45 protein-coding genes, 3 tRNA genes and 1 pseudogene (1 of these 49 running past the window's edge) are annotated in these 57,671 nt (G+C 58.1%); 15 read left to right on the plus strand and 34 right to left on the minus strand.

Annotation, left to right across the window (positions count from 1 at the left end):
- Positions 1–290: DUF6124 family protein (locus AC07UI_RS26765; RefSeq protein WP_494995320.1), on the minus strand; the 290-nt coding region annotated here is incomplete at its 3' end.
- A gap of 889 nt (positions 291–1,179) precedes the next feature.
- Between AC07UI_RS26765 and AC07UI_RS26770 the strand changes: the two genes are divergently transcribed.
- The 9 genes from AC07UI_RS26770 (at position 1,180) to AC07UI_RS26810 (ending at position 12,293) form a co-directional block, all read left to right on the plus strand.
- A complete protein-coding gene (locus AC07UI_RS26770; RefSeq protein ID WP_494995321.1) occupies positions 1,180–2,781 on the plus strand; it encodes an ABC transporter substrate-binding protein in 1,602 nt (533 codons plus the stop codon).
- Between the two features lie 260 nt (positions 2,782–3,041).
- Positions 3,042–4,667, plus strand: coding sequence for an ABC transporter substrate-binding protein (locus tag AC07UI_RS26775; protein ID WP_494995322.1), 1,626 nt, complete (start codon positions 3,042–3,044; stop codon positions 4,665–4,667).
- Between the two features lie 302 nt (positions 4,668–4,969).
- Complete coding sequence (locus AC07UI_RS26780; protein WP_494995391.1) at positions 4,970–5,101, plus strand: hypothetical protein; 132 nt, start codon at positions 4,970–4,972, stop codon at positions 5,099–5,101.
- Between the two features lie 167 nt (positions 5,102–5,268).
- Positions 5,269–6,663: an OprD family porin gene (locus AC07UI_RS26785; RefSeq protein WP_494995323.1), complete on the plus strand. Its 1,395-nt coding sequence runs from the start codon at positions 5,269–5,271 to the stop codon at positions 6,661–6,663.
- A 78-nt stretch (positions 6,664–6,741) separates the two neighbouring features.
- Positions 6,742–8,337, plus strand: a complete 1,596-nt coding sequence (locus AC07UI_RS26790) for an ABC transporter substrate-binding protein (protein WP_494995324.1) — start codon at positions 6,742–6,744, stop codon at positions 8,335–8,337.
- 73 nt (positions 8,338–8,410) lie between these two features.
- Positions 8,411–9,421 (plus strand): ABC transporter permease subunit, encoded by a 1,011-nt coding sequence (locus AC07UI_RS26795; RefSeq protein ID WP_494995325.1) that lies wholly within the window; start codon positions 8,411–8,413, stop codon positions 9,419–9,421.
- 10 nt (positions 9,422–9,431) lie between these two features.
- A complete protein-coding gene (locus AC07UI_RS26800) occupies positions 9,432–10,343 on the plus strand; it encodes an ABC transporter permease subunit (protein ID WP_494995326.1) in 912 nt (303 codons plus the stop codon).
- Positions 10,344–10,353: 10 nt separating this feature from the next.
- Positions 10,354–11,322, plus strand: a complete 969-nt coding sequence (locus AC07UI_RS26805) for an ABC transporter ATP-binding protein (protein WP_494995327.1) — start codon at positions 10,354–10,356, stop codon at positions 11,320–11,322.
- Positions 11,322–12,293 (plus strand): peptide ABC transporter ATP-binding protein, encoded by a 972-nt coding sequence (locus tag AC07UI_RS26810; protein WP_494995328.1) that lies wholly within the window; start codon positions 11,322–11,324, stop codon positions 12,291–12,293. Before AC07UI_RS26805 ends, AC07UI_RS26810 begins: the two co-directional genes overlap by 1 nt.
- A 110-nt stretch (positions 12,294–12,403) precedes the next feature.
- Here the strand turns inward: AC07UI_RS26810 and AC07UI_RS26815 are convergent, their stop codons facing one another.
- Together AC07UI_RS26815 and AC07UI_RS26820 are read right to left on the minus strand one after the other, a co-directional pair.
- Positions 12,404–12,652 carry a hypothetical protein gene (locus AC07UI_RS26815; protein ID WP_494995329.1) on the minus strand — a complete coding sequence of 83 codons (249 nt, stop codon included), beginning with the start codon at positions 12,650–12,652 and terminating at the stop codon, positions 12,404–12,406.
- 769 nt (positions 12,653–13,421) lie between these two features.
- A complete protein-coding gene (locus AC07UI_RS26820) occupies positions 13,422–15,005 on the minus strand; it encodes a peptide chain release factor 3 (protein WP_494995330.1) in 1,584 nt (527 codons plus the stop codon).
- A gap of 515 nt (positions 15,006–15,520) precedes the next feature.
- Here AC07UI_RS26820 and AC07UI_RS26825 point away from each other — a divergent pair.
- Both AC07UI_RS26825 and AC07UI_RS26830 read left to right on the plus strand, forming a co-directional pair.
- Positions 15,521–16,684: a type III PLP-dependent enzyme gene (locus AC07UI_RS26825; protein ID WP_494995331.1), complete on the plus strand. Its 1,164-nt coding sequence runs from the start codon at positions 15,521–15,523 to the stop codon at positions 16,682–16,684.
- A gap of 468 nt (positions 16,685–17,152) precedes the next feature.
- Positions 17,153–19,681 carry a PepSY domain-containing protein gene (locus AC07UI_RS26830; protein ID WP_494995387.1) on the plus strand — a complete coding sequence of 843 codons (2,529 nt, stop codon included), beginning with the start codon at positions 17,153–17,155 and terminating at the stop codon, positions 19,679–19,681.
- A 194-nt stretch (positions 19,682–19,875) separates the two neighbouring features.
- Here the strand turns inward: AC07UI_RS26830 and AC07UI_RS26835 are convergent, their stop codons facing one another.
- From AC07UI_RS26835 to ptsP, 3 genes are read right to left on the minus strand one after another with little or no spacing between them, the layout of a single operon-like run.
- A complete protein-coding gene (locus AC07UI_RS26835) occupies positions 19,876–21,615 on the minus strand; it encodes a PTS fructose-like transporter subunit IIB (RefSeq protein ID WP_494995332.1) in 1,740 nt (579 codons plus the stop codon).
- Positions 21,616–21,626: 11 nt separating this feature from the next.
- On the minus strand, positions 21,627–22,568 hold the full coding sequence (gene pfkB, locus AC07UI_RS26840; protein ID WP_494995333.1) for a 1-phosphofructokinase: 942 nt from the start codon (positions 22,566–22,568) through the stop codon (positions 21,627–21,629).
- Positions 22,568–25,429, minus strand: a complete 2,862-nt coding sequence (gene ptsP / locus AC07UI_RS26845; protein WP_494995334.1) for a phosphoenolpyruvate--protein phosphotransferase — start codon at positions 25,427–25,429, stop codon at positions 22,568–22,570. The genes pfkB and ptsP overlap by 1 nt, the downstream gene beginning before the upstream one ends.
- Before the next feature lie 295 nt (positions 25,430–25,724).
- On the opposite strand from ptsP, the gene cra reads away from it, so the two are divergent.
- Positions 25,725–26,720, plus strand: a complete 996-nt coding sequence (gene cra / locus AC07UI_RS26850; protein WP_494995335.1) for a catabolite repressor/activator — start codon at positions 25,725–25,727, stop codon at positions 26,718–26,720.
- 2 nt (positions 26,721–26,722) lie between these two features.
- Positions 26,723–27,511: a TatD family hydrolase gene (locus AC07UI_RS26855; protein ID WP_494995336.1), complete on the plus strand. Its 789-nt coding sequence runs from the start codon at positions 26,723–26,725 to the stop codon at positions 27,509–27,511.
- A 75-nt stretch (positions 27,512–27,586) separates the two neighbouring features.
- Here the strand turns inward: AC07UI_RS26855 and AC07UI_RS26860 are convergent, their stop codons facing one another.
- The 5 genes and pseudogenes from AC07UI_RS26860 to AC07UI_RS26880 form a co-directional block, all read right to left on the minus strand.
- Positions 27,587–28,516 carry a methyl-accepting chemotaxis protein gene (locus tag AC07UI_RS26860; protein ID WP_494995388.1) on the minus strand — a complete coding sequence of 310 codons (930 nt, stop codon included), beginning with the start codon at positions 28,514–28,516 and terminating at the stop codon, positions 27,587–27,589.
- Positions 28,493–29,584: pseudogene (locus AC07UI_RS26865) on the minus strand (methyl-accepting chemotaxis protein); the annotation flags it as partial. The gene AC07UI_RS26860 and the pseudogene AC07UI_RS26865, both read right to left, overlap by 24 nt.
- A gap of 253 nt (positions 29,585–29,837) precedes the next feature.
- Positions 29,838–30,674: a regulatory signaling modulator protein AmpE gene (gene ampE / locus AC07UI_RS26870; RefSeq protein WP_494995337.1), complete on the minus strand. Its 837-nt coding sequence runs from the start codon at positions 30,672–30,674 to the stop codon at positions 29,838–29,840.
- Positions 30,671–31,231, minus strand: a complete 561-nt coding sequence (gene ampD, locus AC07UI_RS26875; RefSeq protein ID WP_494995389.1) for a 1,6-anhydro-N-acetylmuramyl-L-alanine amidase AmpD — start codon at positions 31,229–31,231, stop codon at positions 30,671–30,673. The genes ampE and ampD overlap by 4 nt, the downstream gene beginning before the upstream one ends.
- Before the next feature lie 62 nt (positions 31,232–31,293).
- Positions 31,294–33,213 carry a DUF1631 domain-containing protein gene (locus AC07UI_RS26880; RefSeq protein WP_494995338.1) on the minus strand — a complete coding sequence of 640 codons (1,920 nt, stop codon included), beginning with the start codon at positions 33,211–33,213 and terminating at the stop codon, positions 31,294–31,296.
- A gap of 363 nt (positions 33,214–33,576) precedes the next feature.
- On the opposite strand from AC07UI_RS26880, the gene nadC reads away from it, so the two are divergent.
- Positions 33,577–34,425: a carboxylating nicotinate-nucleotide diphosphorylase gene (gene nadC / locus AC07UI_RS26885; RefSeq protein ID WP_494995339.1), complete on the plus strand. Its 849-nt coding sequence runs from the start codon at positions 33,577–33,579 to the stop codon at positions 34,423–34,425.
- 39 nt (positions 34,426–34,464) lie between these two features.
- On the opposite strand, the gene AC07UI_RS26890 is transcribed toward nadC, so the two are convergent.
- The 17 genes from AC07UI_RS26890 to rlmE all read right to left on the minus strand — a co-directional run bounded on the left by AC07UI_RS26890 (position 34,465) and on the right by rlmE (position 50,480).
- Positions 34,465–34,770: a DUF6388 family protein gene (locus tag AC07UI_RS26890; protein WP_494995340.1), complete on the minus strand. Its 306-nt coding sequence runs from the start codon at positions 34,768–34,770 to the stop codon at positions 34,465–34,467.
- 135 nt (positions 34,771–34,905) lie between these two features.
- Positions 34,906–34,981: transfer RNA gene (locus AC07UI_RS26895), tRNA-Thr, on the minus strand.
- Positions 34,982–35,173: 192 nt separating this feature from the next.
- A complete protein-coding gene (gene pnp / locus AC07UI_RS26900) occupies positions 35,174–37,279 on the minus strand; it encodes a polyribonucleotide nucleotidyltransferase (protein ID WP_494995341.1) in 2,106 nt (701 codons plus the stop codon).
- A gap of 196 nt (positions 37,280–37,475) precedes the next feature.
- Positions 37,476–37,745: a 30S ribosomal protein S15 gene (gene rpsO / locus AC07UI_RS26905; protein WP_009042128.1), complete on the minus strand. Its 270-nt coding sequence runs from the start codon at positions 37,743–37,745 to the stop codon at positions 37,476–37,478.
- A gap of 117 nt (positions 37,746–37,862) precedes the next feature.
- Complete coding sequence (truB, locus tag AC07UI_RS26910) at positions 37,863–38,780, minus strand: tRNA pseudouridine(55) synthase TruB (RefSeq protein WP_494995342.1); 918 nt, start codon at positions 38,778–38,780, stop codon at positions 37,863–37,865.
- Between the two features lie 3 nt (positions 38,781–38,783).
- Positions 38,784–39,185: a 30S ribosome-binding factor RbfA gene (gene rbfA / locus AC07UI_RS26915; protein WP_494995343.1), complete on the minus strand. Its 402-nt coding sequence runs from the start codon at positions 39,183–39,185 to the stop codon at positions 38,784–38,786.
- 159 nt (positions 39,186–39,344) lie between these two features.
- Entirely contained in the window at positions 39,345–41,861 is a 2,517-nt protein-coding gene (infB, locus tag AC07UI_RS26920) for a translation initiation factor IF-2 (RefSeq protein WP_494995344.1), read from the minus strand.
- 27 nt (positions 41,862–41,888) lie between these two features.
- On the minus strand, positions 41,889–43,370 hold the full coding sequence (gene nusA, locus AC07UI_RS26925; RefSeq protein ID WP_489068704.1) for a transcription termination factor NusA: 1,482 nt from the start codon (positions 43,368–43,370) through the stop codon (positions 41,889–41,891).
- A gap of 47 nt (positions 43,371–43,417) precedes the next feature.
- Positions 43,418–43,876, minus strand: a complete 459-nt coding sequence (gene rimP / locus AC07UI_RS26930; RefSeq protein ID WP_419118832.1) for a ribosome maturation factor RimP — start codon at positions 43,874–43,876, stop codon at positions 43,418–43,420.
- Positions 43,877–44,016: 140 nt separating this feature from the next.
- Positions 44,017–44,093, minus strand: a tRNA-Met gene (locus tag AC07UI_RS26935).
- Positions 44,094–44,188: 95 nt separating this feature from the next.
- Positions 44,189–44,274, minus strand: a tRNA-Leu gene (locus AC07UI_RS26940).
- 28 nt (positions 44,275–44,302) lie between these two features.
- Positions 44,303–44,686 carry a preprotein translocase subunit SecG gene (gene secG / locus AC07UI_RS26945; RefSeq protein WP_419118821.1) on the minus strand — a complete coding sequence of 128 codons (384 nt, stop codon included), beginning with the start codon at positions 44,684–44,686 and terminating at the stop codon, positions 44,303–44,305.
- 4 nt (positions 44,687–44,690) lie between these two features.
- On the minus strand, positions 44,691–45,446 hold the full coding sequence (gene tpiA / locus AC07UI_RS26950; protein ID WP_494995345.1) for a triose-phosphate isomerase: 756 nt from the start codon (positions 45,444–45,446) through the stop codon (positions 44,691–44,693).
- A gap of 66 nt (positions 45,447–45,512) precedes the next feature.
- Positions 45,513–46,850 (minus strand): phosphoglucosamine mutase, encoded by a 1,338-nt coding sequence (gene glmM, locus AC07UI_RS26955; protein ID WP_494995346.1) that lies wholly within the window; start codon positions 46,848–46,850, stop codon positions 45,513–45,515.
- Positions 46,851–46,866: 16 nt separating this feature from the next.
- Positions 46,867–47,718 (minus strand): dihydropteroate synthase, encoded by an 852-nt coding sequence (gene folP, locus AC07UI_RS26960; RefSeq protein WP_494995347.1) that lies wholly within the window; start codon positions 47,716–47,718, stop codon positions 46,867–46,869.
- 8 nt (positions 47,719–47,726) lie between these two features.
- Positions 47,727–49,637: an ATP-dependent zinc metalloprotease FtsH gene (ftsH, locus tag AC07UI_RS26965; protein WP_494995348.1), complete on the minus strand. Its 1,911-nt coding sequence runs from the start codon at positions 49,635–49,637 to the stop codon at positions 47,727–47,729.
- Between the two features lie 192 nt (positions 49,638–49,829).
- The gene (rlmE, locus tag AC07UI_RS26970; protein ID WP_419118816.1) at positions 49,830–50,480 is read right to left on the minus strand and encodes a 23S rRNA (uridine(2552)-2'-O)-methyltransferase RlmE; all 651 of its coding nucleotides are present in this window, start codon (positions 50,478–50,480) and stop codon (positions 49,830–49,832) included.
- A gap of 116 nt (positions 50,481–50,596) precedes the next feature.
- Here rlmE and AC07UI_RS26975 point away from each other — a divergent pair, with 116 nt between their 5' ends.
- The gene (locus AC07UI_RS26975; protein WP_494995349.1) at positions 50,597–50,905 is read left to right on the plus strand and encodes a YhbY family RNA-binding protein; all 309 of its coding nucleotides are present in this window, start codon (positions 50,597–50,599) and stop codon (positions 50,903–50,905) included.
- Positions 50,906–50,914: 9 nt separating this feature from the next.
- Here the strand turns inward: AC07UI_RS26975 and AC07UI_RS26980 are convergent, their stop codons facing one another.
- The 6 genes from AC07UI_RS26980 to dnaJ form a co-directional block, all read right to left on the minus strand.
- Positions 50,915–51,319 carry an MFS transporter gene (locus AC07UI_RS26980; RefSeq protein WP_494995350.1) on the minus strand — a complete coding sequence of 135 codons (405 nt, stop codon included), beginning with the start codon at positions 51,317–51,319 and terminating at the stop codon, positions 50,915–50,917.
- Between the two features lie 28 nt (positions 51,320–51,347).
- The gene (greA, locus tag AC07UI_RS26985) at positions 51,348–51,824 is read right to left on the minus strand and encodes a transcription elongation factor GreA (protein WP_494995351.1); all 477 of its coding nucleotides are present in this window, start codon (positions 51,822–51,824) and stop codon (positions 51,348–51,350) included.
- Entirely contained in the window at positions 51,821–55,042 is a 3,222-nt protein-coding gene (gene carB / locus AC07UI_RS26990) for a carbamoyl-phosphate synthase large subunit (RefSeq protein ID WP_494995352.1), read from the minus strand. The genes greA and carB overlap by 4 nt, the downstream gene beginning before the upstream one ends.
- 139 nt (positions 55,043–55,181) lie before the next feature.
- Positions 55,182–56,318, minus strand: coding sequence for a glutamine-hydrolyzing carbamoyl-phosphate synthase small subunit (carA, locus tag AC07UI_RS26995; RefSeq protein ID WP_494995353.1), 1,137 nt, complete (start codon positions 56,316–56,318; stop codon positions 55,182–55,184).
- A gap of 256 nt (positions 56,319–56,574) precedes the next feature.
- Complete coding sequence (gene dapB / locus AC07UI_RS27000) at positions 56,575–57,381, minus strand: 4-hydroxy-tetrahydrodipicolinate reductase (RefSeq protein ID WP_494995354.1); 807 nt, start codon at positions 57,379–57,381, stop codon at positions 56,575–56,577.
- A gap of 10 nt (positions 57,382–57,391) precedes the next feature.
- A protein-coding gene (gene dnaJ, locus AC07UI_RS27005; protein WP_494995355.1) for a molecular chaperone DnaJ crosses the window boundary here: on the minus strand, positions 57,392–57,671 show its 3' portion. The gene runs 845 nt beyond the window's last position; only the last 280 of its 1,125 coding nucleotides appear in the window; its start codon lies off the right edge, out of view; the stop codon is at positions 57,392–57,394.

The raw sequence follows: 57,671 nt of genomic DNA on the forward strand, positions 1-57,671 counted from the left end.
ACCACACTGCGTCGCGAGTCTTCGAGATCGAAGGCCAGGTCGCAGGCGATGGCATTGGCGCTTGCGAGAGTCTCGGAAGCACTGGCCAGCAGCAATTCGGTGTCGAGGTCGGGGGCTACGGTGAAGATATTGACCGGCCGCGCACCAGGGGACTTATCAAGCGATGGCGCCAGGTAATGATCAAGGGCCCGATCCGCAGCGGCACGGTCCTTGAGCAGGTCTTCGGCACTCAGAGCATCCGGGATTGGCGTGGTTATATTGAAGGGTGGGTCTGGGACGATCTTGTCCATGCATAAGCTCCTACTGAAATGGGAGCCATCACTTACCGGTCTCACTCGACAAAGAGGTGGCAGCTATGTACGGGGTGAGAATACCGGACAGTAGGACTCCGGCCAGACCGAAGTCTGCCCGCACACAGCCGCCATAACGCATTTTGCAGACGAAAAAAACGCCGACAACGATTATGGTGGTGCTGGCGCTTTGCGCCTACTGATTCCTGGGTTCTCACGCCCTATCGCTGATTCGCAGCAACGACCAAAGGTTAGGCAAGCTCCAACTCCCACGCAACCGCCAGAGTTCGTCGGAAAATTCTCCCCCGCAGACTCGGCCGACAGCGCTTTCTGTAGGAGAAACGCACCCCCCAAAAAAAACAGGCCGGCCGGTAGGCCGCCTCGCCTTGCTTTTGATCTGCCCGCCCCTTCGGAAGGCCGAGTGGAGGTGTTCATCAGGGGGGTGGCGCGAAGCGCCGTCAGCGAAGCTGATTCCGCCGCAATGCGGCGACCCCTGATGAGCGCCGGAGCGAGGGAACGCCGAGCCTTGGCGAGGTGCCGTACGCTCGGGGCAAGCGTTTTTGGTTCTTTTTTAGCTGGGCCGGCATTCCGGCGTCTGTAAAAAGGGACTCGCTGTAAGAGCGAAACCCTAAGTGGCCGTTACCGTAGGAACGGATATGTACACCGGCAAGAGATTGGTCGGCTGTCAGGCCGCCATCGCGAGCAATCGAGCGTCGACCGGCTGCTCCTACAAGGGATCTGTGTACACCAGCAAGAGACAGGCCGCCTTCGCAGACAAGCGATCGATTCACGCCTACCGACAATTTGACTCCACACACCCCAACAGCGCTACTCTCGACGACCACCGTACTCATCAAAACCGCTCTAAACGGCCATCCCAGGGGACTCCATGGAAAGAATCACCTTCAAACCGCTACTGCTCGCTGCCAGCCTCCTCGCCTGCGCGCCACTGGCTCAGGCCGCGACCACACTGGTGTACTGCTCCGAGGCCAGTCCCGCCGGCTTCGATCCCAGCCAGTACACCAGCGGCACCGATTTCGACGCCTCCGCCGAAACCGTCTTCAACCGCCTCACGCAGTTCAAACGCGGCGGCACCGAAGTTGAACCTGGACTGGCGACAAGTTGGGATGTATCCAGGGACGGTCTGACCTACACCTTTCATCTTCGTGAAGGGGTGAAATTTCACACCACCGACTACTTCAAGCCGACGCGCGATTTCAACGCCGACGATGTGCTGTTCACCTTCCAGCGCTTGCTCGACGCCGACAGCCCGTTTCGCAAGGCTTACCCGTCCGAGTCGCCCTACTTCACCGACATGGGCCTGAACACCACGATCAAGAGCATCAATAAAGTCGATGAACACACCGCCAGTTTCAGCCTGAACAACGTCGACGCAGCCTTCGTGCAGAACCTGGCGATGAGCTTCGCTTCGATCCAGTCCGCCGAATACGCCGCGCAGTTGCTTAAAGAAGGCAAAGCCGCAGACATCAATCAGAAACCGGTCGGCACCGGGCCGTTTGTGTTCAAGCGCTATCAGAAGGATTCGCAGATCCGCTACAGCGCAAACACCGCGTATTGGAAACCCGAGGATGTGAAGCTCGACAATCTGATTTTCTCGATCACCCCGGACGCCTCGGTGCGCCTGCAGAAACTCAAGGCTGGCGAATGCCAGGTCAGCGGCTATCCGCGTCCGGCCGACATCGAAATCATGGAGCAGGACCCAAACCTGCGAGTGCTCAAACAAGCCGGTTTCAACCTGGGCTTCCTGGCATACAACGTGACCCACAAGCCGCTGGACCAGCTCAAGGTTCGTCAGGCCCTGGACATGGCCATCGATAAGCCGGCGATCATCAAAGCCGTCTACCAAAGTGCCGGGCAGCTGGCGCAAAACGCTCTGCCGCCTGCGCAATGGTCTTATGACCCGAACATCAAGGACGCGCCCCACGACCCGGTCAAGGCCCGTGCGCTACTGAAAGAAGCAGGCATTGCCCCCGGCACCACCATCGATTTATGGGCGATGACGGTGCAGCGCGCCTCCAATCCCAACGCGCGGATGTCAGCACAGATGATCCAGCAGGACTGGGCCAAGGTCGGGATCAAGGCCAACATCGTCAGTTTTGAGTGGGGTGAGTACATCAAGCGCGCCAAGAGCGGCGAACACGACACCATGATTTATGGCTGGACGGGAGACAACGGCGACCCGGATAACTGGCTCGGTGTGCTCTACAGTTGCGCCGCGGTCAAAGGCAGCAACTACGCCAAATGGTGCGACCCGGCCTACGACCAGCTAGTACAAAAAGCCAAAGTCAGTACCGATCCTCAAGAACGTATAAAGCTCTATCAACAGGCCCAAAAAATTCTTAAGGAACAAGTACCTATCACACCGATTGCGAATTCGACGGTATTCCAGCCGCTGCGCAAGGAAGTGCAGGACTTCAAAATCAGCCCGTTTGGCCTGACTCCGTTCTACGGTGTGGGTATAAATAAGTAACACCATTGCCCCAACCGGGTGCGTCAGACGCCCCCGATTGACCTCATTCGGTGCGCCCAATGCACCGAGTAAACCGCTCGCAAACGGTAAAATGCGTCAGAACTTACAACAATGCGACATTCGTGTACGTTCGTACCACTGTTTCAGACTTGTGACCGCTCAGGATCTTGCATTGGGTATGGGGCCTGCATAAGTATCCGCAGGTCGACTCACGAGGTCGTCCTCTAACTCCAAAAATGACAACAAATCATGAGGCCACCATGCTTAAACACGCGGTCATTCCGTTTTTAGTCGGCGCAAGCTTGTTAGCTAGCGCACCTTTCGCCCAAGCTGCGACTAACCTGGTGTTCTGCTCCGAAGGGAGCCCGGCCGGTTTCGATCCTGGTCAGTACACCACCGGAACCGACTTCGACGCCTCAGCAGAAACCATGTTCAACCGTTTGAGCCAGTTCGAACGTGGCGGCACCGCCGTTGTTCCTGGCCTGGCCACCAGCTGGGACATTTCCCCGGATGGCCTGACCTACACCTTCCATCTGCGCGACGGGGTGAAGTTCCACACCACACCGTATTTCAAGCCGACGCGTAACTTCAACGCCGACGACGTGCTGTTCACCTTCAATCGCATGATTAACAAGGATGACCCGTTCCGTAAGGCGTACCCGACCGAATTCCCGTACTTCACCGACATGGGGATGGACACCAACATCACCAAGATCGATAAAGTCGACGATCACACCGTCAAGTTCACCCTCAAAGAAGTTGATGCCGCGTTCATCCAGAACATGGCCATGAGCTTCGCTTCGGTCCAGTCCGCCGAGTACGCTGCCCAGTTGCTCAAGGAAGGCAAAGCCGCCGATATCAACCAGAAGCCGGTCGGCACTGGTCCGTTCGTGTTCAAGAGCTACCAGAAAGACTCCAACATCCGTTACACCGGGAACAAGGACTACTGGAAGCCTGACGACGTCAAGATCGACAACCTGATCTTCGCCATCACCACCGACCCGTCGGTGCGTATTCAGAAGCTGAAAAAGAACGAGTGCCAGATCACTCTGTTCCCACGCCCGGCCGACCTGAAAGCGCTGAAAGAAGACAAGACTCTGAAGGTGCCTGACCAGGCTGGTTTCAACCTGGGTTACATCGCCTACAACGTGATGGACAAGATCAAGGGCAGCGATCAGCCGAACCCGATGGCTCAACTGAAAGTGCGTCAGGCACTGGACATGGCCGTCAACAAACAGCAAATCATCGACTCGGTTTACCAGGGTGCGGGTCAACTGGCGGTCAACGCCATGCCGCCAACCCAGTGGTCTTACGACACCACCATCAAGGATGTGCCGTACAACCCTGAGAAAGCCAAAGAGCTGCTCAAGGAAGCCGGCATCAAGGAAGGCACCGAGATCAACCTGTGGGCGATGCCGGTGCAGCGTCCTTACAACCCGAACGCCAAACTGATGGCTGAAATGCTGCAGTCCGACTGGGCCAAGATCGGTATCAAGGCCAAGATCGTGACCTATGAGTGGGGCGAGTACATCAAGCGCTCCAAAGGCGGCGAAAACGGCGCGATGCTGATTGGCTGGAGCGGCGACAACGGTGACCCGGACAACTGGCTGAATGTGCTGTTCGGCTGCGATTCGCTGCAGGGCAACAACTTCTCCAAGTGGTGTGACAAGAAGTTTGACGGCATCGTGAAAGAAGCCAAGCGCACCACCGATCAGGCCAAGCGCACCGAACTGTACAAACAGGCGCAACACGTCCTCAAAGACGCCGTTCCAATGACACCTATCGCTCACTCGACGGTGTTCCAACCCATGCGCAACAACGTGCAGGACTTCAAGATCAGCCCGTTTGGCTTGAACTCCTTCTACGGCGTCAGCGTCAGCAAATAAGGTCTGGCAACGGCGGCGTCCCTGACGTCGCCGTTGCTTTACCTGCCAGGACCGCAGAATCCGCTTACATCCGAAACCGCTGCGTACTACAGCAGCGGCTCTAGGGCGTATTGCCTTTTCCTACGCGTCTTTCAGGCCTTACGCATTTACCGCCTCGCCTGCGACTCATACCGTCGAGGCACGGCAGTTCTACGATTTTGGCCGGCACTGCTGTACGCGATGGTTTGGGATCAGTGATACCCGCACGTCCCGGGACGGGGCGATTACTCGCTGATCAAGACACTAACAAGAGAAGGAGCGTCATGCGCCACACCTTGGTTACATCCGCATTGCCGGGCACAGGCTTGCTGGCCGGCACATCGATCAGTCAGGCCTCCAGCAATAGCCTGGTGTTCTGCACGGAAGGTAGCCCGGCTGTCGGCATCACTTCGTAAATAACTGACCGAATCCCGGAGCGCGAATTTCGCTCTCCAGCAATCGTGTTGCCTGAAATCGGCCAACTGGCCTCTAGCAAACGTTTGCAATGCCTTGATTGAATTAAAAACCAATAGCCGGACGAGCAAAAACCGGCATCAAAAAAAGAAAGAACGGAGCTTCACCCATGAGATTGAGCAGCACCGCGTTATTAGCCTTGGCCATCAGCAGCATTACGGCCACCGCCTACGCAGAAAGCGTGAGCCAGGACTTCGTTCCAACCCAGCTCAACAGCACCAGCGCACAGGCCGATACCAAAGGTTTTATCGAAGGGCAAAGCCTGTCGGGGACTACCCGTAACTGGTATGCAAACGAGTTGAAGCGTCGTGATGACCGCTTCAAATATCAAAAAGACGGCGTGCTCACCACGACTCCACGTCGTATCAACTGGGTTCAAGGCACAATCCTCAATTACACCTCGGGCTTTACCCAAGGCACTGTAGGTTTCAGTACTGAAGTCGCGGCGTACAACGCGATTGCTCTGGATCGCAGCCGTCACGACGTCGCGGCTGGTAACGGTGGCGCCAGTGGGAGCAACCGGACCCTGACTGACAGCAGCGGTGATCCGCTAGATCAATGGAGCAAACTGGGTCTGGCCAACGTCAAGGCGCGTGTATCCAACACCACCCTGACAGCCGGTCGCCAGAACTTCAGCACACCGATTGTCGATGTCATCGGCAACCGCCCTCTGCCTTCAAGTTTCGAAGGTGTGAGCATCCACAGCGAAGAGTTCAATAACCTGTCGTTCGATGCCGGTACCTTCGATCGCGTGTCGCCACGGACCGAGCAAAGCCTGTCGAAATTCCGCTCGGAATACTCCAACAACGGCGCTGAAACCGACCACGTGAACATCGTCGGCCTCAACTACCAGCCGCTGAAAAGCCTGAAGACCAGCCTGTATGCCTCCAATGTCGAAGACTTCTGGAACCAGTACTACTTCGGCGCCACTCACGAACTGGGCGATAGCTCGGTTCTGAGCCTGACCACTGGCCTGAACTACTACAAAACCGTCGACACCGGCAAAAAAGAGATGGGTGAAATCGACAACGATGCCTACTCGCTGTCGTTCGGCCTGACTCACCAGGCCCATAGCCTGACGTTCTCTTACCAGGGAATTAACGGTGACGAGTACTTCGACTACCTGCACGAAACCAACGGTATCTACCTGGCCAACTCCCTGCTTTCGGACTTCAACGGCCCGAACGAAAAGTCCTTCCAGATCGCCTACGGCCTCAACATGGCTGAATACGGCGTTCCAGGCCTGAAGTTCAACATCTACCAGGCCCGCGGCTGGGGCATCGACGGTACGCATTACACCGGCACCGCCTATGACGTGAAAAACCTGGATGGCGAGCACCACTATGAATACGGCATCGGTGCGTCCTACGCCGTACAGAGCGGCCCGCTGAAAGCCACCGCCGTTCGCGCGACCTACACCACGCACCGCGCCAGTGAGAATCAGGGCGACGGCAACATCAACGAATTCCGTCTGGTCACCACCATTCCATTCAACATTCTCTAAAGCGCCAGTTGAACGGCGGATTCATGATGAATCCCCCGTTCAAGCCAGTCTGGTTCAATTGATTGCAGAGGGCTCCTAATGAAGATGCTCCCCTTACAAGCCGCTATTGCCGCCGCGCTGTTGAGTGTCGCTGTCGGTATTTCGGCCAAACCCTTGGTGGTCTGCACCGAAGCCAGCCCGGAAGGCTTCGATATGGTCCAGTACACGACTGCAGTCACAGCCGATGCGGTGGCCGAAACCATCTTCAATCGTCTGGTGGACTTCAAACCCGGCACGACCGAAATCGCCCCTGCGCTGGCCGAAAGCTGGGACATCAGCCCGGACGGCCTGAGCTACACCTTCCACCTGCGCAAAGGTGTGAAGTTCCACACCACTGACTACTTCAAGCCGACCCGCGACATGAATGCCGACGACGTGGTCTGGAGTTTCCAGCGTCAGCTGGACCCGAAACACCCATGGCATGACAAGTCCAGCGTGGGCTTTCCGTACTTCGAAAGCATGGGTTTCAAAGAGCTGCTCAAAAGCGTCGAAAAACTCGACGACTACACCGTCAGGTTCACCCTGACCCGTCCCGAGGCACCGTTCCTGCCTGACGTGGCCATGGCGTTCTCCTCGATCTTCCCGGCCGAGTACGCCGACCAGTTGCTCAAGGCTGGCAAGACCAACGACCTCAACAGCAAACCGATCGGCACCGGCCCGTTTGTCTTCCAGCGTTACGCCAAGGATGCCCAGGTTCGCTTCAAAGCCAACCCCGATTACTTCCGTGGCGCACCACCAAGTGAAGTGCTGATCCTGGCCATCGCCGTCGACAACAATGTGCGTCAGCAGAAGCTCAAGGCCAACGAGTGCCAGATCGCCCTCTATCCAAAACCCGATGACATTCCAAACCTCAAGGCTGATCCAAACCTGAAGGTCGATGAAATCGAAGCGATGACCACCTCGTATACCGCGCTCAATACCTCCCGCAAGTACATGAGCGACGTGCGAGTACGTCAGGCGGTCGAAATCGCCTTCGACAAGCAGGCCTATGTCAACGCGCTGTTCGGCAAGGGTAACGCCCTGACCGCCGTCAACCCGTATCCGCCGACCTTGTTGGGCTACAACAGTAAACTGCAGAACCCGCCCCACGACCTGGACAAGGCCCGCGCCCTGCTCAAGGAAGCCGGCGTGCCGGAAGGCACTGTATTCACCTTGTTCACCCGTAACGGCGGCGGCCCGACCAACCCCAACCCGATGCTCGGCGCACAGATGATGCAGGCCGATCTGGCCAAGGTCGGGATCAAACTCGACATCCGCGTCATGGAATGGGGGGAAATGCTCAAGCGCGCCAAAAACGGTGAACACGATATGGTGTCCGCCGGATGGGCGGGCGATAACGGCGACCCGGATAACTTCCTGACGCCTATGCTCAGTTGTGAGGCGGCGAAAAACGGCGAAAACTACGCCCGCTGGTGCAACGAGAAATTCCAGGCGCTGATCGACCAGGCCCGTGAGAAGACTGATCCGGCCGAACGTGCGGCGCTCTATGAGCAAGCCCAGGAGATTTTCCACCAGGACCAGCCCTGGATCAGCATGGCACACACAAGAATGTTTACTGCCATGCGCAAGAACGTCGAGGGCTATCACATTAGCCCTCTGACCACTAACAACTTCGCTACCACCCTGGTGAAGTAGATAAGAAACGTCCGTCACCGTTGATCCCAGCGGTGCCGGACACGCCTAACCGGCTGATGAGGTACACCAGAAGATGTTTAGTTTTATTGCCCGCCGCGTGGGGTTGTTGATCCCCACCTTCTTCGGCATCACCTTGCTGACTTTCGCTTTGATTCGCATGATCCCCGGCGACCCCGTGGAAGTGATGATGGGCGAACGTCGGGTCGACCCTGAGATGCATGCCCAGGCAATGGAACGCCTGGGTCTGAACAAACCGCTGTATGCCCAGTATCTGGACTACATCGGCAAACTCGCCCACGGCGACCTTGGCGAATCCCTGCGTACCCGTGAAAGCGTCTGGACCGAATTCACCTCGCTGTTCCCGGCGACCCTGGAGCTGTCCTCGGCCGCCCTGCTGTTCGCCGGTGTCCTCGGGCTGCTGGCCGGGGTGATCGCCGCCTTGAAGCGAGGATCGCTGTTCGACCATGGAGTGATGGGCATCTCCCTTGCGGGTTATTCGATGCCGATCTTCTGGTGGGGCCTGATCCTGATCATGTTCTTCTCGGTATCGCTGGGCTTGACGCCAGTCTCCGGGCGGATCGATCTGCTTTATGACATCGAGCCAAGAACCGGCTTCATGCTGATCGACACCCTGCTGGCCAATGACACCAGCGCCTTCTTCGATGCCCTGCATCACCTGATCCTTCCGGCCATCGTGCTCGGCACCATCCCGCTGGCGGTGATCGCCCGGATGACCCGCTCCTCGATGCTCGAAGTGCTGCGCGAAGACTACATCCGTACCGCCCGGGCCAAAGGCCTGTCGCCAGCGCGCGTGGTATTTGTGCACGGTCTGCGTAACGCCTTGATCCCGGTACTGACCGTTGTCGGTCTGCAAGTCGGCACCCTGTTGGCCGGCGCGGTTCTGACCGAAACCATTTTCTCCTGGCCCGGCATCGGCAAATGGCTGATTGAAGCCATTGGCGCCCGAGACTACCCGGTGGTGCAAAACGGCATCCTGTTAATCGCCTGCCTGGTGATTATGGTCAACTTCGTGGTGGACATCCTCTACGGCTTTGCCAACCCACGCATCCGTCACCAGCGCTGAGATCATACTAATGAGCACTCCAACATCCTCAATAGCAGTCGATCAAAGCCTGCTTTATCCATCACCGTACAAAGAGTTCTGGCAAGCCTTCTCGAAAAACAAAGGGGCGGTCGCCGGTCTGCTGTTCATGATCCTCGTGGTGTTTTGCGCACTGTTCGCGCCATGGGTTGCCCCACACAACCCCAGCGAACAATTCCGTGACTTCCTGCTGACCCCGCCAGCCTGGCTAGAAGGCGGCCAGCTGCAGTTCCTGCTCGGTACCGATGAGTTGGGGCGTGACCTGCTGTCACGGCTGATCACCGGCTCACGCCTGTCGCTGCTGATCGGTCTGTCATCGGTGGTCATGTCGCTGATTCCGGGCATTCTGCTGGGCCTGTTCGCCGGGTTCTTCCCGCGCGTGCTCGGCCCGACCATCATGCGCCTGATGGACATCATGCTGGCCCTGCCCTCCTTGCTGCTGGCTGTGGCGATTGTTGCCATCTTAGGCCCTGGCCTGATCAACACCGTCATCGCCATTGCCGTGGTTTCGTTGCCGTCCTATGTCCGTCTGACCCGCGCTGCGGTGATGGGCGAACTGAACCGCGACTACGTGACCGCCGCGCGCCTGGCCGGTGCCGGTCTGCCGCGCCTGATGTTCATCACCGTGCTGCCTAACTGCATGGCGCCGCTGATCGTTCAGGCGACCTTGAGCTTCTCCTCGGCGATTCTCGATGCCGCAGCCCTGGGCTTCCTCGGCCTTGGCGTACAACCGCCAACCCCTGAGTGGGGCACCATGCTGGCTTCGGCTCGCGACTACATCGAACGCGCCTGGTGGGTCGTCAGCCTGCCTGGTTTGACCATTTTGCTCAGCGTGCTGGCAATCAACTTGATGGGTGACGGCCTGCGCGATGCGCTGGACCCGAAACTCAAGAACGCCGCCTGAGGAGATTCAAATGTCACTGCTAGAAATCAAGAATCTCAACGTTCGCTTTGGCGACAAAAACGCCGTACCGGTGGTCGACGGTCTCGACCTTTCCGTGGACAAGGGCGAAGTACTGGCCATCGTTGGCGAATCGGGTTCCGGCAAGTCCGTGACCATGATGGCGCTGATGGGCCTGATCGAGCACCCGGGCATCGTCACCGCTGACGCCCTCAGCTTCGACGGCCAGGACATGCTCAAGCTCAGCGCCCGCCAACGTCGGCGCATTGTCGGCAAGGACCTGGCGATGGTTTTCCAGGATCCGATGACCGCACTGAACCCGAGCTACACCGTGGGTTTCCAGATCGAAGAAGTGCTGCGTCTGCACCTGAAAATGTCCAGCAAGGCCGCCCGCAAGCGCGCCATCGAGCTGCTGGAAAAAGTCGAAATCCCGGGCGCCGCGAGCCGTATGGACGCCTACCCGCATCAACTCTCCGGCGGTATGAGCCAACGCGTGGCGATTGCCATGGCGATTGCCGGCGAACCCAAACTGCTGATCGCTGACGAACCGACCACCGCGTTGGACGTGACGATTCAGGCGCAGATCATGGACCTGCTGCTCAACCTGCAACAAGAGCACAACATGGGCCTGGTGCTGATCACTCACGACCTGGCGGTGGTTGCCGAAACCGCTCAGCGCGTGTGCGTGATGTACGCCGGCCAAGCGGTAGAAGTCGGTCAGGTGCCGCAGTTGTTCGACATCCCGGCGCACCCGTACAGCGAAGCGCTGCTCAAGGCCATTCCCGAGCACAGCCTGGGTTCCTCGCGCCTGGCCACCCTGCCGGGCATCGTTCCCGGCCGTTATGACCGTCCGCAAGGCTGCCTGCTGTCGCCGCGCTGCCCCTACGTGCAGGACAGCTGTCGTCAACAACGTCCAGGTCTGGACCCGAAAACCAACAGCCTCGCCCGCTGCTTCTACCCCTTGAATCAGGAGGTGGCGTAATGAGCGTCGTTCTCACCGCCCGCGACCTTACCCGTCACTACGAAGTTTCCCGAGGCCTGTTCAAAGGCACCGCGCTGGTTCGCGCGCTCAATGGCGTGTCGTTCGAACTGGAAGCCGGCAAGACCCTCGCTGTTGTAGGCGAGTCGGGCTGCGGTAAATCGACCCTGGCCCGCGCCCTGACGCTGATCGAAGAACCCTCCTCCGGTTCGCTGAAAATCGCAGGGCAAGAAGTGGCCGGTGCCAACAAGGCCGAACGCAAGCAGCTGCGCAAAGATGTGCAGATGGTTTTCCAGAGCCCTTACGCCTCATTGAATCCACGGCAGAAAATCGGCGACCAGCTCGCTGAACCGCTGCTGATCAACACCAGTCTGTCCGCCGCCGAGCGTCGCGAGAAAGTCCAGGCGATGATGAAACAGGTTGGCTTGCGCCCTGAGCACTACCAGCGTTACCCACACATGTTCTCCGGTGGTCAGCGCCAGCGGATTGCCTTGGCTCGAGCGATGATGTTGCAACCCAAAGTGCTGGTGGCGGACGAACCGACTTCGGCCCTCGACGTGTCGATTCAGGCGCAGGTACTCAACCTGTTCATGGACCTTCAGCAAGAGTTCAACACTGCCTACGTGTTCATCTCTCACAACCTCGCGGTGGTGCGCCATGTCGCCGATCAGGTGCTGGTGATGTACCTCGGCCGTCCGGTGGAAATGGGTCCCAAAGAAGACATCTACACTCGTCCTCTGCACCCCTACACCCAGGCACTGCTATCGGCTACACCGACCATCCATCCGGACCCGAGCAAGCCGAAAATCAAGATCGTCGGCGAATTGCCTAACCCGCTCAATCCGCCGTCCGGCTGCGCCTTCCACAAGCGCTGCCCGTACGCCACCGAGCGCTGCAGCACCGAAGAGCCGGTCCTGCGCTCACTCGACAACCGCCAGGTGGCCTGCCATTACGCCGAGCAATTCGTCGTATAAGCCGGGCATGAAAAAGCGCCCTCTTGGGGGCGCTTTCAACGAGTTATCCAAACCCCTCCATCAGGATTGCGCATCAGTCCGGCAAGAGGGGTTTTCTTTTGTCTGGATCCTTAACCCTGGGTATCGTCTTCGGGATTATCGTCGGTGGTCGAGTCGTCATCGCCTTTACTGCCGCCCTGATCCTGCCCCCCAGATTCGGATTCGGACTTGGCGGCTATCAAACCACTGCCCTGAACACTTTTTGCCGCCCAGAAACCCTGGTCCTGTACCGCGCCGCTGCTCGCCCACGCTGCCGAAGTGCCCACCGACAGCAACACCAGCACTTTGATCAGTAAAACCATGCGTTGAAAAATGCTCATAGCTGATTCCATCCTTTCGTAGGTGAATCACCGAAGCCACAGACCTTGTGCGCAAGGACCGCAGCGCTGTCTGAAATCTAGTCCGGATATTCGGGATACACCAGATATGACACTAATGGAGGTCACCAAATGCCCTTCGTCAACAGACGGGTTTGGACTAATGTTTATTTCAAATCGCTATTTAATGAATGACCAATACTTGTGGCTAGAGAGCTGGCTCCCACTGGTCGGTCCGCGCTCGGGCGCAGCAGAAGTGAAACAGTTAGATGCGGTGTTCCTGAAACACCGTGCCGGATGAATTCAGGGCCGCAGCCCAACGGGAGCAAGCTCCCTCGCCACAATTGACCGCGCTCCACCGTAGGTCCTGCCGCAGGCTGCGATGTTTTTCGGGCCAGCACCGCACGTCCTACACCCGCCTCGGAAATCCCGCCACATCAAGAATGGGCGACCTCAGAGCCGCCCGTTTTTTGATTACTGGGTGTCAGATCTGCCAATGATCGTTCCCACGCTCTGCGTGGGAATGCAGCCCGTGACGCTCTGCGTCACTGCCGAAGCGGACGCGGAGCGTCCAGTGAGGCATTCCCACGCAGAGCGTGGGAACGATCTATCCCATTCTTCCAGACACACCGCATGCAACGACTTTACGACTGCTTCGCCCGAGCGCGGACTGGCCGGCAGAAGCAAGCTCTCTCGCCACAAAGATCGAAGTCGCCTGCAAAAAAAAGCCCACTGTTTTCACAGTGGGCTTTCGGGTGTCACCAGCCAGTGCTTAGTGATGCTCACGCGTCGCACGGAATTTCACGTCCGGCCAGCGCTCTTCCATCAGGGCCAGGTTGACCCGGGTCGGGGCCAGGTAAGTCAGGTGACCGCCGCCGTCGAGGGCGAGGTTTTCCACAGCCTTGACGCTGAACTCTTCCAGCTTCTTCTTATCGCTGCAATCAATCCAGCGGGCGGACCACACGGTGATCGGCTCATAAGCGCACTCGACCTTGTATTCCTCTTTCAAGCGGCTGGCGACCACATCGAACTGCAGCACACCAACGGCGCCAAGGATGATGTCGTTGCTGCGCTCCGGGAAGAACACCTGGGTTGCGCCTTCTTCGGCCAGCTGTTGCAGGCCTTGTCGAAGTTGCTTGGACTTGAGCGGGTCCTTCAGACGCACGCGACGGAACAGTTCCGGGGCGAAGTGCGGGATCCCGGTGAAACCCAGTACCTCGCCCTCGGTGAAGGTGTCGCCGATCTGGATCGTGCCGTGGTTGTGCAGGCCGATGATGTCGCCGGCGAAGGCTTCTTCCAGTTGCTCACGCTCGGAGGAGAAGAAGGTCAGCGCATCGCCGATCCGCACATCCTTGCCAGTCCGTACGTGGCGCATTTTCATGCCCTTGTCGTACTTGCCGGAACAAATACGCATGAAGGCAATCCGGTCACGGTGTTTAGGATCCATGTTTGCCTGGATCTTGAACACAAAGCCGGTGAATTTCTCCTCAACCGGCTCGACCGTACGCTCGTTCGCGACACGGGCCAGCGGCTTGGGCGCCCAGTTGACCACGGCATCGAGCACGTGATCGACACCGAAGTTGCCCAAGGCGGTCCCGAAGAACACCGGGGTCAGCTGGCCGTCCATGAATTCCTGTTGATTGAATTCGTGGCAAGCACCCTGCACCAGTTCCAGTTGATCGACGAAACGGTCGTATTCATCACCCAGGTGCGCGCGGGCTTCATCGGAATCGAGCTTCTTGATGATTTTCACATCGGTGCGCTCGTGGCCGTGGCCGGCGGTGTAAACAATGATGTAGTCGTCGGCGAGGTGGTACACGCCCTTGAAGTCGCGGTAGCAACCGATCGGCCAAGTGATCGGCGCGGCTTTGATCTTCAGGACCGCTTCGATCTCGTCGAGCAGCTCGATGGGGTCACGAATGTCCCGGTCGAGTTTGTTGATGAAGCTGACAATCGGTGTATCGCGTAAACGGCAGACGTCCATCAGGGCGATGGTCCGTGGTTCGACGCCTTTACCACCGTCGAGCACCATCAGCGCCGAGTCGACCGCAGTCAGGGTGCGGTAGGTGTCTTCGGAGAAGTCTTCGTGGCCCGGGGTGTCGAGCAGGTTGATCATGTGATCGCGATACGGGAACTGCATGACCGACGTGGTAATGGAGATACCACGCTGCTTTTCCATTTCCATCCAGTCGGAGGTGGCATGACGGTCCGACTTACGGGATTTGACCGTACCGGCCACCGCAATAGCCTTGCCCATCAGCAACAACTTCTCGGTGATGGTGGTTTTACCCGCATCGGGGTGGGAAATAATGGCGAAAGTGCGGCGTTTCGCGACTTCGGCGGCCTGTTTGGTCATGGGAAATCGCCTGGCAGGTGATTCAAAAAAAGGGCCGCGATTATAGCCCAAGTTGAACCCGGAACCGAACCGTTGAGCACATCAGGAACCGAAAACCAACCCATCAGCCTGACAAAGCGGCGCCGGCCTGATCTGACGACATCGCGGGCAAGGACTCGGTCTGTCAGAAAATCCTGCCCATTTCCCCCGATCGGGGAACATCAGCCTGTCATCTGGGTCGGTTACATAAGTGGCTGGCCAGGAGCTCGCGACGGACGCGTGCAAAAACGCGACATTTTTTGTTGATCTCAAGCTCCTCACGCCCTAAAGTTCGCGCCGAACGTCCATGCTGGAAACGATCCATCCGGCTCAAGTACTGACGACGAGACAGCAAGGTCACCCGTAGCGCTCTGCACGGTTGACCTTTTTGCTTTCGGCGGACATGCCTTGGGAAGTAGGCGAACCAAAGTGGGGATACGGAGGACGTTCATTTGCACCCATTGTTTTTACCCGTTTGCCATTAGGAGCTCCCAAGTATGTCGATCAATGTCGAAGACTATTTCGCGCGCGAAACCTTTCAGAAAATGAAGGCCTTCGCCGACAAACAAGAAACCCCGTTCGTGGTCATCGACACCGCGATGATTGCCCAGGCCTATGACGACCTGCGCGCTGGTTTCGAATTTGCCAAGGTTTACTACGCGGTCAAGGCCAACCCGGCCGTCGAAATCATTGACCTGCTCAAAGAGAAAGGTTCGAGCTTCGACATCGCCTCGATCTACGAGCTCGATAAAGTCCTGAACCAGGGCGTCAGCCCGGATCGCATCAGCTACGGCAACACCATCAAGAAATCCAGGGACATCCGCTACTTCTACGAGAAGGGCGTGCGTCTGTACTCCACCGACTCCGAAGCGGACCTGCGCAACATCGCCAAGGCTGCACCGGGCTCGAAAGTCTATGTGCGCATCCTCACCGAAGGCTCGACCACGGCTGACTGGCCACTGTCGCGCAAATTCGGCTGCCAGACCGACATGGCCATGGACCTGCTGATCCTCGCTCGCGACCTGGGCCTGGTGCCATACGGCGTATCGTTCCACGTTGGTTCGCAGCAGCGCGACATCAGCGTCTGGGACGCAGCAATCGCCAAGGTCAAAGTGATCTTCGAACGTCTGAAAGAAGAAGACGGCATCCACCTCAAGCTGATCAACATGGGCGGCGGCTTCCCGGCCAACTACATCACCCGCACCAACAGCCTGGAAACCTACGCCGAAGAAATCATCCGTTTCCTCAAGGAAGATTTCGGTGACGACCTGCCGGAAATCATCCTGGAACCAGGCCGTTCGCTGATCGCCAACGCCGGCATCCTGGTCAGCGAAGTGGTGCTGGTAGCCCGTAAATCCCGTACCGCCGTAGAGCGATGGGTGTACACGGATGTGGGCAAATTCTCCGGCCTGATCGAAACCATGGACGAAGCCATCAAGTTCCCGATCTGGACCGAGAAAAAAGGCGAGATGGAAGAAGTGGTCATCGCCGGCCCAACCTGCGACAGCGCCGACATCATGTACGAGAACTACAAGTACGGCTTGCCACTGAACCTGGCCATCGGCGACCGCTTGTACTGGCTGTCCACCGGCGCATACACCACCAGCTACAGCGCCGTTGAGTTCAATGGCTTCCCGCCGCTGAAGTCGTTCTACGTTTAAACGCAGATCGCTGAAATTAAAAAGCCCATGACGTGTCATGGGCTTTTTTGTGTGCCGTGTCTCGTCCTGAATAAGGTTTACACCTGTTTCAGGACTAGACACCGCTGATCGTTCCCACGCTCTGCGTGGGAATGACTCCATGGACGCTCTGCGTCCAATGTGACGCAGAGCGTCACAGGCTGCGTTCCCACGCGGGAGCGTGGGAACGATCTAACTTCTCCCGCCAACTCGGCCGCCCGCTGCTGATAATCCGTGGCCAACGCCTGGATCTGCGGATCGCTCGCGCTCAACAGCGCTGAGCCTGCCACTCTCATGAAGTCTGATTCACATGTGAAGTCGCCAGGCCCCGCTCATCACGATGAGCGGGGCTTTTGCATGTAAAGAGGAATGTTTCTCGACAACCCACGGCATAATGCACGCCGTGAATTTTTCTTGAACAAACAGTTTCAGATGAACAAGGCGGTCGACGTGTTGAAGAAAACCCTGTTCCAGCTGCATTGGTTCTTCGGCATCAGTGCCGGGCTGGTGCTGGCCTTGATGGGCATTACCGGTGCGGCGGTGTCGTTTCAGGACGAGATCCTGCGGGCACTGAACCCACAGGTCTTGCAGGTCGGGAAGCCGCTGGCCGGTGTGCTGCCGCCTGCCGAACTGGTGGAGAAAATCGAGGCCGCTGAAGGCAAAAAGGTCTCGATGCTCTGGGTCGAAACCGACAGCGGTAACGCCGCGCGGGTGTTCTTCACCCCGCCGCCCGGCGAGCGTCGCGGACAGATGCGCTACTTCGACCCCTACACCGGCGACTTCATGGGCGATGCTACAGGTCAGGACTTCTTTGGCCTGATGCTGCAGCTGCACCGCTTCCTGGCGATGGGCGATACCGGCCGGCAAATCACCGGCGCCTGCACGCTGATTCTGATTTTCTTCTGCCTGTCCGGCCTCTATCTGCGCTGGCCGCGGCAGGTCGCAAGCTGGCGCGCCTGGCTGACCTTCGACTGGGCAAAAAAAGGCCGCAGCTTCAATTGGGACCTGCATTCGGTGGCCGGTACCTGGTGCCTGATTTTCTATCTGCTGGCGGCATTGACCGGATTGTCCTGGTCCTATGAGTGGTACAACAAAGGCCTGAACAAGCTGCTCTCGGATTCTCCCGATAGCCAGATGCGTAAAGGCGGCCGAGGCGCACCGCCGTCCGGCCCGGCACCGACCGCCGATTACCGCGCGATGTGGAGCAGCATCTACAGCACTGCCGGCCCAGGCTTGAGTGCCTACAACATCCGCATGCCGCCAGTGGCCGGACAACCGGCCACGGTGTTTTACCTGCTGAAGAACTCGCCCCATGATCGTGCGCTGAACAAGATCATGCTCGATCCGGCCAATGGCGCTGTCAGCCGGCATGATCGCTATGCCGACAAAAGCTTCAAGGCACAACTGCTGACCAGTATTTACGCGCTGCATGTCGGCAGTTACTTCGGGATTGTGGGGCGCATTGTGCTGACCCTCGCCGCCCTGACCATGCCGCTGTTCTTTGTCACCGGCTGGCTGTTGTACCTGGATCGTCGACGCAAGAAACGCCAGGTAAAAGACGCCCGCAAAGGCCTGGGTCATAACAACAGCGATGCAACGGCCTGGCTGATCGGTTTCGCCAGCCAAAGCGGTTTTGCCGAACAGCTGGCGTGGCAAACCGCCGGCCAATTGCAGGCCGCCGGGGTGCCGGTCAAAGTGCAGCCATTGGCGGATGTCAGCGAACAGCATTTGCGAGAGTCAAACCACGCGTTGTTCGTGGTCAGTACTTTCGGCGACGGTGAAGCACCGGACAGCGCCCGAGGCTTCGAACGCAAAGTGCTCGGACAGGCGTTGACACTAAACAACCTCAATTACACGGTGCTGGGTCTCGGTGATCGGCAGTATCAGCACTTCTGTGGCTTTGCCCGACGTCTGCACGCCTGGCTCGCAGAACATGGCGGCGCCACGCTGTTCGCCCCGATTGAAGTCGACAGCGGCGACCCCTACGCCCTGCGGCACTGGCAACAGCAACTCGGTCAGCTGACCGGGCATACCCCGGTGGACACCTGGAAAGCACCGAGTTTCGACAACTGGACGCTGAGCCAGCGCAGGCTACTCAACCCTGACAGCAGTGGCTCAGGCGTGTATTTGCTGGGGCTGACCGCGCCAACCGCCAGCAGTTGGCTGGCCGGCGATCTGGTGGAAATCCTGCCGCGCAACAGCGGTGCTGCAGTCGAGCATTTTCTGAGAGGGATGAGCCTGCCTGCGACAGCTCCAGTCCAGCTCGACGGCTTGCAGGAAACCCTGGCCCAAGCCCTGGCAGGTCGCCAGCTGCCCGACAATCGTGTTCATCTGGTCGGTCTGCAAGCCCAGGCATTGGTCGATGCCCTGGTGCCGTTGGCCATGCGCGAATACTCGATTGCCTCGATCGCCAGCGACGGCCTACTGGAACTGATCGTGCGTCAGGAGCGTCACGCCGATGGCAGTCTGGGCATCGGCTCCGGCTGGTTGACCGAACACGCGCCGCTGGGTTCTGCCATCAGCCTGCGGGTGCGGCGCAACAGCGGTTTCCATCTACCCGCAGAACCACGACCGCTAATCCTGCTAGGCAACGGCACCGGGCTGGCGGGGCTGCGCAGCCTGCTCAAAGCACGCATCGCCGATGGTCAGCAACGCAACTGGTTGTTGTTCGGTGAGCGTAATGCCGAGCATGACTTCCATTGCCGGGACGAGCTGCACGAATGGCTGGCATGCCGCGATCTGGCGCGCCTGGACCTGGCGTTCTCGCGGGATCAGCAAGAGAAGATCTATGTGCAGGATCGACTGCGCGACGCAGCCGAAGAGTTGAAAAAGTGGCTGGCCGATGGTGCGGCCATTTATATCTGCGGCAGCCTGCAAGGGATGGCGGCGGGTGTGGATCAGGTGCTCAATGACGTGCTGGGGGCTCAAGAGGTTGAGAAGCTGATCGAGCAAGGGCGTTATCGACGGGATGTTTACTGATACACCGAGTAACTGATCGCTCCCGCGTGGGAATGCATCCCGTGCCGCTGCGCGTCACATCCAAAGCAGACGCAGAGCGTCCAGAGCGGCATTCCCACGCAGAGCGTGGGAACGATCATAACGCGGTGCGCCAGCTAGACCGCGTTGACCTTATCGCAGGCAACAGCTAGGCGCCCCCCTGCTTCCTACAGGCATCAGGCTTCTGCCGGCTCCAGAACCAACTCAACCACCTCAGGCCGCTTGATCAGCGCATACGTCACCGCCGTCAGCAAACTCCCGGCGACAATCGCCAAGAGATACAACAACGCATGGTTGATTGCATTCGGGATCAGCATAACGAACAGCCCACCGTGCGGCGCCATCAGCTTGCAGCTGAAGTACATCGACAGTGCGCCAGTCAACGCACCGCCGGCGATGCTCGCCGGGATCACCCGCAACGGGTCCTTGGCGGCAAACGGGATCGCCCCTTCGGAGATAAAGCACAGGCCGAGCACAAATGCCGCTTTGCCGGCTTCACGCTCGGCCTGGGCAAACTTGCGGCGGGCGATGAACGTAGCGATGCCCATACCAATCGGCGGCACCATACCGGCAGCCATGGTAGTGGCCATCGGTGCATAACTTTGCGATGCCAGCAGGCCCACCGAGAACGCATAAGCGGCTTTGTTGATCGGCCCACCAAGGTCAACGCACATCATGCCGCCGAGCAACACACCGAGCAGAATCGCGTTGGTCGTGCCCATGCTGTCGAGGAAGTGAGTCAGCCCTTCAAGCAACCCGGCAATCGGTTTACCCACCACGTAGATCATCACCAGCCCCGTGAACAGGCTGGCCAGCAACGGGATGATCAGGATTGGCTTCAACGCTTCGAGACTTTGCGGCAAGCGCGCCCAGCGATTGATCGCTTGCGCGGCATAACCGGCGATAAAACCGGCAATGATCCCACCGATAAAACCCGCCCCCAGGGTACTGGCTAACAGACCGCCAATCATCCCCGGCGCCAGGCCCGGACGGTCGGCGATCGAGTAGGCGATGTAACCGGCAAGCAGCGGCACCATCAGCTTGAATGCGCTCTCGCCACCGATCTGCATCAGCGCCGCGGCCAGGGTCCCTGGCTCTTTGAACGCCGTGATACCGAAGACAAATGACAAGGCGATCATCAACCCGCCGGCCACCACCATCGGCAACATGAACGACACACCGGTCAGAAGGTGCTTGTAGGCACCGGTTTTTTCTTGCTTGGCCGGACCTTTGGTGCCGGTCGCAGCACTTTCCTGCTGCCCCTCGGCCAACGCTTTATTCAGCGTGGCTTCGGCCTGTTTCAAGGCGATGCCCGTGCCGCAGCGGTAAATCCTCTTGCCGGCAAAACGCTCAGTGGCGACTTCGATATCCGCCGCCAGCAATACCACATCGGCGTCGGCAATCGCCGCTGCGCTCAAGGGATTACGTGCACCGACCGAGCCCTGGGTTTCCACCAGCAGCTCATAGCCCAGGCGCTTGGCCGCTTGCTGTAATGCTTCGGCCGCCATAAAGGTATGAGCGACGCCGGTCGGGCAAGCGGTCACTGCGACCAGCCGTGGCGCGCTTTTGCCAACGGCGGCCGGCGTGGCAACCACGTCGGGCGCGGCATAGACCTGCGCCTCCTCGGCACCGCGTCGCAATACCGCTTCGACGTCTTGCAGCGCTTGAGCCGGCGAGCTCTGAAACACTCGCTTGCCAACAAAGCGCAACATATCCACCGGCGCGCTGCTGACCACCAGCACCCACTCAGCAGCTTCGATGGTCGCGGCCGACAACTGGCGTTCCGGATGCGCCGCGTCATGCACTTCGACGCTGGTGCTCCAACCCTGGCGTTGCGCCGCTGCGTCGAGCAAACGCGCGCAGAGCACACTGGTGACCATGCCATTCGGGCAGGCAGTAACAATGGCTAACTTCATTACGAACCCTCTTATTGTTCTGTCAGGGGATGAATACGAACACCCTGTTCGAGCTGCGCCAGTTGCGCGGCATCGTTGATTCCAAAACCGATCTGGGTAACGGCCATGGCGGCAATCGCGGTGGCCGTGCGCAAGGTATGTTCAGGGGTATGAGCACTGAGCAAACCGTGCAGCATCCCCGCCAGCAATGAATCGCCAGCACCGACGGTACTGGCGACACGGACCTTCGGTGGCAGTGCCTGCAAGGCACAACCGACGCTGAACCAGTTCACACCGTCGGCACCTTGGGAAATCACCACATGCTCGACACCTTGCGCCCTTAACCGGCTTGCCGCCTCGGTTTGCGCAGCCACCGACACGACCGGATAATCCAGCACTTGGGCCAGCTCTTCAGTATTGGGCTTGACCAGCCATGGACCTGCCGCGAGCCCTGCACGCAAGGCTTCGCCGCTGGTATCCAGGGCAACTTTCAAGCCGAGATTTTTCAGGCGGATCAGCAACGTCTGCAACCACTGCGCACTGACGCCCTGCGGCAGACTGCCAGCGACCACTACCGCATCATGCCCGACGGCGATCTGATCGAGACGATCAAGCAGCGCCTGTTGAGCGGCTTCACTGACCAGCGGGCCCGGCCCATTCAAGTCGGTGATACGCCCATTGCTTTCAGCCAGTTTGATATTGCTGCGGGTTTCTCCGGGCACGCGAATGAACGCATCGACAAAACCACGCCGGGCAAACAGGGTTTCGAAGGCCTGTAGATTGTCTTCGCCGAGGAAACCGCTGACGGTCAGCTGATGCCCGAGATCGGCCAGCACCTGCGCCACGTTCACACCCTTGCCGGCGGCGTGGGTGTGCATGGCATCACTGCGGTTGACCTGACCGGGCTCCAGGCAGGCCAACTGGACAGTGAGGTCCAGCGCCGGGTTCAGGGTAAGGGTAAGAATCTTAGCCACTACAGTGCCTCCACTAAAGCACGCACTTCATTGGCGCTGCCCACGGCCAACGCCTGCTGAGCAAGGATTTTTGCCTGGCTCAAACCGAGCTCGCGAACCCGCGCCTTGACCTCGGCAATACTGCGCGCCGAGACACTCAATTCATCCACGCCAAGCCCCACCAGCACTGGTACGGCCAACGGATCAGCCGCCAGTTCTCCACACACGCCGACCCATTTGCCATGGGCATGGGCCGCACGCACGGTGATGTCGATCAGTTGCAACACGGCTGGGTGCAAGCCATCGGCCTGGGCCGACAACGTCGGATGGCCGCGGTCGATGGCCAGGGTGTATTGGGTCAGGTCATTGGTACCGACGCTGAAGAAATCCACTTCCCTGGCCAATACCGGAGCGAGCAACGCCGCCGACGGCACTTCGATCATGATCCCCAATTGTAGATCGGCCACCGGGATTTCCAGACGCAGGCGCTCGGTCATGTCCCTGGCCTGGCGCCACTCATCGACGCTGCCGACCATCGGGAACATGATCCGCAGCGGCCGGTTATCAGCGGCGCGCAGCAAGGCGCGCAACTGGGCTTCCATGATCTGCGGACGTTGCAGGGTCAGACGAATGCCGCGAACACCGAGGAAAGGGTTTTCTTCCTTGGCGATAGGCCAGTAAGGCAGCGGTTTGTCACCGCCAACATCCAGGGTACGCACCACTAAAGGCCGGCCGGCCAAACCATCGAGCACACGGCGGTATTCGGTTTCCTGGGTCGCCTCATCCGGCGCTTGCGTGTGGGCCATGAAAATCAGTTCGGTGCGCAGCAAGCCAATGCCTTCGGCGCCCTGCTCCACGGCACTGACGACACCTGCGCTTTCACCGATATTGGCGAACACTTCAACGGCGTGGCCATCGGTGGTCAACGCCGGTTCGTGGCGCTGGGCCGCTGCGGCTTGCAGACGTTGCTCGCGGGTATCGCGCTCTACGGTGGCGCGCTGCAATGTTGCGGCATCGGCGTCCACATGCAGGCGGCCACGCTGACCGTCGAGCAACAGGGGCGTGCCTGGCGCCAGCAGCAATACCGCAGCGCCGGCACCGACCAGCGCTGGAATGCCCAGCGCCCGCGCGACAATCGCACTGTGGGCGGTGGCGCCACCACGAGCGGTAAGAATCCCGGCAACCCGCGCTGGATCGAGACGCGCCACATCCGAGGGGCCGACCTCATCCATCACCAGAATGTACGGTTGCTCAGGTTCGACCCGGGTTTCGACGCCACACAGCTGCGCCAGCACCCGGCGACCGACATCTCGCAAGTCCGCCGCACGCTCGGCCAGCAGCGCATCATGCAGCGATTCCTGTTGTTTGGCCGCTGCCTCGACCACCGCCATCCATGCAGCCTCGGCGCTTTCACCTTGCTTGAGGCGAGTGTCGACTTCGTCGGTCAGCTCCGGATCGTCGAGCATTTCCTGGTGAGTAATGAAAATCTCGCGGATGGCCTTGGCCTTGCTGCGCTGAATCAGCCCTTCGATGTCACCACGGACATCGGCCAGCGCCTGTTTCAGACGCTCACGTTCAATGGCGGCGGACTCACCACGCAACGGGTAATCGATCGGCTGCAGAACATGAATGTGGGCCGGACCGATGGCAATCCCGGGTGCGGCGGCTATCGCCTGAATCAGACTGCCCGAGGCCGGAACTACCAGCACCGGCTCCACTTCAGCGACGATTTCACGCGGTGCGCTGACCGCCGGCAACGGCTCGACTTCTTCGCCAAGCCCTTCTTCGATGGCCGCCAGCAACGCGGGCAAGGCATCGGCAGCGATGTTCGGTTCAGCGATAAACTCCAGCACCTGGCCACGATGGGCGCCGAGGCTGAGCAACTTGCTCAGGCTCTTCACCGACACCGCACTGTCCTTGCCGTCGACGATCCGCACGCGAATCTCGCCTTCAAAGCTTTTCGCCAGTTGCGCCAGAATCTTCGCCGGACGCGCATGCAAGCCGTGGGCATTGGCCAAGGCGATCCGGGCGCTCGGCCAGTCCGCCGGCAATTCGCCACCGAGTACTTCCAGGACCGCGCGGCTGCTGGTAGCTCGTCCCAACTCGTGGCCGCGACCTTCAATCAGCAACGCGCAAAGGCGTTCGAGCAAGGCTTGGTGGGCTTCACCCAGGCTGGCCAGACAGAACAGACCGCTCAGCGGTTGGCCGAGGTAGCGGATCGGCTTGTCCGGCGTGACGAAGGCCAGGCCTGGACGCTTGACCGTCTGTTCGCTGTGCAACCACCACAGGCCGTCGCCCAGCGGCAGTGCTTCAACCTGTTGCAGCACTGCGGAAAAACCATTGCTCACACAGTCGGCCTGACGCAGCAAACGCGCGCCACGCCAAACCAGCTCTTCGAAATCTTCGGCGGGCACGCCCAACCCGATCATCTGCGCATCCAGCGCCAACTCTTGCGGCGCACCTTGCAGCAGCTTCAACAGGGACTCGGCGGAACTGGCGCGGCGCAGAGCCTGGCCCAGATCGGTTTCACCCAGGGCGCGGGTGAGCAGTTGCAACAGGTGCAGGTGCTCATCGGATTTGGCGGCAATGCCGATCGCCAGATAGACGATCTGGCCATCACCCCAGTCCACCCCTTCCGGGAACTGCAACAGGCGCACACCGGTGGTGAACACCTTATCGCGGGTTTCAGGGGTGCCATGGGGGATCGCAATACCTTGACCGAGAAAGGTCGAGCCCTGGGCTTCCCGCGCCTGCAAACCGCCGAGGTAACCCTCTTCGACCAGGCCATCAGCGACAAGATGTTCGGCAAGCAGGTGCAGTGCCGCGGACTTATCCACAGCCGACTGGCCCATGGATATCTGCTCTATGGTGAGCTCGAGCATGCTTTCTCCTATTTAGCGCAAGTTCGCGCTAGGTATTGTTTTGAATGAATCAGCTTAGGCTTATTGTCAGAACAGCCTCGGGCGGCTTCTCGGCAGAACCGGCCCAACTCCTTTATACCCCTGAAAACACGCTTGCTGAAACGTTTAATCTAGAATGTTTGGCACGTTACTCGATAATCGCTCATCCTTGAAGCCCTATCTGTCGGTCGCAGTTGCGACGATGGTCGCCCCCTCATTTCGGTTACGATTGGACAAAATGTCGGGGCAAGCTCCAAAACAACAAGGAAATCCCGGGTTGAAACTCAGTGATATCGCCCAACTGGCCGGTGTGTCTGTCACCACCGCCAGCTATGTCATCAACGGCAAGGCCGAACAACAACGGATCAGCCGCAGCACCGTCGAGCGTGTGCAGGCGGTGGTCGAACAACATGGCTTCACGCCTAACCCACAAGCGGCCGGGCTACGCAGCCGGCATACGCGTACCTTGGGTTTCATCCTGCCCGACCTGGAAAACCCCAGTTATGCCAGGATCGCCAAATTGCTCGAACAAGGTGCCCGCGCACGCGGCTATCAGTTATTGATTGCCAGTTCCGACGATGCGCCAGACAGCGAGCGACAATTGCTGCAATTATTCCGCGCCCGACGTTGCGATGCATTGTTCGTCGCCAGCTGCCTGCCGCCCGATGATGACAGCTATCGCCAGTTGCAGGCCAAGGGCCTGCCGATCATTGCCATCGACCGGGTCATGGAGCCCGAGCATTTCTGCTCGGTGATCAGCGATGATCAAGAAGCCAGCTTGCAACTCACCCGCAGTCTGTTGCAACCCGCACCTCGGCAGATCGCGCTCATCGGTGCGCGTCCCGAGCTGAGCATCAGCCAGGAACGTGCAGCAGGCTTCAAGCAGGCCTTGTCCGGATTTGACGGCAAGATCCTGATCGAGCACGGCGAAGCCTTCAGTCGCGATTGCGGACGACAGCTGATGGAGGAGTTACTACAACGCCTCGGCCACTTACCCGATGCGCTGGTAACCACCTCCTATGTGCTGCTCCAGGGCGTGTTCGATGCGCTGCATGACTTCCCGCTCAAATCCCGACCGCTGCGCCTCGGTACGTTCGGCGACACCCAGTTGCTGGACTTCCTGCCGCTGCCGGTGAACGCCATGGCCCAGCAGCATCAACTGATCGCGGACAAAGCGCTGCAACTGGCGTTGGCGGCGATTGAAGAACAACACTACCAACCGGGTGTCCTGGCCATCGCGCGGACCTTCAAGCAGCGTATTCACGAGGCGTGAACGTGGAGCTGATCGACAGCCATACCCATCTGGACTTTCCGGATTTCGACGAAGATCGCCAAGCGCTGCTGGCTGACAGCCGCATCCTCGGGGTGCGACGAATGGTGGTGCTGGGGGTTTATCAGCGAAATTGGCAGCGGGTATGGGATCTGGTGCAAAGCGACCCGGACCTGCATGCCGCGTTCGGCTTGCATCCAGCGTACCTTGATGAGCATCGCCCGGCGGACCTGACCGAGCTTGGCGACTGGCTGACCCGTCTGGCCGGCCATCCGCAGCTGTGTGCGGTGGGAGAGATCGGTCTCGATTATTTTCTCGAACATCTCGACCGCGAACGGCAACAAGCGCTGTTTGAAGCGCAGTTACAACTGGCGGCAGATTTTCAGTTACCGGCGCTGCTGCATGTCCGCCGTAGCCATGCGACCACAATCGCGACCCTCAAACGTTTTCGCTTGAAGCGCGCGGGCATCATCCATGCCTTTGCCGGCAGTCAGGAAGAGGCCCGCGAATACATCAAACTCGGTTTCAAACTGGGCCTGGGCGGCGCCGCGACCTGGCCGCAGGCGCTGCGCATGCACAAAGTCATCAAAGGCTTACCGCTGGATGCCGTCGTGCTGGAAACCGATTCGCCGGATATGGCGCCCGCCATGTATCCAGGCCAGCGCAACAGCCCGCAGCACTTACCGGCGATCTGTTCGGCGCTGGCCGAAATCATGGCCATCAGCCCCCAGCAACTGGCGGCGGCGAGCACTGCCAACGCCTGTGATTTGTTCAACTGGAATCAGTCGCAATAGGCCTTGGCAGCCTACAGGATCATGCTCACTCGCCACATGGCCTGGAAGCTGCCCACTCAATGATGGCTGCCGACCTCAAACCCGGAACGCACTGATCAACGCCTTCAATTGCACCACCTGTGCGGAAAGCTGACGGCTGGCATCTTCGGTCTGGTGCGCACCTTCAGCGGTGCGCTCGCCGGCGCGGTTGATCTCGACGATGTTTTGATCGATATCGTGGGCCACTGCGGTTTGTTGCTCGACTGCCGCTGCGATCTGTTGGTTCTGATCGACGATCATCCCTACTGCTCCAAGGATGTTTTCCAGCGCCTGCTGAACCTTTTCCGACTGGCTGACCGTTCCGTTGGCCATCTGATGGCTAACACCCATGGCTTTCACCGCCGCGCCGACACCGCTGTGCAACCTGGCAATCATTTGCTCGATTTCTTCAGTCGATTGCTGAGTACGCTTGGCCAATGTCCGGACCTCATCGGCCACCACAGCAAAACCGCGCCCCTGTTCACCGGCACGCGCCGCCTCAATGGCCGCATTGAGCGCCAACAGGTTGGTCTGCTCGGCAATGCTTTTGATCACTTCAAGTACACGGCTGATGGATTGGCTGTCACTCGCCAACTGATTGATCACCAATACTGACTGGTCAATCTCGCCGGCCAGCTGAGCAATGCTGCCCTGCTGAGACACCACCAAACCACGGCCGCTGACCGTTTCGTCGTTCACGCTGTGGGCGCTACTGACCGCCGCCGCTGCGCTACGGGCCACTTCCTGGGCAGTCGCCGACATCTGATTCATGGCCGTGGCAACCTGTTCAATCTGGCTGCGCTGACCGGCGACGGCCTGATTGCTGCGAGCCGATACCGATTCAACCTGACCGGCCTGACGCTCGACTTCACTGACGGTCTTGCCCACCAGTTCGATCAGGTCATGGATTTTCGCCACGGTACCGTTGAACACATTGCCCAATTCACCCAACTCGTCGCGACTGTGGGCGGTGAAAGTGACAGTCATGTCCCCCGCCGCGACCTTATCCATCACCGCTCCCAGGCGTTTGAGGGTAGTGCGGGTCGAAGCGTAGAAACCGCCGTAGAGGTAAACGATCAATAAAAACACCGCGGCCAGTGCAACCACCAACGCCACCATCTGCGTGCGGTTCTGCTCCAGACGCTGCTGCAATTGCGCACCAAGGAACTTCAACGTGGCCTCATTGAGTTGGTAGGTCTGCGCCATTAATCCGCTGACATGATCGTAAAAAGCTTGCCAGGGAGCATCGAGGGTATCGGCCATCACCACCTGCTCTTCGAACAGTTCGCTACCTTGCTTGAGCGTCGCTCTGCTGGCGCTGGCCAATGGGTCCAGAGCGTCGTGGGCCGCTTTGCTCGAGCCCAAAGCATCCTGCAGCTTCAAGCCATACTCGGCCTGGAGCTTTTCAATCTGCTGTAACAGCTCATCGAAACGAGTGCTCGACGACGAATTGAGGAAACCCAACCCCAGCGAATAGCTGCCTATGGCCCGGCCTTCGCCCAGGATTTGCGTGACTTGCGGGGTGACCCCAGTGATCAACTCACTCAATTGGCGCATGTCACTTTGATTGTCGCGGCTCAAGCCGGACTGGCTGGCGATAATCTGGCTGAACACTTGCGCACTGCCGAGCAACTTGCCGATCAACGCGCTTTTGCTTTGCAAAGAGTTTTCGGCTTGCTGAGCCTTGAAGGCCGTAATCATTTCATCGCGTTTGCCATCGAAAACGCTGATCTGCCCGGGGTCGATGGTCACAGCCGCCAGCCCCTTCATGCGTTCCAGGACGCTCTGTTCAAGGCCGCTGATCTTCGGCTCGACATCTCCCGCTTTGCCGGACTGGCCAAGGGTGACATTGATCTGCACCAGGTTATTCAGGGTTTCCAGATCACGCCGTAGCGTCAGGCTGCTGCCCAACAGGTCAAGACTTTGCAATTCGACCTGGGTGCCCTGGAATTCGCGATAGGAGTCGCGGACCAGATAGAAGTTGGTCACCAGCATCGGCAGGAAAAACAGAACACTGATCAGGCTGAACTTCATACCGAAGCTCAGGCGGTTCATCAGCGCTACAGCGGGATAGAGCAAGCTCTTCACTGAAAGTCTCCCTTTTCTTTTATTTTTATTGGCAGGCACGCGAAGACAGCAGATAGCCACTATTCGGCGCTACGTCTGTATAGCTCAAATCAAAGGGAGGTTTTGTAACTTAAAGTTAACCGCGTGAGTATCGGTCTGGTGAACGGGGGAAGCTCCTTTGTGGCGAGGGGCTAAGCCCTCTCGCCGCAATGTTTTTCTCACCTCAGGTTTTGTGCACGTCTCAGAGAAACACAGTCCAGAGTGCAAAGCCGGCATACCAAAGCACCGCAGCCCGGAGCAGCAGTTCCCATAACCGGTCCAGACTGGTAATACCATCCGCGCCGACCATTGGTGCCGGGATCTCGCCAGCCCCCAGGCCGACTTTCTCCAGCAACTGAGCGGCACTGATGTTCCAGTTGAGCAACTCATGCAACATCACCCGGCTGACCGCAACAAAGTTGCCCACCAGCGCAAAGCTTGCTGCCAACAATCGCACCGGCAACCAATCGAAGGCATGACGCAGTTGCTCGGCGCGCTCGGCCAGCGCCGGATTTTTCCCGTGCTCAGCCGCCAATGCCAGCAAGCGATAGCTCAACGCCGCGACCGGACCGAGCAGGAAGTACCAGAAAATCACCGCAAAAAAGCTCTGATAGGCTTCCCACAGCAAGTATCCTTGAACCCGCCCAAGCAACTGTTCGCCGCTGTCAGCGCAAATATCCAGGTCACGCTTGGCAACATGAGCCGCTGCTTGCAGGTCCTCACGACGCCAGGCATCGCGAAACGGCCCCAGAGCACCCAACAAGTCGCCGCGTCCCAGGCTGTAAATCACCACTAACAGATGAACGGGTAACGCCAACAAACCGTAGAACACCGGTTCCAGCACCACCAGCCCTAATCCCAGCACCGTAACCGGCAGTAAAACCAGCAGCGCTAACACTAACCAGGGTCGGTTCGTCAGTCGCGGACTGGCCTCAAGCTTGGCCAACTCGCGTAACCATCCACTGTCGCGCTGTACCTGATGACGCAAGGCCGAGAATTTTTCGACCCAAACCGCCAGCAGCAACACCAGAAAACTCATTGTTCGTCCCCTTTATCCAAGGCTGCACGAAAGCGTACCCAGTCGAATGCCGGCCCCGGATCGGTTTTTCGCCCGGGAGCAATATCACTATGACCGCAGATGCGCTGCACAGTGATCGCCGTGTAGGCGCTCTGCAACTGCCGGGTCAAGGCAATCAACGCCTGATATTGAGCATCGGTGAATGGCAACTCGTCAGTACCTTCCAATTCGATGCCCAAAGAAAAATCATTGCACCCTTCCCGCTCATCGAAGCGTGAGACGCCCGCGTGCCAGGCACGCTCAAGACAGGAGACAAACTGAGTGATCGCACCGTCACGTTCGATCAAAAAATGCGCAGACACGCGCAGATCGGCTATCCCTGCAAAATAAGGGTGCTCCGTGACATCCAGGCGATTCTGGAAAAACTCCTGCACTTTACCCGTTGCGAACTGCGCCGGCGGCAGACTGATGTTGTGGATCACCAGCAGGGAAATCTCGCCTGTGGGGCGCGCATTGAAGTTTGGCGACGGACAATGACGCACGCCCTGACACCAACCGCTAGCGGGGTCCAACTGCATACAGATTCCTTGAACAACGACTTTGATGGCCCAGTATGCCGCGATCAGCACTCAGGTTGCGATCACTTGCGATTGAGTCGACGCAAGTTACCAAGCACCGACTCCAGCGCCCGGTCGAACAACAAGGTGTCATCCAGTTTTCGAACAGCCCCGCAGTGGAACTCCAGCGCCAGCGCGGTGCGGGTTCGCTCCAGTACTCTCATGCCGGTACGGTTGACAAAAATGTACTTGCCGGATGGCTGGATGATCGCTGCCAGTTTGCATCGAGCCGTATTTTCATCGTCTTCCTGGAATTCGACCCAACACCCTGGCCGCAGCTGATTAACCTCAAGCAGGCCCGCGTCATCCTTGTCCAGGCGCACAGCGGCAACGTCGACAGGCCCCTCGTCGGCGGTCCTCAGAACAATCTTCTGGACTACCTCAACCATCGTCGGCAAATCATCATTGCCCACAATAGCCGGGCTCTTCTCAAGCTCCTGGCCCGACAGCCGCTGATTCAGCTCCTGTTCGACACACTGGTGGGCCAGTTGCATTTTGGCGCGGCCTTCTTCGGCATCACGGGTGCACTGCTCCAGCAATTCGCTGCGACGGCGTTCGTCAGCGGTGAAGGCCAGAAAATCGGCCAATAGCTCGGAGAAGATCGCCGGGTCATCGACAAAGTCATTCAACAGCCGCTGCACGAGCTGCTCGATACGCAGGTACAGACTGTCGCGCTGGTAGTCATCGCACTCGCCCCAGCCCACCGCGGCGGCGGCAATTTCATTGAGCAGGCGCCGGGCCGGATGATTGCCGCGACTGAAAAAACTCTTGTCCAGCACCGCGACTTTCAGCATCGGGATCTGCAAGCGGCCGATTAGCGCCTTGAGCGAATCGGGCAAATTGCGATCACCGAGGATGAACTCGAAAAGCATCGCAATCAGGTTGATCACATCCTCATCAGCGACGCCGACGACCCTGGACTTGCCGCTTTTGACGCTGACTCGGGTCAGCAATTGCTCAAGCTGATTACGCAGATCGAAATCATCCTGAGTACTGGGCCCTGGTACGTACTGCTGTAGATGCGAGAGCAGGCGCAACAAATCCCGGGTCGAAATAGGCTGAGTCTGCGCACTGACTTCGAAGGTCGGTGCAACGCTGCCTCTGACGTGTAAAAGCAGTTCCTGCAACGCCGCGAAAACCTCCTGCCCCCCCTTGTCGATCTGTGCGCCGCTGGATTTGGTCGTGCCAGGGTCGGTTTGCACGGCACTGGCGTTGACGGCGGCCCGCTCGGAACCCCGGCGGGTGGGAGCGGCCTTGAGTTCGGGCAGTACGCCAGTGACTATCAACAATTGATTGGCTTCAGCATAGAGCTGGTCACCATCGCTGAGCACATACTTCTCGAACAGCTTGAGAATGATCAACTTGACCTTGGTCTCCACACCCAGATTGCGCCCGGCCTCCAGGAAATGCTCGCAGAGCATGGCCGGCCCCATCGGGTTGTGCTGATCATCGAGACGCTTGCCGAGCAACGCACTCAAACGCGCGGTCAATTGGCCCAGGGCAAAGCCGTCACGACTGAGCGCCTTGGCGACCATGGCCTCCAACGCTACGGTCAGTTCCAGCTCGTCGTTGGGAGCCTGTAGCAATGGGTCGCAAAGCACCGACCGGGGAAACGCCGTTTGCGTTATGTCGTACTGAGCAAGGCCGGCAAAGGCCTCGAAAAATTTCTCGAGAAAGCCACGCTCAATGCTTTTTCGCTTGAGACGCAAATCGCGCATGGCTTCGAAGAACGTGCTCTGGTCAACATTGTTCTGAGCTCTGTCAGCCATTTCGAACAAAGTGTCATAGGCATTATCGAACAACGCTTGCAGGCCATGCTTGAGTTGCTGCGCGGCTTTGTCGCGAACCTGGAGCAGAATGACTGGCAGGCGGGCGAGCGGCGAGTGAGTCGCCTGATCAGTAGCAGCCTTGTGCAAAGGCACTACCTTCCCGTCATTGTGCATCCAAGCCTCCTGAAACGGTCATCCTTCGGTTCTGTGTAAATGATCGGCAGCCTGCAACGCGCGCGGCCCGGTTTGGGGCGGGTACGGATGCACTGCGCGGCAATTCATCGATCGAAAGAACACAGCGACGTCAAAGCCATGACGTCAATTACAAGGCAGATTATCTGGTAAAAGATGCCACTTGTGCCAGCAGACCCTGCACTTCATTTTGAAGCAGCCCCTCAAACTCGTCCCTCGCCCGAACCTGACGGCTTAGCTGAAGCGACCAAATGCAGGGTTCAGAGCGAAGTGAAGGTGTATGTCGCCTTGGGTTAGCTCACGGCATGGCCCTATAATCGGGCCACTTTGTTTGTGGAGCCCGTTATGCCGAATCTACGTCTCGCCGACCTGACCGCCGAAATCGAAGCCAACGTGCGCCGTGCGTTGCTTGAAGACATAGGCAGCGGTGACATCACCGCACAACTGATCCCGACCGGACGCCTTGCCAAAGCCACCATCATCACGCGCGACGCGGCCGTCATCAGCGGCACCGCCTGGGTCGACTCGGTATTTCGGCAACTGGACCCGCGGGTCGCGGTGCACTGGCAGGTGCGTGACGGCGAGCGCGTCAGCCCCAATCAGGCGCTGTTCCACCTCGAAGGCCCCGCTCGATCGCTGCTCAGCGGTGAACGCAGCGCGCTGAACTTCCTGCAATTACTGTCCGGAGTCGCCACCCGCGCGCAATACTTCGCCGACCAGGTTGCCGACACCCAGGTCAAGCTGCTGGATACCCGCAAGACCCTGCCTGGTCTGCGTCTGGCACAGAAATACGCGGTGACCTGCGGTGGTTGCCACAACCATCGCATCGGTCTGTATGACGCGTTCCTGATCAAGGAAAACCATATCGCCGCTTGCGGGGGCATCGCCCAGGCAATCGCTGCTGCGCACAGGATCGCCCCAGGCAAACCGGTAGAGATAGAGGTGGAAAGTCTTGCGGAATTGAAAGAAGCACTCGCTGCCGGTGCCGACATCATCATGCTGGACGAACTCAGCCACGACGACATGCGCGAAGCTGTGCGCCTTAACGCTGGCAAAGCCAAACTCGAGGCAAGCGGCGGGATCAGCGAAAGCACCTTGCGCCCAATCGCCGAAACCGGCGTGGATTACATTTCTATCGGTACAATGACCAAGGATGTGAAGGCCGTGGACCTGTCGATGCGCTTGAGTCTCTGATGTAGCAAAACGCCAGCCTCAATGAGGCTGGCGCTGGCATCAAACCACCAGATTGTTCATCTCGCAGTATTCTTCCCACGCGACGCCCAACACTTCGGCCGCTTCCTTGTGCAATGCAAGGCGTGTCGCTTCGTATTCTTCCGGCGTCGAGGTGTACTTGAGCGTCAGCTCCCAGGGCTGCAAGCCCTGCGCTTCAGCCTCGTCCTCGAACGCCCACTGAATCTGATCTTTCTGATCGTCAGCGCTCAAGTCTTTGATCTCGTCCATCAACTCGGGCGCATCAAGAATGTATTTCTTGAGGGCCTCTTCGTGCCGGGCTTCTTGTGTCAGTTCTTTAATGGTCATTTCGTTCTCTCTGATCTGGGGAATGGAAGATGGATCTGGATCATCAAGGATCTCTCTGACGCAGAAAAAACCGCGTGCAATCCGGTTTATCTGGCCTTCAGAACCATTCGGGATCATCTGAAAACAGGTGGTGCCTGGTGCCCGAGACAGGAATCGAACCTGCGACCTTCGCGTTACGAGTGCGCTGCTCTACCGGCTGAGCTACACGGGCGGTGGGCTAAACCTAGCACTGACTTTCAGGTCAGGCAACTTGCTGCGTATCTGAATTTCTACAGACTTGCGCGCAACCCTCTGTAGCAGCTGCCGGAGCCTGGGTTCGGCAGCGGCTACGTTTCCTGCACACAGCAAAACGCCCCGAACCAGTCGGGGCGTTTGCGTGTTCAGCGATCAAGCGAAGGGAGTATTAAACGCCCGAAGCCTTGGCAGCTGCTACGTCTTTGATGGACAGCTTGATACGGCCGCGGTTATCCACGTCCAGTACCAGTACTTCCACTTCCTGACCTTCTTTCAGGATGTCGGTCACTTTCTCAACGCGAGCATCGCTCAACATGGAGATGTGAACCAGACCGTCCTTGCCCGGCAGGATGTTGACGAATGCGCCGAAGTCGACGATGCGCTCAACCTTACCCACGTAGATCTTGCCGATCTCGGCCTCAGCGGTGATACCCAGAACGCGCTGACGAGCGGCTTCAGCGGCTTCCTTGGTTTCGCCGAAGATCTTGATCGAGCCGTCGTCTTCGATGTCGATCGAAGCCTTGGTTTCTTCACAGATCGCACGAATGGTCGCGCCGCCTTTACCGATGACATCACGGATTTTGTCGGTATCGATTTTCATCGCGATCATGGTCGGAGCGTTTTCCGACAGCTCGGTACGCGACTGGCCAATGATCTGGTTCATCTGACCGAGGATATTCAGGCGCGCTTCCAGGGCTTGGCCCAGAGCGATTTCCATGATTTCTTCGGTGATGCCCTTGATCTTGATGTCCATCTGCAGCGCGGTAACACCTTTGGAGGTACCGGCTACTTTGAAGTCCATGTCGCCCAGGTGATCTTCGTCACCCAGGATGTCGGTCAGGACGGCAAACTTCTCGCCTTCCTTAACCAGACCCATGGCGATACCGGCAACCGGCGCCTTCATCGGCACGCCAGCGTCCATCAGCGCCAGGGAAGCGCCGCAGACCGAAGCCATGGAGCTGGAACCGTTGGACTCGGTGATTTCCGATACGACACGGATGGTGTACGGGAACACGTCAGCGGCTGGCAGCATGGCCTGAACCGAACGGCGGGCCAGACGGCCGTGACCGATTTCGCGACGACCAGCGCCACCCATGCGACCACACTCGCCCACCGAGAACGGAGGGAAGTTGTAGTGCAGCATGAAGGGGTCTTTTTTCTCGCCTTCCAGGGTGTCCAGCAGCTGTGCGTCACGGGCGGTACCCAGAGTCGCGACTACCAGAGCCTGGGTTTCACCACGGGTGAACAGTGCCGAACCGTGGGTCTTCGGCAGAACACCGACTTCGATGTTCAGCGGACGTACGGTGCGGGTGTCGCGGCCGTCGATACGTGGCTTGCCGTTAACGATGTTTTCGCGAACGGTGCGATATTCGATTTCACCGAAAGCAGCTTTGACTTCGCTGGACGAAGGCTGGCCTTCTTCACCGGACAGCTTGGCAACAACCTGGTCTTTCAGTTCACCCAGGCGAGCGTAACGGTCGGCCTTGACGGTGATGGTGTAAGCCTGGGAGATCGCTTCGCCGAACTCGGCACGGATAGCGCCCAGCAGTGCGGTGGCTTCTGGCTGAGGAGCCCAGGTCCACGTTGGCTTGGCAGCTTCGGCGGCCAGCTCTTTGACAGCGTTGATCACCACCTGGAATTCGTCGTGGGCGAACAGTACCGCACCCAGCATCTGGTCTTCGGTCAGCTCTTTGGCTTCCGATTCAACCATCAATACCGCTTCCGAAGTACCGGCAACGACCATGTCCAGGCTCGATGCTTTCAGTTGTTCGTAAGTCGGGTTCAGCAGGTAGCCGGTGCTTTCGTGGAACGCAACGCGGGCAGCGCCGATCGGGCCATCGAAAGGAATGCCGGAGATTGCCAGCGCAGCCGAAGTACCGATCATCGCAGCGATGTCCGGATCGGTTTTCTTGCTGGTGGAAACGACGGTGCAGACAACCTGCACTTCGTTCATGAAGCCTTCCGGGAACAGAGGACGGATCGGACGGTCGATCAGTCGGGAAGTCAGGGTTTCTTTCTCGGAAGGACGGCCTTCGCGCTTGAAGAAACCGCCAGGGATCTTACCGGCAGCGTAAGTCTTTTCCTGGTAGTGAACAGACAGAGGGAAGAAGCCCTTGCCTGGATCGGCTTGCTTGGCACCGACTACAGTCACCAATACGCTGACGTCGTCGTCAACGGTGACCAATACTGCGCCGGAGGCCTGACGGGCGATACGGCCAGTCTCGAGGGTAACGGTCGACTGACCGAACTGGAATTTTTTGATTACCGGGTTCACGGTGTCCTACCTTCTTTGTGGCTCTTGGGGGAACTGGTTTCTTGCGAAATTCTTGGGCAACGCCGGGAATCGGCCCGACTTGTATTGTCCAGATAAAACTACTGTCCAGATAAAACTTGAGGCTGGGAGCCTGCCATGCGCCTGCGGGAAACCCGCTGACGCACGACAGACAACCAACCTCTAGCGCAATCGCTTATTAGCGACGCAGACCCAGGCGACCGATCAGAGCGCTGTAACGGCTCAGGTCTTTGCCTTTCAGGTAGTCCAGCAGCTTACGACGCTGGTTTACCATGCGGATCAGACCACGACGGGAGTGGTGGTCTTTACCGTTGGCCTTGAAGTGACCTTGCAGTTTGTTGATGTTGGCGGTCAGCAGTGCAACTTGCACTTCTGGCGAACCGGTATCACCAACAGCTTGCTGGTAGTCGGTAACGATTTGAGCTTTTTCTTCAACGCTGAGAGCCATGAGGCAATCCTTTTATCAGGAAACTGTTTCAAAGAAACAGCTTCAACAGGCCAGGGACAAATCCCTGTATCTATAAATGAGTAGTGACCGTGCCTGTTAACAGCCACCCTCGTCCGGTCATTCTGACCGAATCAGTCGACGAGGCGCGATACGCCCGTCTTCGCTCACTTCACCGATACCGATGAAGCGACCGTTATGATCCTGTACCCGTACCATGCCGAACTTCGGTGCATCCGGGGCTCGTACCGGCTGGCCGTTAAGCCAGTAGAACGAGCTGTGCTCCGAGAACTGCAACAGTGGCCAATCCAGCAGGCCGCTGTCCGATGGCATCAGGAAGCGGTCAACCGCCTCATTGCCGCCTTCGGCATGTACTGCTTCCAGCTCTTCCAGCGTAACCGTCTGGGCCAGGCTGAAAGGACCGGCCTGGGTACGTCGCAATTGAGCAACGTAAGCGCCACAACCGAGTTGCTCACCAATATCCTCCACAAGGGTCCGGATATAAGTGCCTTTGCTGCAATCCACTGCAAGCCGGGCAGTATCGCCCTCGAACGCAAGCAATTCCAAGCGCGCAATAGTAACAGAACGCGCTTCGCGCTCCACCACTTCACCTGCACGGGCCAACTTGTAAAGCGGCTGGCCATCACGCTTGAGAGCTGAGTACATCGGTGGTATCTGACTGATTTGACCGCGAAAACTCGGTAAAACCGCTTCAATATCGGCGCGACCGACGGTCACTTCCCGTGTCTGCAAAACCTCACCTTCGGCGTCCGCCGTGGTGGTGGTCTTGCCCAATTGCATCAAGGTTTCATAAGCCTTGTCCGAATCGAGCAAATATTGCGAGAACTTGGTGGCTTCACCGAAGCACAACGGCAGCACGCCAGTGGCGAGCGGGTCCAGGCTGCCGGTATGCCCGGCCTTCTCGGCATTGAGCAACCAACGGACTTTCTGCAGCGCTGCATTGGAGGTGAACCCCAACGGTTTGTCGAGCAGGATGATGCCGCTGACGTTACGACGGATACGTTTGACCTGAGCCACCGATTACTCCTTGGCGTCTTCGGGTTCAGCCGCAACCAGGTGCTGATTGTCTTCAGCCACTGCGCGTTCGATCAATGCCGACAGATGAGCGCCACGCACGACGCTTTCGTCGTAGTGGAAGTGCAGCTGTGGAACGCTGCGCAGCTTCATCTCACGAGCCAGTTGCATACGCAGGAAACCGGCGGCCGAGTTCAGCACCTTGATGCTTTGAGCGATGTCGTCGGCGCTGTCCTGCCCCATCACGGTGATGAAGATCTTGGCGTGACCGACGTCACGGCTGACTTCAACAGCGGTAATGGTGACCAGGCCGACGCGCGGGTCTTTGACTTCACGACGGATCAGCTGTGCCAGCTCACGCTGCATCTGATCGCCGATACGTTGGGTACGGCTGTATTCTTTTGCCATGTATTGTTACCTGTTACTGCCTCACGGTGAAACCCGTGTGGTCTGAAAGCGGCAAACGCCCGGCCTGACAGAAGCCAGACCGGGCGTTGCGTTTAGAGTCCGGGTGATGCGCCGTGCATTTGCATGCGGCTGCCCATCACGGCTCTTGAAGTGCGCGAGTTAGAGGCTGCGAGCAACCTGAACCTTCTCGAAGACTTCGATCTTGTCACCGACCTTGACGTCGTTGTAGCTCTTCACGCCGATACCGCATTCCATGCCGGCACGTACTTCGGAAGCGTCATCCTTGAAGCGGCGCAGGGATTCCAGCTCGCCTTCGAAGATAACGATGTCTTCACGCAGTACACGGATTGGACGGTTACGGTGCACAACACCTTCGATAACCATACAACCGGCGATCGCGCCAAACTTCGGCGAACGGAACACGTCGCGGACTTCAGCGATACCCAGGATGTTCTCCCGAACGTCGCTGCCAAGCATACCGGTCAGGGCTTTCTTGACGTCTTCGATGATGTCGTAGATCACGTTGTAGTAACGCATATCCAGACCTTCCTGTTCGACGATCTTGCGAGCGCCAGCATCGGCACGCACGTTGAAACCGAACAGTACAGCGTTGGAGGCCAGTGCAAGGTTGGCGTCGCTCTCGGTGATACCACCGACACCGCCACCGACTACGCGCACTTGCACTTCATCGTTACCCAGGCCGCCGAGGGCGCCCTGCAGAGCTTCCAGAGAACCGCGGACGTCGGATTTGAGGACGATGTTAAGCGTCTTCTTCTCTTCCTGACCCATGTTCTCGAAGATATTTTCCAGCTTGCCAGCGTGAGCACGAGCCAGTTTGACTTCGCGGAACTTGCCTTGACGGAACAGGGCAACTTCGCGTGCCTTCTTCTCGTCAGTCATTACGCTCATCTCGTCGCCAGCTTCCGGCGTGCCGTCCAGACCGAGAATCTCGACTGGAATCGAAGGACCCGCTTCTTTGATCGGCTTGCCGTTCTCGTCAAGCATCGCCCGGATACGGCCGAAGTTCGAACCAACCAGAACCATGTCGCCTTGACGCAGCGTGCCGTCTGAAACCAGAACGGTTGCAACCGGGCCACGACCTTTGTCGAGGCGCGATTCAACCACAACGCCACGACCAGGAGCGGACGGGGTTGCTTTCAGCTCGAGAACTTCAGCTTGCAGCAGGACTGCTTCCAGCAGGTCGTCAACGCCAGTACCCATTTTCGCGGAGACTGAAACGAACGGAGTATCACCACCCCATTCTTCGGACGTAACACCGTGGACAGACAGTTCGCTACGAATGCGATCGAGATCGGCACCCGGCTTGTCGATTTTGTTCACAGCAACAACCAGCGGAACACCGGCGGCTTTGGCGTGCTGAACAGCTTCGATGGTCTGCGGCATTACACCGTCGTCCGCCGCAACTACCAGAATCACGATGTCGGTCGCCTTGGCACCGCGAGCACGCATTGCGGTAAACGCAGCGTGACCAGGGGTGTCGAGGAAGGTGACCATGCCGCGTTCGGTTTCAACGTGGTAAGCACCGATGTGCTGGGTGATACCACCGGCTTCGCCAGCAGCTACCTTGGCACGACGGATGTAGTCGAGCAGCGAAGTCTTACCATGGTCAACGTGACCCATTACGGTCACGACTGGCGCACGGGCGAACGCCTCACCTTCGAACTTCAGCGATTCTGCCAGGGAGTCTTCCAGGGCGGTGTCGCTGACCAGGGTCACTTTGTGGCCCAGTTCTTCAGCTACCAGTTGAGCAGTTTCCTGATCGAGTACCTGGTTGATGGTCGCCGGAGTGCCCATCTTGAACATGAACTTGATGACTTCAGCGGCCTTGACCGACATCTGCTGAGCCAATTCGCCAACAGTGATGGTCTCGCCGATTTGTACGTCACGAATCACAGGGCCGGTTGGGCTCTGGAAGCCGTGGGCATTGCGCTTCTTCAGCTTGGCCTTGCCGCGACCACCACGACGGAAGCCATCGCTTTCTTCGTCGGTAGTACGAGGGGCAACGCGTGGAGCCGGAGCCTTCTCTTTAACGGTTGCACGATGCGGAGCATTGCTCTTGCGCTCGCCATCGCCGCGACGACTGCTGTCATCACTGCGTGGTTTGTCCGGGCGACGCTGCTCATCTCTCTTGCGAGCGTCGGCAGCCGGCGCAGCAGCCACAACAGGGGCCTCTTGCACTGGGGCGACGAAAGCAGCAGGCGCCACTACAACAGCGTCATTTGCAGACACTTGCACAGGAGCAGGCTGGCGACGCGCTTCTTCTTCGGCGCGACGCTTGGCTTCTTCTTCAGCCTTTTGACGAGCAGCATTTTCTACTGCGCGACGTTCTTCCAGTTCGCGTTTGCGCTCGGCTTCGATTTCTTCCGGGCTGCGCTGTACGAAGACTTTCTTCTTGCGCACTTCAACGCTGATGCTTTTGCTGCCAGCAACACGCAGGGTGCTGGTGGTTTTGCGCTGCAAAGTGATCTTGCGCGGTTCTTCCACTTTCGCCTTGTGGCTGCTTTTCAAGTGAGTCAGCAGAGCCTGCTTCTCACTGTCGGTCACATCTTGCTCGGCGGCGGTGTGCGGCAGACCTGCCTCACGCATCTGCTGCAACAGGCGCTCTACCGGTGTTTTGACCTCATCGGCCAGTTGTTTCACCGTGACTTGCGTCATGCACTTCTCTCCTCAGGCCGCGCCTAATTACTCGAACCAATGGGCTCGGGCGGCCATGATCAACTTGCCGGCACGATCATCGTCAATGCCGTCGATGTCGAGCAGGTCGTCAATAGACTGCTCGGCCAGGTCTTCGCGGGTAATTACGCCGCGCACCGCCAGTTCCATCGCCAAATCCTTGTCCATACCCTCAAGCGAGAGCAGGTCTTCGGCCGGATGGGCGTCTGCCAGCTTTTCCTCAGTAGCGATGGCTTTAGTCAACAAACGGTCTTTGGCGCGAGCGCGAAGCTCGTTGACTGTATCTTCGTCAAAGCCGTCGATGTTGAGCATTTCTTCCAACGGTACGTAGGCAATCTCTTCCAGGCTGGTGAAGCCTTCATCGACCAGTACCTGTGCCAGATCTTCGTCGACTTCCAGCTCGTCGATAAAGTTGCGCAGGATGTCGCCGGTTTCTGCTTGCTGCTTAGCCTGGATGTCCGATTCGGTCATCACGTTCAGGGTCCAGCCAGTCAACTGGCTAGCCAGACGCACGTTCTGACCACCGCGACCGATGGCCTGAGCAAGATTGTCTGCGCCAACGGCGATGTCCATGGCATGGGCATCTTCGTCAACGATAATTGCCGCAACTTCAGCCGGTGACATGGCGTTGATCACGAACTGCGCCGGGTTGTCGTCCCACAGGACAATATCCACACGCTCGCCGCCCAACTCGCCAGACACTGCCTGGACGCGCGAACCGCGCATGCCAATGCAGGCGCCTTGCGGGTCGATGCGTTTGTCTTTGGAACGGACCGCAATTTTGGCACGAGAACCCGGATCGCGGGATGCTGCCATCACTTCGATCAGGCCTTCGGCAATTTCCGGCACTTCAATACGGAACAATTCGATCAGCATTTCCGGCGCGGTACGCGACAGGATCAACTGCGGACCGCGGTTCTCGGTGCGGATTTCCTTGAGCAGCGCACGCAGACGCACGCCAACACGGAAAGTCTCACGAGAGATGATGTCTTCACGGGCCAACAACGCCTCGGCGTTGTTACCCAGATCGACGATCACATTGTCGCGCGTCACTTTTTTCACGGTGCCGGAGATGATTTCTCCCAAGCGCTCGCGATAGGCATCAACGACTTGAGCACGCTCTGCTTCGCGGACTTTCTGCACGATGACCTGTTTGGCGGTCTGTGCAGCGATGCGGCCAAACTCGATCGAGTCGATTTTTACTTCAACGATGTCGCCAGCTTTAGCGCCCGGCTGGGTTTCCTGAGCCTGCTCGACCCACATCTCGACAGCCGGATCGTCCAGATCTGCTTCTTCGACTACCGCCCAGCGACGGAAAGTTTCATAGGCACCGGTGTGGCGGTTAATTTCCACACGCAGGTCAACTTCGTCTTCGAAACGCTTTTTGGTAGCGGTGGCCAGAGCCAGCTCCAGCGCTTCAAAAATAACGTTTGCCGGTACGCCCTTTTCATTGGATACCGACTCAACAACCAGCAGTACTTCTTTGCTCATCGTACGCCTCGCCTTTCGCAAGCCATTGGATCCGCGGGATCCGCGTCTCAGTCAAAACTGGGAATAATGTTGGCCTTGTCGATCATATCGATCGGCAACAGGAACTCATGGTCTTCAACCTGCACCACGATATCCTGCTCTTCTACGCCGCGCAGAAGGCCTTGAAAGTTGCGTCGACCTTCGAAAGGCGAGCGCAGCTTGATCTTCACTTGTTCACCGGCAAATTTTGCAAACTGCTCAATAGTGAACAGTGGGCGTTCCATGCCAGGCGAGGAAACTTCAAGGGTGTATTCAACGGCGATCGGATCTTCAACATCCAGGACACCGCTGATCTGACGGCTGACGATGGCACAATCGTCCACCAGCACGCCGCCTTCTTTATCAATATAAACGCGCAACATTGAGTGGCGACCTTGAGCCGAAAACTCAATACCCCAGCATTCATAGCCCAGGGCCACGACCACCGGGGCCAGCAAGGCCTGCAACTCTTCTAGCTTGCTCGACACCTGAACCCCCTCGTGCATGTATGTGCATGCTATGCAAAATAAAAAAATGGGCGAAACGCCCATCCTTGAAACGCCGTCGAACAGCGGCGTAGAAAGTGTCCAGCTAACAAAAAGCCCCTAAAAAGGGGCTCCGCTAAAACTGGTTGCGGGGGCCGGATTTGAACCGACGACCTTCGGGTTATGAGCCCGACGAGCTACCAGACTGCTCCACCCCGCGACAAAGCTGGGGCGGAAGTATACGACCGATCCCTTGCAGGGTCAATCGAACCTCCACCTACAAGAAAGCCCGCAACAGCGGGCTCTCCTGATAATTGGTACCGAGAAGGGGACTCGAACCCCTACACCCTATGGGCACAACCACCTCAAGGTTGCGTGTCTACCAATTCCACCACCTCGGCAATACAACGTTACTGCATGAAACCCTTCTTACTTTTGCTCTTGAGCTGGAGGCACGTCAGTCGCATTGGTTGCCGACTTTTGCTCTTGAAGCACCGGGACATCATCAGAAGCCGGTTTTTGCTTTGGAACTTCCAACACCGCTGGATTTGGCAAACCTACTTGAGTCAGCTCATGAGCTTTCTCTTTAGCAAAGTAACCTAACCCTAAGCTGGTCATGAAGAAACCTGCGGCAAGTATAGCAGTAAACTTACTAAGAAAGGTAGAGGAACCTTGGCTTCCGAACACAGTATTTGAAGCACCTGCTCCGAAAGACGCGCCAGCGTCCGCACCTTTACCCTGTTGCAGCAATACCAGAGCAACAACGCCCAGAGCACCCAACAGATGAAAAACGACTACGACTGTTTCCAGCATTTTCTCAGTTTCCCGCGGCGCGACAAATCGCACCGAACTCATCTGCATTCAGGGAAGCTCCACCAATGAGCCCCCCATCGATATCCGGCATGCCGAACAGTTCGACCGCATTGGCCGCCTTCACGCTGCCGCCGTATAGAAGCCGCACACCTCGTGCGACTTCAGAATCCTCTGCCGCCAACTGGGCGCGAATGGCTGCGTGCACATCCTGCGCCTGTTGCGGTGATGCAGTCAGCCCGGTACCAATAGCCCAGACCGGCTCGTAAGCGATTACTGCCTTTGCAAATGCACCTACGCCCAAGTCCTCAATGATGCTGCCCAGCTGACGCCCGACAACTTCAAGGGTCTTCCCGGCTTCGCGCTGCTCGAGAGTTTCCCCTACACACAACACCGGAATCAAGCCACATGCTTGCGCCGCGGCGAACTTGCGATTGAGAGCCTCGTCACACTCACCCAGAATCAGGCGACGCTCGGAATGACCCACAAGCACCAGAGAACAACCTGCGTCCTCCAGCTGACTTGGCGCAATCTCGCCAGTCAAAGCACCTTGCATGGATTCCACCGCAGAATTCTGCGCGCCGACCGAAATCGACTGACCTTTCAAGCCATCAATCACTTGATTGATATACAAGCAAGGTGGGAATACCGCGACATCAACACCGCTTGGCAAGGCCAGATGACGAAGGCCATTAATCAGCTCAGCGACGCTGGCGCGGGTACCGTGCATTTTCCAGTTACCAGCTACCATAGGGCGACGCATGCTGTACCTCGTCGGTCAAAGTGGGCGCAGATGTTACCCAACCGCATCAACACTGGCAAGCCAAAATCAGGCGCAAACTTCAGTAACCAGTTTTGCCAGCTCATCGGCATAACCACGAACCTGCGCTTCATCATCGCCTTCGACCATTACGCGGACCAAAGGCTCGGTGCCGGACTTGCGCAAAAGCACCCGTCCACGACCCGCCATAGCCGTTGTAACACGGGCGCAAGCCTCTTTCACGGTAGTATGCTCGACCGGATTTACGCCGCCCGAAAAGCGCACATTGACCAACACCTGAGGACACTTGCGCAACGCCTGGCGGGACTGAGCAAGACTCTCTTTACGGCCTTTCAATGCAATCAATACCTGCAGCGCTGCAATGATCGCATCACCGGTAGTCGTGTGCTGGAAGCAGACGATATGGCCAGAGTTCTCGCCACCGACCTGCCAGTTACGCTCCAGCAGGTCCGCTATCACATAGCGGTCACCGACATTGGCTCGCACGAATGGAATACCCAGGTCTGCGAGAGCCAGCTCCAACCCCAGATTACTCATCAGAGTACCTACGACGCCGCCCTGCAACTTCTTACGCTCATGCAGATCACGAGCGATGATAAACAGCAACTCATCACCATCGACTACCGCGCCCGTATGATCGACCATCAACACCCGATCGCCATCACCGTCGAAGGCAATACCAAGGTCGGCATGCTCGGCAAGCACCGCCGCCTGCAGTTGCCCCATATGGGTCGAACCGCAGTTTTCATTGATGTTCAGACCGTTAGGCTGAGCTGAAAGCACCGTTACCTGCGCACCCAACTCACGAAAGACACTAGGCGCCACTTTATAGGTAGCGCCGTGTGCGCAATCGATAACGATATTCAAACCGGCAAAACTGGTACCGGTCGGCACGCTGCTTTTACAAAATTCGATATAACGACCTGACGCGTCGTTGATCCGTGAAACCTTACCGATTTTGCTCGACTCGACCACCGTCATCGGCATATCGAGCAACTCTTCGATCATCAGTTCGATTTCGTCCGGCAGCTTGGTGCCCTGCCCGGAGAAGAATTTGATGCCATTATCGTCATGAGGGTTGTGCGAAGCACTGATGACAATACCGGCCTCAGCCTGGAAGGTGCGAGTCAGGTAGGCGATAGCCGGTGTCGGCATCGGCCCCAACAGCATCACATCGGCACCCGCAGCAGACAACCCGGCTTCCAGGGCAGACTCGAACATGTAGCCAGAGATCCGCGTATCCTTGCCCACCAGCACCCGACAGGCGCCCATGCTTCGAAATGCCATACCCGCAGCCCAGCCGAGCTTGAGCATGAAATCCGGGGTAATAGGAAACTCGCCGACCCGACCACGAATGCCGTCAGTACCAAAATATTTTTTAGTCATAAATGCTCCATCACTCTTAATCGGCTGATTCTACCGCTTCGATCATCCGCACCACATCGACCGTCTCGGCTACGTCATGCACGCGCAAAATCCGCGCCCCTTTGACCACGGCCAATGCGGCGAGAGCCAGACCGCCATGCAGTCGCTCTCCAACCGGACGATTCAACGCCAGCCCTATCATGCTCTTTCGCGAAACCCCAACCAACAGGGGACGCCCCAAGGCATGCAGAGCCTCCATATGCTTGAAAAGACTCAAATTGTGCTGCAGGCTTTTCGCAAAACCGAAGCCCGGATCGAGGATGATTCGCTCGGGAGGGATGCCAACCATCGCACATTGAGCCATACGCTCAGCCAGAAACTCGCTGACCTCGCTTGTCACGTTTCGATATTGCGGATTGTCCTGCATATCTCCCGGCTCGCCGAGCATATGCATAAGACACACGGGCAGCCCTGCGGCCGCCGCCGCATCTAGCGCTCCATCACGTCGCAGTGAACGCACATCGTTGATCAGACCCGCACCCAGTCGCGCAGTTTCACGCATGACCGCGGGCGTCGAGGTATCGACCGAAATAGTCACATCCAGTTCACGATGAATTCGCTCGACAATGGGCGCAACGCGCTCAAGCTCTTCGATCGGCGAAACCACCCGCGCGCCCGGCCGGGTCGACTCACCACCGACGTCAATCAGCGTCGCACCAGCCGCAACCATCGCCTCGGCATGGCGCAAGGCCGCATCGAGCTGATTGAAGCGGCCGCCATCAGAAAAAGAATCAGGAGTGACGTTAAGAATACCCATCACATGAGTGCGGGCTAAATCAAGAACCCGGTTGCCGCAAGGCAACCGGGTCGAGGACTGTACAGAAGTCATTTAAAACCTTACACGTCAGCAGCTGGACCGCCGATTGGGGTTTGCGGACGTTCGCCCTGCACTACCGGAGGAGTTCCGGAAGTACCCGCACCATCCGACCAGTCGCGAGGCTCGCGCGGAGTCCGCCCAGCCATGATGTCGTCGATCTGCTCAGCATCGATCGTCTCGTACTTCATCAAGGCATCCGCCATGGCGTCGAGCTTGTCACGGTTGTCGGTAAGGATCTGCTTGGCAGTACCGTAGCACTGGTCAATGATGCTTCGTACTTCAGAGTCGATGAGCTTCGCGGTTTCACCCGAGAAACTGGCATGTTGGCCACCACCACCGCGACCCAGGAACACTTCACCCTCCTCTTCGGCGTACATCAACGGACCGAGCTTTTCCGACAACCCCCACTTGGTAACCATGTTTCGTGCGATCTGGCTGGCACGCATGATGTCATTGGAGGCGCCAGTGGTGACACCGTCAAAGCCCAAGGTCATTTCTTCAGCGATACGACCACCGTAAAGCGAGCAAATCTGACTGATCAACGCACGCTTGGACAAACTGTAACGATCTTCTTCCGGCAAGAACATGGTGACACCCAGCGCACGACCGCGAGGGATGATCGAAACCTTGTAGACCGGATCATGCTCAGGCACAACACGACCAACGATAGCGTGACCCGCCTCGTGGTAGGCAGTGTTCTGCTTCTCTTTCTCGGACATGACCATGGATTTGCGCTCTGCGCCCATCATGATCTTGTCTTTGGCCAGCTCAAACTCTTTCATCTCGACAACGCGCTTGCCAGTACGGGCAGCAAACAACGAAGCCTCGTTCACCAGGTTGGCCAGGTCCGCACCAGAAAAGCCAGGGGTACCGCGAGCGATTACTGCCGGAGCGACATCATCACCCATCGGCACTTTGCGCATGTGGACCTTCAGAATCTGTTCGCGACCACGAATGTCCGGCAGGCCTACAACGACCTGGCGGTCGAAACGACCCGGACGCAGCAATGCAGGGTCAAGCACGTCTGGACGGTTGGTTGCGGCAATGACGATGATGCCGTCATTCATCTCGAAACCATCCATCTCTACCAGCAACTGGTTAAGAGTCTGTTCACGCTCATCGTGACCACCCCCCATGCCAGCGCCACGGTGACGACCGACGGCGTCGATTTCGTCAATGAAGATGATGCATGGAGCGTGTTTCTTCGCCTGCTCGAACATATCGCGAACACGGCTGGCACCGACACCGACGAACATTTCGACGAAATCGGAACCGGAAATGGTGAAGAAGGGCACTTTGGCTTCGCCAGCAATAGCTTTAGCCAGCAAGGTTTTACCGGTACCCGGAGGACCAACCATCAGCACGCCGCGAGGAATACGACCACCAAGGCGCTGGAACTTGCCCGGATCACGCAAGAACTCAACGAGCTCACCAACCTCTTCCTTGGCTTCATCGCAACCAGCAACGTCGCCAAGAGTGGTTTTCACCTGATCTTCAGATAGCAAGCGCGCCTTGCTCTTGCCGAAGCTCATCGGCCCGCCCTTCCCGCCACCACCACCCTGCATCTGCCGCATGAAGAACATAAAGACGGCAATGATCACCAGGATCGGGAAGCTTGCAACCAGAAGCTGGGTCCAGATGCTTTGCTGTTCAGGCTGCTTGCCTTCGACGACTACGTGGTTATCCACCAGATCACCGATCAGGCCATTGTCCTGAATCGCAGGACGAATGGTCTTGAAGCTATCGCCGTCATTGCGCTTGCCGGTAATCACATAGCCATCTACCGCTACGCGCTCGACCTTGCCATCCTTCACTTGCTGGATGAAGTCGGAATAGTTGAGGGTCTGTGGCTCGTTAGGGCTGGAGAAGTTGTTCATCACCGTCACCAGGACAGCCGCGATGATCAACCACAGGATCAGATTCTTTGCCATATCGTTCAATTAACTACCCTCTGAAGCAAGCTCCGCTATTGGCGCGCGCTTCGCATGATATTCACCATCCTAACTTACTACAGAACCTACAGATGTGGCAGGCGCCGTCTGTAACCCTTTGTGAAACCTTGACTACACGATTTTCGTTTATGCTTCACTCGTAAAGCGACACAAAAAAAACTATCACCTGCATTAAAGACGCTCATCACTCGCAGCACCTTCAATTCCGCGAAACCCGCGCCCCAGCAAATACTGCTCACGGGACCTGTCACGGGAAGACAGCGGCTTGCGCATCTGCACCTTGTCGAACAACTTGCGAATGTCCTTGTGGTACTCGTCGAAGCCTTCACCCTGGAAGACCTTGATCAAAAAATCACCACCAGGACGCAAAACCCGACCCGCAAGGTCCAGCGCCAATTCGCAGAGGAACATAGCACGTGGCATATCCACAGCAGCCAATCCACTCATATTGGGGGCCATATCGGAAATCACAAGGTCTACTTGTGTATTACCTACGGCTTCGAGGATTTGTGCCAGCACCGCATCCTCAGTGAAATCCCCTTGAATGAAGGTCACATCAGGGATGCTGTCCATTTCCAGGATGTCGGATGCGATCAGTCGGCCTTGGCCGCCGATCAGACGACTGGTCACTTGCGACCACCCTCCTGGCGCCGCGCCGAGGTCGATTACACTCATCCCGGGACGGATAAGACGGTCCTTCTCCTGGATTTCCAGCAGCTTGTAGCTGGCACGCGAACGATACCCGTCTTTTTGCGCCATTTTGACGTACGGGTCGTTGAAGTGTTCTTTCAGCCAGTTATGGCTTGTCTTGGAACGGGCCACGGGCCACCTCAAAATTAAACTCAAAAATAAACGGGTCGTGATTAACTGGGCGGTCCCGGACTCGCTCGGGTAAACTGGCCGCCGCTTTTTACAAGATCAGACACAGGGGTCAGATTATGCCGCTCACTCAAGAGCAGAAGAAACAGTACAAATCCATTGGCCACCATCTGAAACCAGTTTTGACTGTGGCTGACAACGGTTTGACTGAAGGTGTGTTAGCCGAACTTGAACGCGCATTGAGCGATCACGAGCTGATCAAAATCAAGCTCAACATCCTCGAACGCGAATCCCGCCTGGGAGCCATTGCCGAGCTGTGCAAGGCCGGCAAGGCGGATCTGGTGCAAGTCATCGGCAAAATGGCATTGATTTACCGCAAGAACTTCAGCGTCAACAAGCAGCTGTCGAACGTCCATCGCTTCAAGTGATATCAAGGGTCAAGGGTGTGCTTCGCGCACCCTGCCACTCCACCCCGGCACCGACTGCAATACCAGTACCAATCCGGAAAAACCCAGAACAAGATAGCTGAACAAATGCCAGTGATGTGCCTCTGGCAGCCACACGCGCACCACGAAATACATCGCACACGCATACAACGCCATTAACAGCAACTGCCCGCGAATATCCCGCCACAGACTGGCCCGACCCTCGGCCTGAATCAGCACCAGAATCTGCAGAACCACGCAAACGGCTGAAAACCCCACAAGCAGCGCACTCAACATATTACCAATCTCTTCGATCAGTAACGGCGCCAGGCCAATTTGACCCAGCACCGGCAGCAGACCTATGTGCAGCAGCCAGACGCCGCCAACCCAGAGCATCTGGGCCAGCTGCCAGAGCATGGCGCCCGCTTGCAGCGGGCGCCTTCTCTTAGAGGTGACGGACTTCAACAATCTCATACTCGATAACGCCACCTGGCGTTTTAACCGCCACCACATCACCCTCTTCCTTGGCAATCAAGGCGCGAGCGAGAGGCGAACCGACCGAAATCTTGCCCAACTTGAAGTCAGCTTCATCCTCACCAACGATGTGATAAGTCACGCTCTCGTCGGTTTCGACGTTGGCGATTTCGACGGTAGTGCCGAAAATCACTTTGCCAGTGTGGGGAATGGTCGTAACGTCGATGATGACCGCATTCTGCATGCGACCTTCGATATCACGAATCCGCGCCTCGACCATGCCCTGCTGTTCGCGGGCTGCATGGTATTCGGCGTTTTCCTTCAAGTCGCCAAGCTCGCGGGCCGTACCGATGTCCTGGCTAAGCTTCGGACGGACGACCTTGGTCAGGTGAGCGTGTTCTTCTTCCAGGGCTTTAGCGCCCTGGACGGTCATTGGGTATTTGATCATGCCTTCAATCCTGCGTGTAGATCCTGCAAGCGGCGCACGGTCTTCTCGGGACCGAACTTGAGCGCTTCACAGATGGCTTCGCCAGCAGCAATGGTGGTAGTGCAGTAGATCTTGTGCTGCAAGGCATTGCGACGAATGGAATAGGAATCAGCGATCGACTGACGACCCTCCGTGGTGTTGATGATCAGCGTGACTTCGTCATTCTTGATCATGTCGACCACATGTGGGCGACCTTCGGTCACTTTGTTCACACGACGCACTTTCAGGCCTGCCGCTTCAATCAGCTTGGCAGTACCGGCGGTTGCGACCACTTCAAAGCCCAGGCTGATCAGATCACGGGCTACACCGGCAACCAACGGCTTGTCATCGTCGCGCACACTGATGAACGCGGTACCGCCGGTCGGCAGCACTTCGCTGGCACCCATCTGGGCTTTGGCGAACGCTTCACCGAAGGTGTCACCGACACCCATCACTTCACCGGTGGACTTCATCTCCGGGCCCAGGATCGGGTCAACGCCAGGGAATTTGGCGAATGGGAACACCGCCTCTTTCACACTGTAGAAGTTCGGGATGATTTCTTTGGTGAAGCCGATTTCCTTCAGGGTTTTACCGGCCATGACGCGAGCCGCGATCATCGCCAGGGAAACACCGATGCACTTGGACACGAACGGAACGGTACGCGATGCGCGCGGGTTGACTTCGATGACGTAGATGTCTTCGCCTTGCAGCGCCAACTGAACGTTCATCAGGCCGACCACACCCAGTTCCAGAGCCATTTTCTTGACCTGTTCGCGCATCTCGTCCTGGATGTGCGCCGGCAACGAGTATGGCGGCAGCGAGCACGCGGAGTCACCGGAGTGCACGCCAGCCTGCTCGATGTGCTGCATGATCGCGCCGATCACCACGTCGGTGCCGTCGCAGACCGCATCCACGTCCATTTCGATGGCGCAGTTGAGGAAGTGATCCAGCAGCACCGGGCTGTCGTTGGACACTTGCACTGCTTCACGCAGGTAGCGCTTGAGCTCTTCTTCTTCGTAGACGATTTCCATCGCCCGACCGCCCAGTACGTAGGACGGACGCACCACCAGCGGGTAACCAATCTTGCCGGCAGCACGAATCGCTTCGTCTTCGCTGCGAACAGTAGCGTTTGGCGGCTGACGCAGGTTCAGACGCTCAACCATTTGCTGGAAGCGCTCACGGTCTTCAGCGCGGTCGATGGCGTCAGGGCTAGTACCGATGATCGGCACGCCAGCCTCTTCCAAAGCGCGAGCCAGTTTCAGCGGAGTCTGGCCGCCGTACTGAACGATCACACCTTTCGGCTTTTCGACACGGACGATTTCCAGGACGTCTTCCAGGGTTACTGGTTCGAAGTACAGGCGATCCGAAGTGTCGTAGTCGGTCGATACGGTTTCCGGGTTGCAGTTGACCATGATGGTCTCGTACCCGTCTTCGCGTAGTGCGAGTGCCGCGTGAACGCAGCAGTAGTCGAACTCGATGCCCTGGCCGATACGGTTTGGACCGCCACCCAGGATCATGATCTTGTCGCGCGTCGAAGGGTTGGCCTCGCATTCTTCCTCGTAGGTCGAATACATGTAAGCGGTGTCGGTCGCGAACTCTGCAGCGCAAGTGTCGACACGCTTGTAGACCGGATAAACCTCAAGCTTGTGACGGTGGCGACGCAGGGCCTTTTCTGTCACACCCAGCAGCTTGGCCAGACGCGCATCGGAGAAGCCTTTGCGCTTGAGGCGGTACATCACGTCACGGTCGATGGTGGCCAGACCGAGAGTCTTGACCCGCTCTTCTTCCTTCACCAGATCTTCGATCTGTACGAGGAACCATGGATCGATCATGTTCATGCCAAAGATATCTTCGACAGTCATGCCGGCACGGAAAGCATCCGCGACGTACCAGATACGCTCGGCGCCCGGCACGGTCAGCTCGCGCTTGAGTACACCCATGCTTTCCGGATTGCTCAGGTCAAGCTTCGGGTCCAGACCGGATACGCCTACTTCCAGGCCGCGCAGGGCTTTCTGCAGGGATTCCTGGAAGGTCCGGCCGATAGCCATGACTTCGCCGACCGACTTCATTTGCGTGGTCAGACGAGCGTCAGCCTTAGGGAATTTCTCGAAGGCAAAACGTGGGAGCTTGGTAACGACGTAGTCGATAGACGGCTCGAAAGAGGCCGGGGTCTTGCCGCCGGTGATTTCGTTCTGCAGTTCGTCGAGGGTGTAACCGATCGCCAGCTTGGCTGCGACCCGGGCAATCGGGAAGCCGGTGGCCTTGGAGGCCAATGCCGAGGAACGGGATACCCGTGGATTCATCTCGATCACAACCATGCGACCAGTGTCCGGGCAAATACCGAACTGCACGTTCGAACCGCCGGTTTCCACGCCGATCTCACGCAGTACCGCCAGGGAGGCGTTACGCAGGATCTGGTATTCCTTGTCGGTCAGGGTCTGTGCCGGCGCAACAGTGATCGAGTCACCGGTGTGCACGCCCATCGGGTCAAAGTTTTCGATCGAGCAGACGATGATGCAGTTGTCCTTCTTATCGCGGACAACCTCCATTTCGTACTCTTTCCAGCCGATCAGCGATTCGTCGATCAGCAGCTCTTTGGTCGGCGACAGGTCCAGACCGCGGGCGCAGATTTCTTCGAACTCTTCACGGTTGTAAGCGATACCGCCGCCGGTGCCGCCCATGGTGAAGGACGGACGGATAATGCATGGGAAGCCGAGCTTATCGAGAACCGCGTTGGCCTCTTCCATGCTGTGGGCGATGCCGGAACGCGGACAGGCCAGGCCGATGGATTTCATCGCCTTGTCGAAACGCGAACGGTCTTCAGCCTTGTCGATGGTGTCAGCGTTGGCGCCGATCATCTCTACGCCGAATTTTTCCAGAACGCCTTCACGCTCCAGGTCCAGGGCGCAGTTCAGAGCAGTCTGGCCGCCCATGGTCGGCAGCAGCGCGTCCGGACGCTCCTTCTCGATGATCTTGGCAACGGTCTGCCACTTGATCGGCTCGATGTAGGTAGCGTCGGCCATGTCCGGATCGGTCATGATGGTCGCTGGGTTGGAGTTCACCAGGATGACGCGGTAACCCTCTTCGCGCAGGGCTTTGCAGGCCTGGGCGCCGGAGTAGTCGAATTCACAGGCCTGGCCGATAACGATCGGGCCAGCGCCGAGAATCAGGATGCTTTTAATGTCTGTACGTTTTGGCATGGGTAGTCACTCAAATCCGCAGGTCCGACGGCAATCCCCCGAGGAGAAGCCGTCTTGATCAATCTCTGAAGTCCTTCGGGGGCCGCCGGATACCGGGGCCACCCTCAGGAGCTTCTCGCTACATGCTCAAGGCCAACGATTAACGTCGCTTGGCCATCTCGTTGATGAAGCGATCGAACAGTGGCGCCACATCATTCGGACCAGGACTGGCTTCAGGGTGACCCTGGAAGCTGAATGCGCTCTTGTCGGTACGCTCGATGCCTTGCAGGGTGCCGTCGAACAGCGATTTGTGGATCGCGCGAACGTTGCCTGGCAGGGTTGCTTCGTCTACCGCAAAACCGTGGTTCTGGCTGGTGATCATGACGACGCCGGAGTCCAGATCCTGAACCGGGTGGTTCGCACCGTGGTGACCATGACCCATTTTCACGGTCTTGGCGCCAGAGGCCAGGGCCAGCAGCTGGTGACCGAGGCAGATGCCGAACACCGGAATCTCGGTTTCAAGGATGTCCTTGATCGCCTGGATTGCGTAGTCGCAAGGCTCTGGATCACCTGGACCGTTGGACAGGAATACGCCGTCTGGCTTGAGCGCCAGGACTTCGCTGGCCGGGGTTTGTGCCGGAACGACGGTCAGGCGGCAACCGCGCTCTACCAGCATGCGCAGGATGTTCACCTTGACGCCGTAGTCGTAGGCAACCACGTGGTAGGGCAGTTCGGACGCGTCGATGGTTGCGTGACTGTCGGTTTTCAACTCCCAGACAGTGGAACGCCACTCGTAGCTTGACTGGGTGCTGACGACTTTCGCCAGATCCATGCCTTTGAGGCCTGGAAAACCGCGTGCAGCTGCAATCGCCGCTTCATCGGAAATGTTGTCGCCGGCCATGATGCAGCCGTTCTGTGCACCTTTTTCACGCAGGATGCGTGTCAGGCGGCGAGTGTCGATACCGGCGATCGCCACAACGTTGTTGGCTTTCAGGTAATCGGACAGGGACATCGTGTTACGCCAGTTGCTCGCAACCAGTGGCAGGTCGCGAATTACCAGGCCGGCCGACCAGACACGATCCGACTCGGCATCTTGCGGCGTGGTGCCGGTGTTGCCAACGTGCGGATAGGTCAGGGTAACGATTTGTTGGGCATAGGAAGGATCGGTAAGGATTTCCTGATAGCCGGTCATTGCGGTGTTGAACACCACCTCACCAACGGTTTGACCGTCGGCTCCAATGGCTTCGCCGCGAAAAATGCTGCCATCAGCAAGGGCGAGTATGGCTGGCTTAGTCAAGAAGACCTCCCGTAAATAAAGCCTGAAGGGCAATCGCAGGTTGCAAAAAAGCGGAATGACGTATAGACACGTCACCCCGCTTCTTCGTCGAATTATCTGCGCGCTTTTAGTGGACACACTAAAGCTGTAGCTTACAGAAAAAGGCTTTTTTGGTCCACCGCTAATGAGCCTTAAAGGCAGGAGAATGCGACAGGGCGTCGCTTAGCGGTTGAAAACAGGGTTCAAACTCACGTTCGAACCCTGTTTGCGGCACATCTCAACGCAGGTCGAGCACGTCCTGCATATCATACAGACCAGGCGCACGACCATCGAGCCACAAAGCGGCACGAACGGCACCCTTGGCGAAAGTCATGCGACTCGACGCCTTATGAGTGATCTCCAGTCGCTCGCCCTCACAGGCGAACAGCACCGTATGATCACCGACAACATCACCACCACGAACGGTGGCAAAGCCGATGGTTTCGCGCTCGCGCGCACCGGTATGGCCTTCACGCCCATAGACCGCAACCTTCTGCAGATCACGATCCAACGCACTGGCAATGACCTCGCCCATGCGCAAAGCCGTACCTGAAGGCGCATCGATCTTGTGCCGATGGTGTGCTTCGATGATTTCGATATCGGCATCATCGCCCAGCACGCGAGCCGCCATATCGAGCAGCTTCAGCGACAGGTTTACGCCGACACTGAAATTGGCCGCGAACACGATCGCAATGTCCTTGCCCGCCTCGACCAGCAGCTGCTTTTCCGTGGCGCCCAATCCCGTGGTGCCGATCACCATGGCCTTGCCCGCCTTGCGGCAGAACGCCAGGTTTTTCAGCATGACCTCCGGGAGCGTGAAGTCGATCAACACATCGAACTCGTCAGCCACCTTCTCCAGGCTGCCGGTCAACGACACACCGATACGCCCCAGCGATGCCAGCTCACCGGCATCCACCCCGATCAAAGTACTGCCAGGACGTACGATCGCTGCGGTCAAACCAGTGAGCGGCGCGCGCTGCTGCACCGCCTCGACCAGGATCTTGCCCATGCGCCCGGCAGCGCCCATCACAGCTATACGTCGCATGCCTGTCTCCTTACAGATCGCCAAAGAAGCGCTTCACGCCTTCGAACCAGCCGGTCGTTTTGGGCGAATGAGTATTGTCGTCCGCCAAGGAATTGCGAAGTTCTTCGAGCAGTTCACGCTGACGACGACTCAGATTGACCGGAGTTTCGACCGCAACACGGCACATCAAGTCGCCCGCACCACCACCACGAACCGGCGCAACGCCCTTGCCGCGAACCCGGAATTGCTTACCGGTTTGCGTACCTTCAGGAATCCTCAGCTTGACCCGGCCATCGAGCGTCGGGATCTCC

The sequence above is a fragment of the Pseudomonas sp. GW821-FHT04C07 genome (assembly GCF_059420325.1).

What these genes read in the sequence shown, in the direction of transcription:
- AC07UI_RS26770 (WP_494995321.1), top strand. Translation starts at nt 1,180, where the DNA reads ATGGAAAGAATCACCTTCAAACCGCTACTGCTCGCTGCCAGCCTCCTC.
- AC07UI_RS26775 (WP_494995322.1), top strand. Translation starts at nt 3,042, where the DNA reads ATGCTTAAACACGCGGTCATTCCGTTTTTAGTCGGCGCAAGCTTGTTA.
- AC07UI_RS26780 (WP_494995391.1), top strand. Translation starts at nt 4,970, where the DNA reads ATGCGCCACACCTTGGTTACATCCGCATTGCCGGGCACAGGCTTGCTG.
- AC07UI_RS26785 (WP_494995323.1), top strand. Translation starts at nt 5,269, where the DNA reads ATGAGATTGAGCAGCACCGCGTTATTAGCCTTGGCCATCAGCAGCATT.
- AC07UI_RS26790 (WP_494995324.1), top strand. Translation starts at nt 6,742, where the DNA reads ATGAAGATGCTCCCCTTACAAGCCGCTATTGCCGCCGCGCTGTTGAGT.
- AC07UI_RS26795 (WP_494995325.1), top strand. Translation starts at nt 8,411, where the DNA reads ATGTTTAGTTTTATTGCCCGCCGCGTGGGGTTGTTGATCCCCACCTTC.
- AC07UI_RS26800 (WP_494995326.1), top strand. Translation starts at nt 9,432, where the DNA reads ATGAGCACTCCAACATCCTCAATAGCAGTCGATCAAAGCCTGCTTTAT.
- AC07UI_RS26805 (WP_494995327.1), top strand. Translation starts at nt 10,354, where the DNA reads ATGTCACTGCTAGAAATCAAGAATCTCAACGTTCGCTTTGGCGACAAA.
- AC07UI_RS26810 (WP_494995328.1), top strand. Translation starts at nt 11,322, where the DNA reads ATGAGCGTCGTTCTCACCGCCCGCGACCTTACCCGTCACTACGAAGTT.
- AC07UI_RS26815 (WP_494995329.1), bottom strand. Translation starts at nt 12,652, where the DNA reads ATGAGCATTTTTCAACGCATGGTTTTACTGATCAAAGTGCTGGTGTTG.
- AC07UI_RS26820 (WP_494995330.1), bottom strand. Translation starts at nt 15,005, where the DNA reads ATGACCAAACAGGCCGCCGAAGTCGCGAAACGCCGCACTTTCGCCATT.
- AC07UI_RS26825 (WP_494995331.1), top strand. Translation starts at nt 15,521, where the DNA reads ATGTCGATCAATGTCGAAGACTATTTCGCGCGCGAAACCTTTCAGAAA.
- AC07UI_RS26835 (WP_494995332.1), bottom strand. Translation starts at nt 21,615, where the DNA reads ATGAAGTTAGCCATTGTTACTGCCTGCCCGAATGGCATGGTCACCAGT.
- ptsP (WP_494995334.1), bottom strand. Translation starts at nt 25,429, where the DNA reads ATGCTCGAGCTCACCATAGAGCAGATATCCATGGGCCAGTCGGCTGTG.
- AC07UI_RS26860 (WP_494995388.1), bottom strand. Translation starts at nt 28,516, where the DNA reads ATGACTGTCACTTTCACCGCCCACAGTCGCGACGAGTTGGGTGAATTG.
- ampE (WP_494995337.1), bottom strand. Translation starts at nt 30,674, where the DNA reads ATGAGTTTTCTGGTGTTGCTGCTGGCGGTTTGGGTCGAAAAATTCTCG.
- ampD (WP_494995389.1), bottom strand. Translation starts at nt 31,231, where the DNA reads ATGCAGTTGGACCCCGCTAGCGGTTGGTGTCAGGGCGTGCGTCATTGT.
- AC07UI_RS26880 (WP_494995338.1), bottom strand. Translation starts at nt 33,213, where the DNA reads ATGCACAATGACGGGAAGGTAGTGCCTTTGCACAAGGCTGCTACTGAT.
- nadC (WP_494995339.1), top strand. Translation starts at nt 33,577, where the DNA reads ATGCCGAATCTACGTCTCGCCGACCTGACCGCCGAAATCGAAGCCAAC.
- AC07UI_RS26890 (WP_494995340.1), bottom strand. Translation starts at nt 34,770, where the DNA reads ATGACCATTAAAGAACTGACACAAGAAGCCCGGCACGAAGAGGCCCTC.
- rpsO (WP_009042128.1), bottom strand. Translation starts at nt 37,745, where the DNA reads ATGGCTCTCAGCGTTGAAGAAAAAGCTCAAATCGTTACCGACTACCAG.
- rbfA (WP_494995343.1), bottom strand. Translation starts at nt 39,185, where the DNA reads ATGGCAAAAGAATACAGCCGTACCCAACGTATCGGCGATCAGATGCAG.
- infB (WP_494995344.1), bottom strand. Translation starts at nt 41,861, where the DNA reads ATGACGCAAGTCACGGTGAAACAACTGGCCGATGAGGTCAAAACACCG.
- nusA (WP_489068704.1), bottom strand. Translation starts at nt 43,370, where the DNA reads ATGAGCAAAGAAGTACTGCTGGTTGTTGAGTCGGTATCCAATGAAAAG.
- secG (WP_419118821.1), bottom strand. Translation starts at nt 44,686, where the DNA reads ATGCTGGAAACAGTCGTAGTCGTTTTTCATCTGTTGGGTGCTCTGGGC.
- tpiA (WP_494995345.1), bottom strand. Translation starts at nt 45,446, where the DNA reads ATGCGTCGCCCTATGGTAGCTGGTAACTGGAAAATGCACGGTACCCGC.
- glmM (WP_494995346.1), bottom strand. Translation starts at nt 46,850, where the DNA reads ATGACTAAAAAATATTTTGGTACTGACGGCATTCGTGGTCGGGTCGGC.
- folP (WP_494995347.1), bottom strand. Translation starts at nt 47,718, where the DNA reads ATGACTTCTGTACAGTCCTCGACCCGGTTGCCTTGCGGCAACCGGGTT.
- ftsH (WP_494995348.1), bottom strand. Translation starts at nt 49,637, where the DNA reads ATGGCAAAGAATCTGATCCTGTGGTTGATCATCGCGGCTGTCCTGGTG.
- AC07UI_RS26975 (WP_494995349.1), top strand. Translation starts at nt 50,597, where the DNA reads ATGCCGCTCACTCAAGAGCAGAAGAAACAGTACAAATCCATTGGCCAC.
- AC07UI_RS26980 (WP_494995350.1), bottom strand. Translation starts at nt 51,319, where the DNA reads ATGCTCTGGCAGCTGGCCCAGATGCTCTGGGTTGGCGGCGTCTGGCTG.
- greA (WP_494995351.1), bottom strand. Translation starts at nt 51,824, where the DNA reads ATGATCAAATACCCAATGACCGTCCAGGGCGCTAAAGCCCTGGAAGAA.
- carB (WP_494995352.1), bottom strand. Translation starts at nt 55,042, where the DNA reads ATGCCAAAACGTACAGACATTAAAAGCATCCTGATTCTCGGCGCTGGC.
- dapB (WP_494995354.1), bottom strand. Translation starts at nt 57,381, where the DNA reads ATGCGACGTATAGCTGTGATGGGCGCTGCCGGGCGCATGGGCAAGATC.